Genomic DNA, 52,363 nt, shown 5'->3' with positions numbered 1-52,363 from the left:
GCCGGTCAAGGTGGGGAAGCCTACAGACGCGCCCGCGGATCTCACCTACACACAGGTCAGCGCCGGAGGCTTTCATTCGCTGGTCGTGGACAGCGACGGAAACGCCTGGGCATGGGGAGAAAACGGCAATGGCCAGCTCGGCGACGGAACGGAAACCAGGCGGACTACGCCAGCCAAGGTGGGGAAGCCTACAGACGCGCCCGCGGACTTCACCTACGCACAGGTCAGCGCCGGACGATTTTATTCGCTGGCCCTGGGCAGCGACGGCAACGCCTACGCCTGCGGATGGAACGACAATGGCCAGATCGGTGACGGGACGACCACCGACCGGTCTACGCCGGTCAAGGTGGGGAAGCCTACAGACGCGCCCGCGGATCTCACCTACACACAGGTCAGCGCCGGAGGCTTTCATTCGCTGGTCGTGGACAGCGACGGAAACGCCTGGGCATGGGGAGAAAACGGCAATGGCCAGCTCGGCGACGGAACGGAAACCAGGCGGACTACGCCAGCCAAGGTGGGGAAGCCTACAGACGCGCCCGCGGACTTCACCTACGCACAGGTCAGCGCCGGACGATTTTATTCGCTGGCCCTGGGCAGCGACGGCAACGCCTACGCCTGCGGATGGAACGACAATGGCCAGATCGGTGACGGGACGACCACCGACCGGTCTACGCCGGTCAAGGTGGGGAAGCCTACAGACGCGCCCGCGGATCTCACCTACACACAGGTCAGCGCCGGAGGCTTTCATTCGCTGGTCGTGGACAGCGACGGAAACGCCTGGGCATGGGGAGAAAACGGCAATGGCCAGCTCGGCGACGGAACGGAAACCAGGCGGACTACGCCAGCCAAGGTGGGGAAGCCTACAGACGCGCCCGCGGACTTCACCTACGCACAGGTCAGCGCCGGACGATTTTATTCGCTGGCCCTGGGCAGCGACGGCAACGCCTACGCCTGCGGATGGAACGACAATGGCCAGATCGGTGACGGGACGACCACCGACCGGTCTACGCCGGTCAAGGTGGGGAAGCCTACAGACGCGCCCGCGGATCTCACCTACACACAGGTCAGCGCCGGAGGCTTTCATTCGCTGGTCGTGGACAGCGACGGAAACGCCTGGGCATGGGGAGAAAACGGCAATGGCCAGCTCGGCGACGGAACGGAAACCAGGCGGACTACGCCAGCCAAGGTGGGGAAGCCTACAGACGCGCCCGCGGACTTCACCTACGCACAGGTCAGCGCCGGACGATTTTATTCGCTGGCCCTGGGCAGCGACGGCAACGCCTACGCCTGCGGATGGAACGACAATGGCCAGATCGGTGACGGGACGACCACCGACCGGTCTACGCCGGTCAAGGTGGGGAAGCCTACAGACGCGCCCGCGGATCTCACCTACACACAGGTCAGCGCCGGGAACGATCATTCGCTGGCCGTGGGCAGCGACGGAAACGCCTGGGCATGGGGATGCAACCAGGATGGCCCGCTCGGCAACAACACTGCCAGCTGGTACGGTGACGTGAATCCTGTTCCTGCGCGCGTGCGCGACCCCGCCAACCCCACCGACAAGAGCATAGGACTGAAAGCCACACAGGTGAGCGGCGGATTCCATCATTCGTTGGCTCTGGGCAGCGACGGGAACGCCTACGCCTGGGGATGGAACGACAATGGTCAGCTCGGCGACGGCACCACAAACACCAAGTCGGCTCCTGTGCCGGTGGCGTTAAACCTACAGCTGGTAATCACCGGCGTCAGGTTCGACCAGACCCCCGTATCAGGATTGACGCGCGGCGATGGTAGCAGCGTGACCGTGACAACGCCTGCACACCAACCGGGCATGGTCACGATCAGCGTGGACTATACGCTGGGCGGCGCACCCCAAAAACCGGACACCTCCCTCAGGTACACGTACCTGCCCGCAGGCGTGCTCCCCAAGGCCGGAGAAGAAGGCGTCCTGCTGGCCCTGGCCACCGGCATGACCAGCATGGGCGGGGTCCTGGCCTCACGCCGCCACAGAAGGGAACAACGCCAACTGCTTCACGCTTCACACGAGTAAGACAGGCAGGAGGCGGATCAATCCCCCCCCCGCCCCGGCTTACAAAGGGCGCACGGAGGAATGTCACATTCAAGGCTTATCCCCAGAGGAGCCGGCACTCCTCTTGCGCCCCCACCACCACACTACCGTCGACTGCTACTGAAGGAATTGAGAGCAGATGCACGCCTCGCCTCTGCCCTCGAAAGGATAAACTCGGGCATACCGATTAAAGAGCACAGAACCCCAAGTCAGCTCGGCCTTCGTCCGTGCTTCCATTACCAGATAATTGGTGTAAACAAACGCTTTTCCTCAACCAAAAGATCCATTGTCGTCGGTGACTGACCCGGCTTGTGTGTTGTTGACGGGCTGGGTGGTAGGGTGAAAAGCGGGGGATGTCGAGAAGACGACTGGCTTGCGCATGGCTCCTGCAATGTAATGCAGAACTGGCGCTGAGCAATGGGCGGCTTTCCGGCAGGAAGAACTTTATTAGGCAGGCGGTGTTGATTCCGCTTGGTGTTTGGTGAAGGGGTTTTGGTTTCATGCATCTGGTTTCCCGTCTGCGTCGCATCATGGCGATGATGACCGTCCTGATCAGCCTGCTGGCAGGCCTGGGCGTCGCATCCGCCCAGGCGGACGCTCCCATACTCACCGGGGGGGGGGGGTCGTCAGACCCCTCGCGTAGCTAACCAAACCCCCGGCACCCTCCCCAGCAACGCAACCAGCACACCACTACCCACACCATCACCGATACAAACCACCACACCATTAAATTCCGCAACACCAAGCCCTAGCACCCCGTCATCGACGACGGGAAACCCTGACAGCGCAGACTCCACTCCTGCTAAACCAGTAGAACAAGCAGACAATCAAGCTTCACACACAGTGCGCTTCGACCCCGCCGACGGCAGCAAGCCCACACAGTCAACCGTGAAAACCGGCACCCTCGCCACTCCCCCGCAACAGAACCCGCAACGTGAGGGCTTCCGCTTCGACGGGTGGACACTCGACGGGCAGCCCTATGACTTCCAGACACCCATCCTTCGGGACACGAGTCTGAAAGCCCAATGGACCAAGGTCACGGACTGGACGCTGAGCCCGGACCACGGGCCCGCCACCGGAGCCCAGCTGACCATCAGCCCGCCCGACAGGCAGGAACCTCAATTCGCCAGCATCCAAGCCGCAGGAAACCAGGTTATCGGCCTGACCGGCGACGGGCGCATCTACACATGGACGCAAGACGGCACACCCAAACAGGTCCCCTCACCCGCCCAGGCTCCCCATGGGTTCTACTACCTGCAGGTTTCAGCCGGCAGCCACCGGCAAGCCGCAGTGGGCTCCGACCAGCAGACATACACTTGGGCTGGCCGACAAGAGACGCCCACGATTCTCGATACCAGCAAGAACACCAGGTTCAGCAGCATCAGCATCAGCGACAAGCAACTCCTCACCTTAGATTGGCAGGGACAGATCCACGCTCTCCAATACAGCCAAACCAACAGCCAGAATCAGAATCCGAAACTCATACGGCAGACCGCAACCAGCCTGCCCGGGCAGAGGCAGGCCGTCATCGCCGTGGGCTCAGACAGCCGTGTCCTCATCGTGGATGCGGACGGGCAGGCCTGGACCTGGGATGCGAGCAACACTGTAAAAGTCAAGCCTGAACGCATTAGGCAGGAACCGAATATGCGCATTATCCAGGCCCAAGCCCTCAACCGGGGGTTCCTCTTCCTGGACACGAATGGACAAGCCTATTATCTGGCCGATGGCAAGAACAGCCTCACAGCTGTCAGCCTACCCGACAGCGAGCAGATCGGCAGAATCAACAGCAGCGGCGATCAGGCCACGATCATCGACAAAGATAGTCACGTATGGGCCTGGAAGCCGGGCAAAACCCCCGTGCGGTCTGACGACGGGAGCCGGCAGTACATGCAGGCCGTCAAAGCCGGCAGCAGGATCACCGCCATCAGCAGGCAGGGCGACCTCTACGGGTGGAGCCTGGACAAGCAAGGCCAGCCCGGCAAGCCGGCAGGGATCACCACCACTCAAGCACCCAGCCTGGAATCAGCCAGCATGGACGGGCAGCCGCTCAAACTCAGCAAGAACAACGACGCCTGGCAGACGGACATCCCCGCCCGCAAGCCCGGACAAGCCGCCATCCTCATCACCGGCAGGCAGGACGGCCAGCCCTTCACCAGAAGCCTCAACTACACGGTCGACCAGACCATGACCAGAGACGACCAACAAGGACCCGCATACACGGTCCGCTTCGACACGGACGGAGGAAGCCCGGAACCGGACCCGCAGCAAGTGACCCACCCGTTGGGCAGGGTGAAGCGGCCCACACCCGACCCGGCGCGCGAAGGCTTCCTGTTCGACGGATGGTTCACCGGCAGCATCGCCTACGACTTCAGCAAGCCCGTCGACAAGGACCTCACCCTCACCGCCAAGTGGACGCCTAAGGACCCGGACGACACGTGGAGCATCAGCCCCGACAAGGGCAGCCAGCTGGGCGGCGGATCCGCCACCATCATTCCTCCAGACAAGGCCAGCCAAGGCATCAGATTCAGCCAGGTCAGCGGAGGAAGAAACAGCAACTATGGTTTCTCCTTGGCGGTGGGCAGCGACGGAAACGCCTACGCATGGGGAAACAACAGGTATGGCCAGCTCGGCGACGGGACGACCACCAATAGGACCACGCCGGTCATGGTCAGGAAGCCTGATCCCAAGACGTATCCGGACCTGCCAGCAGATTTCACCTACGTGCAGGTCAGTGCCGGAGGCGCTCATTCACTGGCTCTGGGCAGCGACGGGTACGCCTACGCCTGGGGAAGCAACAGCAGTGGCCAGCTCGGCAACAACAACAGTGGCGAAGATACGTATTCGTCTGTTCCTGTGCGCGTGCGAGACCCCGCCAGCCCGGCTGACGCGAGCAAAGGACTGCAAGCCACACAGGTCAGTGCCGGAGGCTGGCATTCGCTGGCCCTGGGCGGCGACGGAAACGCCTACGCATGGGGAAACAACAGGTATGGCCAGCTCGGCGACGGGACGACCACCAATAGGACCATGCCGGTCATGGTCAGGAAGCCTGATCCCAAGACGTATCCGGACCTGCCAGCGGATTTCACCTACGTGCAGGTCAGTGCCGGAGGCTGGCATTCGCTGGCCCTGGGCGGCGACGGAAACGCCTACGCCTGGGGATGGAACCACTATGGCCAGCTCGGCAACAACAACAGTGGCGAAGATACGTATTCGTCTGTTCCTGTGCGCGTGCGAGACCCCGCCAGCCCCGCTGACGCGAGCAAAAGACTGCAAGCCACACAGGTCAGCGCCGGTTACGAGCATTCACTGGCCCTGGGCGGCGACGGAAACGCCTACGCCTGGGGATGGAACCACTATGGCCAGCTCGGCAACAACAACAGTGGCGAAGATACGTATTCGTCTGTTCCTGTGCGCGTGCGAGACCCCGCCAGCCCCGCTGACGCGAGCAAAGGACTGCAAGCCACACAGGTCAGCGCCGGAGACGGGCATTCACTGGCCCTGGGCGGCGACGGAAACGCCTACGCCTGGGGATACAACAGCACTGGCCAGCTCGGAAACAACAACAGTAGCGACTCGTCTGTTCCTGTGCGCGTGCGCGACCCCGCCAGCCCCGCTAACGCGAGCAAAGAACTGCAAGCCACACAGGTCAGCGCCGGAGGCTGGTATTCGCTGGCTGTGGGCGGCGACGGAAACGCCTACGCCTGGGGAAACAACGACTATGGCCAGCTCGGCAACAACAGCACCAGCCGCTCGACTGTTCCGGTGCCGGTGGCGTTCAATCTGCAGCTGGTGATCACCGGCGTCAGATTCGACCAGACCCCCGCATCAGGGCTGATGCACGGCGAAGGCGGCAGCGTCAGCGTGGCAGCGCCTGCACACGCGCCGGGCACGGTCACGGTCAGCGTCGACTACACGTTGGGCGGCGCACCCCAAAAGCCGGACACTACCCTCAAGTACACGTACCTGCCGCTGGGCGTGCTCCCGAGGGCCGGAGGGGAGGGCATCCTGCTCGCCCTCGCTACGGGGATGACCGGCATGGGCGGGGTCATGGCCTCACGCCGCCACCGGAGGGAAGCACGCCAATTACTTCACGCTTCGCACGAGTAAGACCGGCCGGGCGGCATATCATCCCCCCGCCCCCGGCCCGTACAGGGGGAGCAGGGAGGCCAGTGCCATCCAAGGCTCAACCCCAAGAGAGCCGACACGCCTCCCGCGCCCCCACCACACTCCCGCAGGCGAAAGCACGCGAGCAGACATGCACGCCCTACCGCCCCCGCCCGGGAGAGAGGAAAACAGCGGCCAAGCCGGCCGAGGGCATACATGCTCCAGCCAGCCCGGCCGCTGTTCATCCTCCCAATACCAGCATAATCGCGCAAGCAGTAACCCTTCACCCAGCATTTAGCCTCGCTCGCCTTCACTCGCAACCGAGCCTCGACGGCCATGCTGTGAAAGTTGCGGTATCGTTACCGCACTGATATAACTGAGAGCTGTCAGAACCGTTCGCCTGACCATGGCGTCGGTCAGGCAACCGCCGAGGTCGGCAGTCCGGCCCGGCGGCCGACCACTTCGACGAAAGGCCATGATGGCGTACGCGACGATCAGGGATGTGGCCCGAAGGGCCGGAGTCTCCGTATCGACGGTCTCCCGAGCCCTCAACGACTCCGGGCGCATCTCCCCCGCCACACGACAGCGCATCAACCAGGTCATCCACGACCTGCACTATGTGCCGGACTCCCGGGCCCGATCCATGCACTCCGCCCACTCACGCACCATCGGCCTGCTCATCCCCGACATCCGCAACTCCTACTTCGCGGACCTGGCCTACCTGATCCAAGGCCAGCTGCTCAACCACGGCTTCCAGACCCTGATCTGCACCTCCACCCAGGGCGACCCCGGCGAGGACCGGGCCCAGGTGCGCAACCTGCTGGGCCAACACATCGACGGAGCCATCATCGTGCCCGGGCCGCGTTCCTCGCACACCTTGGAGGAACTGACCCGACGCGGACTGCCCCTGGTCTGCGTGGACCGTGCCGCCGAGGGTGCCGCCGGACGCGGCGGGCGGGCCATCCCCTGTGTAGACGCCGACCCCGAGCCCGGTCTGCGGCAGGCCCTTGAGGATCTGCACGCCCAGGGCCACCGACGCATCACCCTGGTGCCCGGGCCCCTCAGGGAATCGGCCACCTTCCGCGAACGCCTGGACGTCTACCGGGACCTGCTGGCAGGCATCGAGGGCATGGACGACCCCCTGGCCGACCAGGTAGAGCCCGGCACCTTCGACCCCGACATGATCGACCTCTGGGCCCGGCAGGGCATCACCGGCGTGCTCTTCGGATCCTCCCTGGATGCCATACGCGCCATCAAAACGGCCCAGTCGCGAGCAATCAGCATCGGCGAGGACCTGTCCATGGTCACCTTCGACGACCTGCCCGTCTTCCGCATCCTGACGCCGGCAGTGTCGACCATCTCCCAGCAGATCGACACCATGGGGACCCGCTGCGTAGACATGCTCCTGGCTCTGATGGCAGGCTCGCCCGTGCGGTCGGTCCGGCTGCAGACCAGCTACCGCCACTGCGCCTCGGTGGGTCGCCCGCCCGCGCACACCGGCCAGGATCCCTGAACCTGTCACAGTGTGATCATCAAGGCGGACAAGCTCATCAAGGAACGGAGAAACATGATTCAAGATATGGCGGCGGCACCCGACCAGGTGCTCAAGGGACTGGATACCATCACGGGATCCATCTCGGTGGTCGGGTCCATGAATGCGGACTACACCGTCAACACCGACCGGCTGCCCAAGCCCGGCGAGACCATCAACGGAGGTCCCCTGCAGGTGCTGCCCGGAGGCAAGTCAGCCAACCAGGCGGCGACCGCGGCCCGCATCGGCGCGCAGGTCAGGCTCTTCGGGGCCGTGGGATCCGACTCCAACGCCGACTTCCTGCTGGGACAGCTGGGCAACGCCGGGGTGGACGTCTCCCACGTGATGACTGTGCCGGGAGCCAGCGGAACCACAGTCATCACCGTGGACGCGCGCGGCGAGAACACCATCGTCTACTCCCCCGGCTCCAACGGCAAGGTGGATGTGGACTACGCCCACCGCTCCCGCCAGGCCCTGACCTCCGCCAAGGTGCTGGGCCTGTGCCTGGAGAGCCCCATCGAGACGGTGACCGAGGTCGCGCGCATGGGCCACGAGGCCGGCATGACCGTGCTGCTCAACGACTCCCCCTTCCGCGCCGACCTGCCCGCCGACCTGATCGCCAACTCGGACCTGATCCTGGTCAACGAGCATGAGATGGCCCAGCTGCTAGGCATCGACGAGCCCGAGGACGGTGACTGGTTGGGGGCCGACTGGGACCGGATCAACCAGACCATGCAGGACTTCGGCTTCCACCGGGCCATCGTCACCCTGGGCGGCGAGGGATCCATGGTCCTGGACCAGGGCCAGACCTACCGGATTCACGCCGTGCATGTGGACGCCGTGGACACCACCGGCTGCGGGGACGCCTTCATGGGCACCGTGCTGGCCGGCCTGGCCTCCGACATGACCCTGGTGCAGGCCGCCCAGCTGGCCTCCTACGTCTCCGCCTACGCCGCCACCGGACAGGGCGCGCAGGCCTCCTACGGCACGGCCGAGCAGATTCGGCTGCGCTTCTCCTGAGACTGGGTGCCCTCCCCTGCGTTGTCGGGCCGACGAACCGTTGCGGAATGCACGACGATTCGTCGGCCTGACTGGTATCTGTGGAATACAGGCCGGATGGATGGATATGGGATGCATACTTGTTACCTGTTGCCGGTTGCCGGTTTCCGGTTGAGCACAGATGTGGAATCCATATGGAATCCATACTCATTGCCGAAGGAGCGCAAGTCTGCGATCCGCTCCTACTGCCTGCTGAATCCAAGCACGGAATCCGAGCTTGTTGCCAGTAAAGCCACCCAAGGGTTAGGACGTGTATTTGGGTAGGAATACGTCTCGGCCGTGCATGCTATGCAGAAAGCCATTCCATGTAAGAATGCGTGTATGTAAGAATGCATGTACAGCACCACGGCAAGGAACGGTACCAGGCCTCCCAAAGCCAAGGTGGTCAGACCGGTAAACGGCAATCGCCATCTGCAAGGCCGCCATCTTCCGACTCACTATCCTCCGACTCACTATCTTCCGACTCGCCATTCAGCACCCATTCCCGATCGCGACTGCTCCGACTTATCCACCTTGGGAGAGCCCGGGACCACATTTGACCACATCATCCCTCGGACTGATGGCACCTCCCTCCGCCCCCGAATAGTGTTGATCCCATGAGCACAGTCAGTCAAACAGCGCAGCGACCAATCACCAGGTCCAATAATCGAATGCTGCTGACTGACGCTCTCTTCGCCATCCTTCTGTTGCTTCTATTGAGCGGCTCCACCGCCAATCTCAAAGATGGAGCCCTGATCCCCTTGCAGGAAAACCTAACCCTAATGTGGACGGTCCTGCTCGTAGCCCCTGTCGTTATCCGTCGTCGATTCCCCGACCTGGCAGCCTGGCTCTTCGTCGCTGTGGCTCTGGCTCAGCTTTTCTTGGGGCCGGCCATCATGCCCGCCGATGCAGTCTGCCTGGTTATGGTCTATTCATGTCTGCTTTACGGATGCCCATCCCTGCGTCGACTCTACCTGACCTTGGCCTGGGTCATGACGCCCCTATCCTGTCTTATCTTCACATTGGTCGATTTGGGGTTTCTGCCTCCGGGTAGAGCACAGCCGGACCACACCTCAATATGGCCGATCTCATTCAGAGAACTGGCGACCACCTTCCTATCGAATTTTCTGATCGAAGGGCTTTTACTGCTCGTGGCCATCGTCGCAGCCTACTGGACGCGGACCAGACGGGATGCCCTTGACGAGGCCCGGCGACGCAACCACGCCCTGGCCCTGCAGGCAGAACAGAGCGCCGCCCTGTCTGCCAGCGCTGAGCGGGCCCGCATAGCGCGTGACATGCACGATGTCGTCGCCCACACACTGTCCATTGTCATTGTGCAGGCGGATGCCGGCAGATACGCAGCCACTACCGATGCGAGCCTGGCCCTCAAGACCATGCGCACCATCGATCAAGAGAGCCGTCGCGCACTACGCGAGCTGAGTTCCCTCTTCGGCAAAATCAAATCACCGACCTACCCAGCGGCCGAAACCAGCCAAAAAACATCGGATTCTCCTCCCGGCCGGCACCCGTCTTCCCCACCACCAACGGATCCTGCCAACATCCATACCCTTGACCAATCTCAAGCAACTGCCCAAACGAATTCCCCTCGTCAATCCGCGAACGCTGATGATCCGAATCCAGCCGGAACGGATCGCACTCAGCCAAGTCAAGCCAGCGACTATCTTCTCACAAGCAAAGAGACTTCAGTTGCTAATACTGCCAAGGCCAACATTGATACGGCCGACAATGCGTGTATTTGGTCCTCAGGTGCCACCTCTTCAAGCAATCCGCCGACCAGCTACGAATCATGGACAAACTTGATAGATGCCGCCCAACTTGCTCAGCCAGAATCTCAATTCAACCGACGCCTCGAAGGCCGACCCCACCCAGAAAAGTTGGATCGCAGCCGCGCCATAACTGCTTATCGGATCCTTCAAGAAGCCTTAACCAATGTTCGCAAGCATGCCGCTCCTGCTTCGGATGTGCTGATTGAAGAACAGTGGCTCACAGACGGTTTGTGCCTAACCATTGACGACCACCCGCTCGACCATGCCACTACCAATTCAGATTCTCCGCCGCAGATGGGCCTACCTGAGCATTCAGGTTTCGGCCTTTTGGGAATGCGCGAACGACTGACTTCCCTGGGAGGCAGCCTTCAAGCTAGTCCTAAGCCAGGAGGCGGTTACCACCTCCAGGCGCGGATTCCTTTTGCTACTCCGCCAAAACCCGACCCTGAAGCAGGAATACATGCCAACCGACAAACGCAATGGTCCCTGCGTTCAATTGTCTCCACGCTCTTCGTTTGGTTCCAACGCCATCCGTTGACGGCCGACCTGGGTCTGGTGATCGGAATCGTATTGGTAGAAAATCCAGGCCAAGCTCTCGCCATAGCACCTGTCACTCCCCAATATGATTCAGGCCGGCCAGCAAGAATCATTGCCACACTAGCTATCGCTTTGCCCCTGATTGTGCGCAGGATCCGTCCCGGCATTTGCGCCGCCATAGTGGCTGCAGTCGCCGCCCTGCTGTTGCTCTTCTCGCCCTGGCTGCCGGAAGCTGCAGTCTTATCCCCGATCGCCGTCTATTCGGCGATGGTTTACGGCAAAGACACCACCAGGCGCTGGGTTCCGTTCGCGGTCATCACGGATATGGTTTTGTGGGCTATCAGATGTGCAGTTAACAACCAAGGGTGTCCCACCATTTTGTCCTACATGACAAAAGGACCAGCAGAAGCCTCTTTTTCTGCATCCCATTTAGCGCTTTTCATAGTGATGACCGCACCGGCCTTGATCTGTCTGCTGACCATTCTGATTGCCTCACGCCGACGCACTCGTGGTTCGGTTCTGCTTCTCCAGCAGGAGCGCGAGCGCGCGCTAAACCAGACCTTGCAGGAAAGCCAGGCTCTGGCAGCCAATCAAGAGCGGGAACTCATCGGCGCCACCATGCAGGTAGAAGTGGCCACCACACTGAATACAGTCATTGCATCCACCAGCAAGGCCATCGCCGAGTTGAATGATTACCAAGTCAAGAGGGTGAACCCTCCCCCAGAACAGGTAGCACAAGCCTTCGGCGACATTGCAACCCAAGGACGCCAGGCCCTGGCTCGCATGCGACAACTACTCACAGTCCTGCGTCACAGTTCCAGCACCAATTCGCACTCAAACACTGACACCGCCAATTCCTCAGACACAAGCCTCGATTCAGACAGGAACCATACGGTCGAGCCCGCCCACAAGACCGCACCTTTGCCGGCTCTTCACCCAGCCAAACCCCTTCCAGTAGATCTCGACGATCAGCCTGACAACCCTCAGCAACACTTGCAACAGGATAAGGAATCAAAGCATGTCTAATCGGACCAACCGGACTCCAGACATGAGCGTTCTTGATGATGTGCACCTCCTATAGCGAGCACACAGGAAATGGATACACAGGAAACGTACACAGCAGGCAATCAGTCCAGCAGAAGAATGGAGCATTCTATGAATCGCAGACCTGAAGATCAGCCCAAGCCAGGAGTCAATGACAGAAGGGGCTCACTTCACCATTTGGTAGCGGCTCCATCAACAGTTATTTCGGTAACAATCACTCAGACAACCATCGCTTAGACAACACTCAATCAAACAGTCATTACCTTGGCTACAAATTGAAACCAGTCGCAATTCCTAGCCACACTCGACTCAGATAAAATCGGATGGTGGCGCTGACCATCATCTAGCGGAAAGAAGCAGGCAGTCATGGAACGGACCGAACCCATCAGCGTTGCCATCGTGGATGACCAGGATCTGGTCCGGGCTGGCTTTGCCATGGTCATCGGCTCCCAGGATGACATGACCGTGGTTGGCCAAGGCGCGGACGGTGAGCAAGCGGTGGACCTGGCTTCACGCCTGCGGCCTGATGTGATCCTTATGGACGTCCGCATGCCTGGCATGGATGGTTTGACAGCCACCCGCCGGATCACTGCTTTGTCGCCTGATCGTCCTGAGCCCAGGGTCATTGTGCTGACCACCTTCGATCTTGACGAATACGTCATGGCAGCCATAAAAGCCGGCGCATCAGGATTTCTGCTCAAGGATACCGAGCCTGAAACCCTCCTGTCCTCCATCCGTACAGTTCACCAGGGCAATGCGATCATCGCCCCTTCGGCTACAAAACGCCTAATCGAGCATATGGCCCATGACATGCCTGAGGCCGGATCCATGCAATCAGGATCGACCTATCGCGATTCCGAAGCAGACCTACTCACTGACCGCGAGCTGCAGGTTCTTGTTCACATAGCCCAAGGCCTGAGCAACCAGGAGATTGCCGACAATCTGGGGATCTCACTGCCCACGGTGAAAACCCATGTCACTCACATTCTCCAGAAAATCAATGCCCGCGACCGTGTCCAAGCAGTGGTCTTCGCTTACGAAAACCATCTGGTATGAACACGGCCATCAGCCAGCATCAATCGTCACTGAGTGCCTCAATGGGTGAAACCTTGACTGCCTCCCTGGCTGGCAGCACACTGGCTGCCACCGCAGCCAGCAAGGCCACTGGCAGTATCAGCGCAAAAGCCGACCATGGCACGGTGAAGGTCACGGATCCTAAGGGCACAAAGACCTGATAGGCTCCTATCCACCCGAATAGCATTCCTAGAATGATTCCAGCCAAACTGGCTCCTAGGGCAATCATGCAGGCTTCGACTCCCAAGGATCGGCGAACCTGGACGCTGCTCATGCCGATTGCTCTGAGCGTGGCGGTCTCACGACGGCGTTCCAGCACCGACATCATCAAAGTGTTGGAGACCCCTATCAGGGCAATGATGACCGCAACGCCCAGCAATGCCACCATGATCGCCAACAAGGAATCGATTCTTTCGCCCCATAGCCTCTTTTGCGTCAACCCACCGCTGATAGCCATGTCGTCATGCTCTCCGACAGCCTGACGTATGTCATCCAAGAGCAGTGCGGCATCGCGATCTCCCTGCGTCCTGATCCAGATTTCATGCGTCTTGGTGTTTATCCCAGCGACATTCCGGGAGTCCGTGATTGCATAGACGCCACTGGTATCCAGCCCGCCGAATCCGGCAAAGACCCCGGTCAATGTTCTTCTTGCAACTGCCTCTTTTTCACGTTCAACATCCGCCTGAGGGTCAGCTATCGACAACTTCAACTGACTTCCGTTTCGGTAACCGGAATGCTTGGAAATCGTTCTGGTCGACACCAGCAGTGCATCCGACCTTTGCATACCTGGACCCAGATCGGCATGAAGCACATGCCTGATCCGTGAAGCATTCAAGGCATAGACAGTCATGGAATCTTGTGAGGGGCCTCCTGACTCGACCTTGGCATTGAATCGCTGCACCAGCTCTGCATCAGCGACACCTTTGATACGCTGAATGGCCCGCACATTATTCTTGTTCAACCCCTGACCAGATATTTCAATATCCAAGGAATAACGCTGATCAATATCCTTGGCCAAGGTCCGTTTAGTGGTTACCGCACCTGTAGCCAGAGTGGAGACCAGGGTTACACCGATCAGCAGAGCAACACCTGTGGCAGCGACTCGTGAGGGATTTCGAGCAATATTCGCCACTCCGACCCTGCAGGATGGTCCAATCCGGGACACAGGCCTACCCAGGCAACGCAGAAGAGCCGGAATCCATCGACGCGCACCGATCAGCGCACCTAGGAAAATTAGCAAAACACCCAATACCGCGAGGCCCAGCAACAATTCCTGCTGATTACTGGTCTGGACTGTATCGCCGGTGTTTGTCCTGACTAGCTCCCTGACGCGCCAGGAGGACCAGATCACGAACGCTATGCCAATGACCGCCAACAGGATGCTGATCAGCAAACCGGTCCGTTTCCTGCTTCCTTGCTCCTGATAGTCCACTGGCTGCAGAGCTTCAAGCGGTCTGACTTTGATAGCCGTACGAGTAGACCCAAAGGCAGCCACCAAGGTTGCCAGAACGCCAAGCGCAAAGGGAACCAGAAGGGCAGCAGGAGTAAGCAGAAGTGCAAGCTTCATGGTGCCCGAATGCAAACCAAGGCAACCGGCAAGACCCATCAAGCCCATGGCCAGCAGGATGCCAATCAAGGACGATATGACACCAAGAAGCAGTGCCTGCTGCAGCACGCCTAACCTGATTTGCCGTCGATCCGCACCAATAACCCTCAGCAGGGCCAGATACCTGCGCTGTCTGGCCACCATGATCTGGAAGGTGTTGGCAATCACCAAGGCAGCCACCACCATGGCCAACACACCGAAAGTCATGAGGAAGACAGTCATGATGTTCACACCATTGCCGGTCTGCTCACTGAGCAGCCTGTCCTCCATGGCGCGACGGTCCTCCAGCCGGTATCCGTCGGGAACGTATCGACTGATGTCATGCAGAGTGTTCTGAAGTTCCTTGCCTTGGCCATCAACCTGCAGATAGATGTTTTCCACAGGAGGGGACTCCGGTCCAACCATTCCCGCCTTAGTCAGCAGACGATCAATCCGGGAACCCGTCAGCACCACAGCTCCGCCGAAGTCGTCGTACTGTCCACCACGGCTCTTGCTGATACCTGAGATGGTCAAGTCCACAGTGCCTTGGTTGACAAGGCGTTTTTTATTTGAAGAATCCTGAGCACTGTCACTTTCTGGCAGCATCAACGGGGACAGATGGAGGCGCACCTTATCCCCAATGCCCGCCCGGAGCCTGTCGGCGACGGAACGTGGGAGTACCACCTGATCGTCTGAATCCGGCCATTGTCCCCGATCCAAATCGATAGGCATGAGCTCCTGGCTGGTACCCATAATGGCCAGAATCCCCTTGCTGGACTGACCGTTTGCTTCCGTATCCACCATGAGGTTGACATCGGGGCGCGGACCACGAACCCCCTGCAGTTTCGACAACCCCCTGCTATCGAACTCGTCGAACAGAATTGGCTTGTCCTGATCCCTTCTGGCTGTCACAGCATAGTTGGCTTGGCCGGCATCCATGCTGATCTCGCGACGCATGGAGGCATTCGCCACGTTGCCAAAAAGAAGTGTCAGGCACATAAAGAGGGTACCGATCACGATGGCCAGACCAGCCGGCATCATCATTCGTGCATCGCGCTTCATCATCGTACGGGTTATCCGCCACACAATGCACCCCCTAGCCCTGTACCTGGGAATAGTCAGCAGCACCAGCCGAAACTTGTTCAGACAGAAGATCGTTCATGACTTTCACCGTCGGATCCTGTCGGTCCGCAACGATCTGTCCGTCTGCGAAGACCAGCGCACGGTCGGCATAGGATGCGGCATAGGCATCATGAGTGACCATGATGACGGTCTGATTCAGCTCACGTACGGAATCGCGCAGGAACTTCAGAACACCAGTGCTGGCTGCCAGATCCAGGTTCCCCGTCGGTTCGTCCGCGAAGACCAGACCGGGTTTGGTTATCAGCGCTCTGGCGATGGCGACCCGCTGCTGCTGCCCCCCGGATAATTCACCGGGAAGATGGTCCAGCCTCTCCGACAAACCCAGCGTCTCTACCAGCTGCTCCATCCACGAGTTGTCGGGCCGAACGCCGTCCAGTACCAGCGGCATGAGGATGTTCTGCTTGGCAGTGAACATAGGCAGCAGGTTGAAGCTCTGGAAGATGAATCCCAGATGCCGCCGCCTGATCAGGGTCAGCTGACGGTCGTCCAGTCGTGTCAGATCGACTCGGCCAGCCTGATCGATCGATGGATGATGACGATGTCCACTCTTCGGGTACAGAAGATCAGCGGCCATATAGACATGACCAGAGGTGACAGTATCCAGACCGGCCAGAACGTGCATAAGCGTTGACTTGCCCGAACCTGAAGGCCCCATGATGGCCGTGAACCGGCCACGTTCAAAATTCACGTCAATTCCGCGCAGGGCATGGACAGCATTCGAACCTTGCCCATAATCCTTGGTCAGCTGCCTGGCGCTGACGGCCGGTGGTCCCGCGACGCCTGTGCCCGCACTGTCGATTAACCCTTGCGAAGACGCGGTATCCGTTTTGTGCTGCATGGTGCTCCTTATCCGTCAGGAAGCCTTTCTCCCGTCTGCTTCTGACCCTATGCGGCTATCAGCTGCTGCGATATGGTCCCTAGGAGCGATGAAAACAATCATCCTTACGGATGAGTGCGCTGAAAAACGCTTCCTGTTAGGCTGGCACCATCCAAATCAACGCGGGGCGGCGGGGATGGACATCTGGGAGATGAAGAACACCATGTTCAGCGCAAAAGACGTGAGCCTCAAGACATGCAACCATCGGACCAAGGGATTGAAACAATTGCCCCGATCCCCTTGATTGACTACGGGAATATCAAGGTCCCTTCGCTCAAGCCGGCTCGCTTCCAAGCAGCATCAGTGAAGACGGCATCTGGGGAGACAAATCAATCATTCCCGGCACCGACCAAGGCGCGCTGGGATAAAGGCTGGTGCTTATGATGCGCGGTGGTTGCTTGCCGTCATTCCTCAGCAAGAGCCACAACCGGTGGAGTCCGGTTGACGCGTCTTGCTGGCAGGACGCTTGCCAGGATCGCCGCTACGAGTGCCACCACCAGAATCACCAGTCCAGTGGACCAGGGAATGGGGAAAGCCACCGTCCCCAGAGAGGAGAAGATCTCATAGGCTGCAGCCCAGCCGAAGAGCAGGCCCAGGACCATGCCAGACAAGGACGACCCCAAGGCTATCAGCCCTGATTCCACAGCCAAGGACCGTCTGATCTGCTTGCGAGTCATCCCAATGGCACGCAGGGTGGCCGACTCTCGTCGGCGTTCCAGCACCGAAAGGGAAAGCGTGTTGGCCACGCCGATCAAGGCGATAGCCACCGCCACCGCCAGCAGGGCCAGGATAATCATGAGCAAGTTGTCGATGGTCCGGTCCCACTGTTGTTTCTCAGCCAGCCCGCCCTTCACGGAAACAGCCGAATACCCAGAAAGTGCACTCTTCACCTTGTCTATGAACGCCGAGACTGTTGGCGAGCCATCGACCTTGGCCCAGATCTGCACGGTCTGAGGCTGAACGCCATTGAGCGAGGAGGAGTCGGTCAGGCCATATAAATTGCTGGCATCAATCCCCTGGAAGGGCGCATAGACACTGGTCACGAAGAGTCTTTGAGCCACCGATGCAGATCCGCCTTGAGCGTCGCTTTGAATCGGGTTGAGTACATTGAGCCCCAGATTTCCGCCGTCATGAAAATCCTTCTGTTTATTCATGAGGCTTTTTGGAAGCAGAAGGGCATCTTGTCCGGAAAGATCCTTGCCGACCTGGGCATTCAGGAGGCGATCGATCTTGTTTGAATCCAGGGCGAAAATAGTCATCCCCGCACCGTTCTCGCCGCCTGATTTGACCATGGCAGCATACTGGGGCACCAGTTCGGCCTGCGCGACCCCGTCGATCCGTCGAATGGCGTTCAGAGCCTTGGTATCCAGGCCATCGGCGCTGATCTGCAGATCGACCGAGTAGTGCTCATCCATCATGTCGGCCATGGTCTGCTTGGCGCTGGCGGCGCCCGTGGTCAGGGTGGCGACCAGCGTTACGCCGATCAGGAGGGCGGTACCTGTTGCCGCCACACGGGAATGATTCCGTGCAATGTTAGCCACGGCGATTGTGGACGAGGGCCCAATCCGCGAAACCAGGGACCCGACTCCCTTGAGCATGAAAGGAATCCAACGATTGGCGCTGAAAAGGATACCTAGGAAGGCAAGGACAATGCCGATGACAGCCATCGCGGCAACAATGTTGGGCCCATCTCCGGATGCCTTGCTGGCCTTGTCTGCCGTGACATTAAGCCTGACCTGCCAGAGAGACCAGACCGTCATGGTGATGCCCAGCAGAATCATGACCACGCTGACAAACAGTCGTATTCTGCTCGTCCGCTTGTTCTGCAAAAGATCGGCAGGCCTCAGCGCCTCCAAAGGACTGACCCTGGTGGCGGCCCATGAAGATCCCAGGGAGGCCAAGACCGTAACGACGATGCCGAAAACGAGAGGCACCAGGATAACTGCCGGAGTCAGCTTCAATTGGAAGTAGAGGGAACTCGTATGAGCTTTAGCTACACCCAGAATGGCCATGATGCCGATGGCGGCGCCGACCCCGATCAGGGAGGCCACAGCCCCCAGGATGACGGAGCGCAACAGGACGCTGGCCCGGACCTGCCCCTTATTGGCGCCTATTGTCCTCAGGAGGGCCAGGTAGCGACGTTGCCGAGCCACCATAACCTGGAAGGTGTTGGCGATAACTGTGGCAGCCACAAACATGGCCAGCGTGCCAAATACCAGAAGGAAGGTGGTCACAGGGTTTTGGGAACCGCCGAGCGCGGTCTTGACCAGTCGGTCCTCCATAGTGTGACGGTCCTCAAGGGAGTAGCCGGAAGGCATGAGCTTGCGCAGAGAGGCCAGACTCCCATCGAGGTCGCTGCCCTGCCCGCCAACATTCAGGTAGATGTTCTGGGCATACAGGTTGCCCATGTTGCCAAGACCTGCTGTTGTCATCAAGGCATCTATGGTCTTGGGGGACAGCACGATTGCGCCGCCCGATTCGCCAAACCTGTCGCCCTCGTTGCCCTGGTTCGAACTGACACCCGACAAGGTCAGCGGCCTCGATACGAACCTGCCCGCAACCTGGTCAGCGCTGGCTTGCCCTTTCGGCCCAAGGTCCTCGGAAATATAGAGCATGTCAGGCGAGAGGTTCAGATTCACCTTGTCGCCCAGAGAGAGTTTGAGCCTGGACACAGTCGGCCCGGGTAGGACCACCTGGTCATCAGCGCTAGGCCAGGATCCCTTGGACAGACCGACCGGCATCAGCGACGAATCCGCCATAGGAATGGCAATCACGCTCTCGCTCTTGACCTTGCCGGCGCGGACATCCGCCATGAGCTGCGTGTCTGATCTGACTGCGTGAACACCTGGGACTTTTGCCAGCTCCTCGGTTTTGAAGTCCTTTACCCTTTTCTGCTCTGAATGGTTGCCTTCCGCTGGGATGATGGCGTAGTTGGCCTGGGCGGCATCGGATGAGACCATCCGCCGCATGGAAACGTCCATGGTGTTGCCGAAGAGGAAGGTCATGGCGATAAACAGTGTTCCGACGACAATGGCGATGCCGGCGGGAACCATCATGCCCAGGTCATGCCGCATCATTTTCCTAGCAACGAACCACATGAGCATTCCCCTCAGCGATGAGCAGCCGAGTCAGCTGTAGCTGTAGAGGCCATGACTTCCTCGGAGAGCAAGGCATTCATGGAATCCACAGTGGGTCTGTCCTGGTCTGCCACGATTCGCCCATCCGCAAACACCAAAGCCCGATCGGCAAAGGAGGCCGCGAAGACATCATGCGTGACCATGATGATGGTCTGCCCCAGCTCGCGAACCGAATCCCGCAGGAAGCTGAGCACTTCGGTCGAGGATGCAGTGTCCAGGTTTCCCGTGGGTTCGTCAGCAAAGACAATGGAAGGTTTGGTGATGAGGGCCCTGGCGATGGCCACACGTTGCTGCTGACCACCCGAAAGCTCGCTGGGTCGGTGGCTCAGCCTCTCCTCCAAGCCCAGGGTCTTGGCCAAAACGTCCAGCCAAGCTGTGTCTGGCTTGGCCCCATCCAGGATCAGAGGCATAAGGATGTTCTGCTTGGCCGTAAACATGGGCAGGAGGTTGAAACTCTGGAAAATGAAGCCCAGGCTCTGGCGCCTCAAGAGGGTCAGCTGATTGTCGTTGAGCTTGGTCAGGTCGACCACTCCCCTCCGCCCTCCTTGACGACGGGCCCGGCTGCCCTTCACGCCGGCGGCATCGGTCCCGTTCAGGTAGACATGTCCGGAGGTAACGGTGTCCAAGCCCGCCAAGGTGTGCATGAGTGTGGACTTGCCCGACCCGGAGGGACCCATGATGACCGTGAACCTGCCCCGTTCGAATTCGACATCCACACCCCGCAGGGCATGGACCAGGTTCTCCCCACTCCCATAGTCCTTGGTCAATCCTTTGGCCTTGATGGCCACCTGAGCGATCTGCCTCGGTTTCCCCGCACCGGACGACGAATCGGAAGACGCCCTCGTCTTTGCTCCATGTTTCATACTCCCATCTTACCCACCAGAACGTTTCCGCCTGACTGGTCAGGTGTTCTATCCCACTGGAGCGAGGGGATGAGAGGGCATATACAAAGGTGCCCATCGAAACGTAATGAGGTTTCGACAGGCACCTTCTGCTTCTGTGCCTTCTCGGTCATATATCGCGCAGATATGGCACCAAGAAGGAAGTGTGATTGCCGGTTACTCGGCCAGACCGGACTCCTTCAATGCCTGGAAGGCACCCTTGAGGTCATCCAGAATGTCCTCGATGTTCTCCGTGCCGATGGAGAGCCTGATGGTACCGGGATGGATGGCCTGATCCTCCAGCTCCTCCGGCGTCTCCTGGGAGTGGGTGGTCGATGCCGGATGGATGGCCAACGACTTCACATCAGCCACGTTGGCCAGGAGGGAGAAGAGGTGCAGGTTGTTGATGAAGACCCTGGCCGCATCCTTGCCGCCCTTCAGATCGAAGGTGAAGATGGAGCCGGCGCCGTTGGGGAAGTAGCGCTTGTAGAGCTCGTGGTCGGGACGCCCCTCGATGGCCGGATGGCTGACCGACTCCACCTCCGGAACGGTCTGCAAGTAATCCACTACCTTCAGGGCGTTCTCAACGTGGCGCTCAACCCTCAGCGAGAGCGTCTCGGTCCCCTGCAGGAGGAGGAAGGCTGCAAAGGGCGAGATGACGGCGCCGGTGTCGCGCAGGAGGATGGCGCGAATGCGGGTGACGAAGGCCGCAGCGCCCAGATCCTGGTAGAAGCGCAGGCCGTGATAGCTGGGGTCAGGCTCGGTCAGAGTGGGGAACTTGCCGGGCACTGCCGCCCAGTCGAACTGTCCGCCTTCAACGACGACCCCGCCCAGGGTGGTGCCATGGCCGCCGATGAACTTGGTGGCCGATTCCACGACGATGTCAGCCCCGTGCTCCAACGGACGGAACAGGTAAGGAGTGGCGAAAGTGTTGTCGACGATCACCGGGAGGTTATGGTCATGGGCGATCTTGGAGATGGCCTCAAAGTCGGGCAGGTCGGCATTGGGGTTGCCGAAGGTCTCGAAGAAGACCAGCTTGGTGTTGTCCTGGATGGCCGACTCGAAGTTGGACGGGTCCGAAGGATCCACGAAGGTGGTCTCGACACCATCGCGGGGCAGAGTGTGCTTGAGGAGGTTGAAGGTTCCGCCGTAGATGTTCTTGGAGGACACGATATGGTCCCCGGTCTGGGTGATGTTCCGGAAGGCATACTCCACCGCTGCCGCTCCCGAAGCCACAGCCAAACCAGCGGTGCCGTTCTCCAGGGCGGCGATCCTGTCCTCGAAGACCCCCTGGGTGGAGTTGGTCAGACGACCGTAGATGTTGCCCGGGTCCTTCAGCGCGAACCGGGCCTCGGCGTGATCGAAGTCGTGAAAAACGTAGCTGGTGGTGGCGTAGATGGGCACGGCCCGGGAATCAGTGGCTGGGTCGGCCTGCTCCTGGCCCACGTGGAGCTGAAGCGTCTCGAAATGGTACTTGTGCGGGTTCTGGTCGGTCATGTCGATTCCTATCTGTTGGTGACGTGCGTCCTCGTCCATGTTCTTGAATGTGACCATAAGCGGCACAAGCCCACCTGTTCAAGCCAGAAGGGACTTTTCGGTATCGTCCTTTTTTATAACAGCTTCCAAAAGGTTGAAAACTGGCCTTTTTTATCTCGCCATTGCACACGCGGCGGTGCCCGTTTAACCCCTCCGCTGTAGAGTCGAGTAAGCGACGGAGAAGACTCCGCTGCGAACAGCCTCAGCAGGCATGAAGGAGTTCAAAGATGGCCGGACAGACGGACGATCAGAACAGGCTCTACCAGCGCGACAGCAAGTACATTCCCCGAGTCGCCGCTGTGCATGACATGTGCGGGTATGGCAAGTGCTCGCTGACGGCCGCCATTCCCATCCTTTCGGCAGCAGGATGCGACGTTTGCCCGGTGCCCACCGCCCTGTTCAGCGCGCACACCATGTTCAAGGACTACACCTTCCATGACACCACCGAGATGCTGCCGGGATACTTGGATGCCTGGCAGAAGGAGGGCGTCGAACTGGACGGAATATACAGCGGGTTCCTGGGCAGCGCCGAGCAGGTCGACATTATTCAGCGCATGTATCGCGAATACCCCAAGGCCCTGCGGCTGGTCGACCCGGTCATGGGCGACGGCGGATCCATGTACCCCACCTACACCGAGGAAATGTGCCGGGCCGTGACCAATCTGGTCGATGGAGCCGACCTGCTCATGCCCAACTTGACCGAGGTCAGCCTGCTGACCGGCATCGACTATGAAGGCCAGGACCTCGACGATGCCCAGGTTGGCGAGCGTCTGGGCCGCCTGCTGGACATGGGCGCGAAAAACGTCATCATCAAGGGCATCGACCGGAAGGACGGCAAGCTGCGCAACTTCGTGGCCTCGGCAGATCATGGCGGGGTCGGCGAGCGCACCGAGCTGGTCCACGACAAGCTGCCCTTCATGATCCACGGCACCGGCGATGCCTTTGCCTCCAGCCTCTGCGGGGCGCTCTTTGCAGGACGAGGCCTGGCCGATGCCGCTCGGATCGCCGGCGAATTCGTCCGCTCGGCCATGCAGCACACACGCAATCAGCCCGACTATCAGCAGCGCGGGGTCAGCTTCGAGCTGGACCTGGGCCTGCTGACCGGATTGGTCGGGTAAGGCGGTCACCTACACCTCAGGTAATAGCGTCATAGATCAACTGACCACAGGTTTCCATAGGACCCCGGAGCATTCCCTGCTTCGGGGTCTTCTTATATCCCCCCCCCCCATGAGGTGAAACTCGGTAGCCGCCTACAGATAGGCATCCATGCGAAATTGACACTTTGTCAAAGCCGGTTTTATACTTAAATCGTCAATGTTGACAAAGTGTCAAAGTTCAGTTCCTGGGGCCGGCAGGCTCCGGAAGGACAGGAAGTAACCATGCAGGCATCAGCTACAGAAGACGGGTCAGCTGTCGCTCCGCAGCCCTCGCGCAAGAGGTCCAGGAAAAGCGACGAAATCGTCCAGGCTGTGATCGATATCTGCAGGAACAAGGGATTCTCTCACATCACCATCAAGGACATCGCCAAGCAGGTGGGGATGACCAGGTCCCTCTTCTACCACTACTTCCCCGACAAGGAGACGCTGGCCCAGGCCATGGTGGACAAGTCCGTCAACCAGGTCCTGGCACGGATGGAGGAATGGAACAGGAAGCGGACACCTGGCGACGTCAAAGGAGCTCTGGAGACCGTCGTACAGGTGGCCCGGTCGGTCATCGCCGACAACAGCCCACTCCGACAGCAGATGATCCACTCGGGCAACGGAGGACTCTACACACGATTCGTTGACCAAGTCTCCACGGCCATAGCCGACTACTTCTGCCGGACAGCAGTTCAGGACTTCGCCAGACACCACCAGGATCAATTGCCCATCGACCATGTGCGTGAAATGCTGATCGTTCTGATTTCCGGGTTCATCACCCTCCTTAGAGTGCAGCCGGACACCAGCGACGAAACCTTCATCCGGATGGCCGCCCAGACGCTCCATTTGGAGCCCTATTTGTAAGGCGACGGCGTCCTTCCAGACTTCCGCTGCCAAGAACCAAACCAACGAACGCCTGACACAGAACAGAAGAAAGGACATCGTCATGTTGTTCCAAGTCTACGGAGCCAACGCCCCCTACCAATGGTTGGGCTGGATTCTGGTCTTCGCATGCCTGATCGGTCTCAACGAGATCGCCAGGCGGAGCAAGACTGGAGGCATCATCTGCTTCCTGGCCATTCCTGCTGCCCTGACCGCATACTTCCTGACCATCTACGTATCGGCGGCCTTCGGGGCCGACTGGGCGCTTCATAACCCAACCTACGTCCATATGACCAGCTGGTTCCACTATGCCAAGCTCTATGCCGCCACCGCTGGCTGCATCGGCTTCATGGCCCTCAAGTACGGATGGGGCAAGATCGGCAAATCCCACTGGTTCAAGTGCTTCCCCTTCATCATCGTCGCCATCAACATCCTGATCGCCGTGGTCTCCGACTTCGAATCCGCCTTGCGCGGGTGGGGCGGAACCTGGGTGTCCACCGAGGGCATCACCCTGATGGGCGGCTGGCACAACATCTTCAATGGGGTGGCAGGCCTGATCAACATCTTCTGTATGACCGGAATCTTTGGCATCTACGCCTCCAAGGACCGTCGCGACATGCTTTGGCCCGACATGACCTGGGTCTTCATCATCTCATATGATCTGTGGAACTTCTGCTACACCTACAACTGCCTGCCCAACCACGCCTGGTACTGCGGCCTGGCCCTCCTCCTGGCGCCCACCTTCGCGAACTTCCTCTGGAACAAGGGAGGCTGGATCCAAAACCGGGCCAACACCCTGGCCATCTGGTGCATGTTCGCTCAGGTCCTGCCCATGTTCCAGGACTACTCGGTCTTCTCAACCCAGTCGGTCAACAAGGCCGGGGTCAACCTTACGGTCTCCATCCTCTCCCTGGCCGCCAATGTGCTCGCGCTGGGCTACATCCTGGTCCGTGCACGCCGTCAGCACATCAACCCCTGGACCCAGGAGGTCTTCAAGGGAACCAGGGACTTCGACCAGGCCATCGCCCGTGCCGACATGAATGTGGTCACCGCGGCCTGATTCCTTCAGCCAGGCCGCAAGGACCGATATGGATGTGACGCGGTTGCCCAAGGGCTGCGTCGCATCCATCTAGTCCTCGTCAATCAGAAATTCGATTAATACCTAACAAATCAGCCATTTAGGCTATGCAGCAATTCAGCAGCAGGAGACCAGAAGGTGCTTCTCAGGCAATCATCGGTTGCACCTCCTGGTCTCCTTGGATCTCTTTGGATCCCCGCTCCCCTCATCCGTGTGAGAGACAGCGACGAAGATCATCACAGGCTCTTTTTGTCTTGTCATATTCGCTGATTCCTTTATCTGCCTGTTGCCCTGCGTCCCTCACTTACTCGCTCTTCCACGGGCTACTTGTTTCTACTTCCTTGACTTCTGCTTTTGGTTTCTGTTTCTTTGGTTTCTGCTTTCTCTCGTTTGTGCTTTCACCTCTATCTCAACATTTTTCTTCTTTCTGCCTCTGCCGCCCCTACTAATACTTGGATGAGTGCAACTGACACAAGGTCAACATCGGAAATCCACTTGTTCATCCACTTTGTCGCTATCGCAGGCTCATTCGACCACATGTCTGGTTCGAATTGTCGCCGACTTCCTCCCAGTGGTCTTCTAGAAACATGGACACACAAGCACTGACCAGACCAACCAATCACCACACAGTCATCAATGACAGGAACGATAGAACCGGTACCGACGATATAATTGCAGATCCATCGATCGCTCAGTCCCTAAACGCTCTGCCCGATTTCAAAGGATCTGCTGATGATCCAGAAATCAATCAATCTTGGACGACCACATCAGGTACAGGCAACGATGAATCTATCGACATAGGGCTGGCAGATATCGAACGACAGATCAGAGCTAGCGGCATAAACAGCCGAGAGCTAGGACGATTGGGCGAGGACTACGCCTGCCAGTGGCTGCTGCAACGAAACTGGAAGATTCTAGCCCGGAATTGGAGAAGCCGGTTCGGCGAGCTGGACATCATCGCCCTGGATCCGGAGGCGACTCTAGTATTCGTTGAGGTCAAAACCAGACGCACCGGTCGGTTCGGATCCCCAGAACAGGCTGTCGGCCCACGCAAACAGACCCACCTTCGTCGCGCTGCAGTCCAATGGCTGATCAGCCATGACCGAGATCCCAGCGCACGGCATCGTGGCACCCGTTTCGATGTCATCAGCCTGTCAGTCAAGTCCGACCCCGGCAGAAGCATGCATTCCGAGAACCCCTATTCCCTGGTTTCCAGTCAGGCATCCACCGAGGTCGCCACAGGATCCAATTGTTCGGGCAAGGGTGGATGGAATCCGGGATCAGTCTTCCTCAAGCACACCAGGGAGGCCTTCTGATGCGTCTTGGATCCGCTGAATCCGTGGGATTGATAGGCCTCAAGGCCTTTCTGATCCACGTGCAGTCCTTCATCTCCCCAGGGCTGCCCTACTTCTCCATCATCGGTCTGCCGGATGCCTCCTTGTCTGAGTCACGCGAACGTGTTAAATCCGCCTGCTCGGCCTGTGGATTCCGGTGGCCGCAGACCAGGGTCACCGTCAACATGTCCCCAGCTTCAAGACCCAAGCATGGCTCCTCACACGACCTGGCCATTGCGACCAGTGTCCTCGAAGCCGGCGGGGCACTGCCGACGGAAGGCCTGGACCATACGGTCATCCTGGGCGAACTCAATCTGGATGGCACGGTTCTGCCCATCAACGGTCTGCTGCCCATCCTGACGCAGGCCAGAGCCCAGGGGATCACACGGGCTTTCGTCCCTGCAGACAACCTGGACGAGGCTCATCTGGTACCCGATATCGAGGTCGTGGGACTACGCCACCTGGGCCAGCTCATTCAAACCTTGGGCGGGCGAAGCAGGATCACCGCCCCTGAGCTAGACAGCCACCTAGACACCGACAAATCGACCGCCATAGCGAGTGTGCATCCCAGTAACTCAGGTCATGAAGACAGCTCCCCCGCCAATGCCGACCCATCTCCGCCCAAGCCGGACATGGCTGACGTGATTGGGCAGGAGGAGACCAAGTGGGCCATGATGGTGGCTGCAGCCGGCGGTCATCACATGCTCATGGTCGGCCCTCCAGGAGCCGGCAAAAGCATGCTGGCTGAACGGCTTCCCAGCATCATGCCCGCCTTGGACGCTGTTCAACAGCTGGAGGTGGCCTCCATTCGATCCCTGTGCGGCACGCTGAGCCAGTATGGGATCTCTGATGTACCACCCTTCGAGGCTCCTCATCATACGATCTCTATGGCTGCCATGGTCGGAGGTGGCGCCGGACTGGCCACCCCGGGAGCCATCACTCGTGCCCACCGCGGCGTCCTCTTCATGGATGAGGCTCCGGAATTCTCCCCAAGGGTGATCCAATCCCTGCGTGAGCCCCTGGAGATCGGGCGAATCTTCCTGTCCCGGGCCAAGGGCAGCACCACCTTCCCGGCTCGTTTCCAGCTGGTCATGGCTGCCAACCCCTGCCCCTGCGGATACGGATACGGCACCGGCGAGCGCTGCACCTGCACGCCCCGCGAGCGCCTCCGCTACTGGAACAGGCTGTCAGGACCAATCATGGACCGCATCGACATCCAGACCACGGTCCCCCCGGTGACCGACCCGGGATTTGACGACCACCGTCCACGCCAGCACAGCGCTCAGATCCGCCAGCGTGTGACCCGCGCCCGCCAGACGGCAAAAGAGCGTTTTCGCAAGCAAGGTTGGACCTGTAACGCCCAGATCAGCGGCGAATGGCTGCGTCAGAACACATCAGCCAAGGCACGTTCGGTCGTCGACCAGGCCCTGCGCAGGCAGCGGATCAGTCTGCGCGGGGCCGACCGGACCATGCGCCTGGCGTGGACTCTGGCAGACCTGGACGGACGGATCAGCCCCGGTGCCGACGATGTGACCACCGGCATCCTGCTCAGAACAAGGGCCGTCTGAGATGGCCCAACACATGATGAAGACTATGCCCGACGATCAGCCGCTACCGATGACCATGGTAGAAAGCGACTGGCTTGCCAGAACCGTGCTGACTCTGGCGGCAGATGGTCCCGATGCCTTTATGATTGCTTGTCTGTTGGGCTCGGACCAGGCGGCCGACCTTTGTCGAAATCTGATCGAACTAAGAGCGCCGAACCAGGCAGGGACTGACAGCCATCATGATGCTGCTCGCACGAGACTGGATGAACACTTTTTGAAAGGGACGGCTCGGTGGGGACGACAAACGAGCCCCGAGGACCTCACTCGGTTCCACAAGATCAGCAACTCCTGGCGGAGACGCCTGACACCCTTGCTTGCCATGGACACCGACCAGGTGCGGACCATGATGACTGGAGGTGGCCGATTCTGGGTGATGACCCCAAGCGATCCCTGCTGGCCAGGCCAGGTGGATGACCTGGCACGCCGCTCCGACTGGGCCCCTCCCCTCTGCCTGTGGGGGCAAGGCAATCCCGAAACATTCATCTGCTGTGACCGACCCTTGGCCGTGGTCGGGTCAAGGACATGTGACGAGTATGGCCGGTCCACTGCTCACCAGATAGCCAGGAAGGCTGCAGGCGAAGGCCACCTGGTCGTATCCGGCGGGGCCATGGGCACGGATGCCGCCGCCCACTGGGGAGCCCTGGCTGCTGGCGACGGACGTACGGTCGCCGTTTTTGCCGGAGGCTTGCTGCATATGGGTCCCAAGCGCAACAGCCGTCTGTTCGAAAACATCGAGGCAGATGGCGGCGCACTGATCAGCGAGTTGCCACCCGGAACCATCCCCGAGGCGCGTCGGTTCCTGCTGCGCAACCGGATCATCGCCGCCCTGGCCTCCAACATCGTTGTGGCACAGGCACGGCACCGATCAGGCGCGTTGAACACAGCCAACTGGGGTGTCGAGCTGGGTCGTCGCGTACTGGCCGCTCCTGGCAGAATCGATCAACCGGAAAACACCGGCTGCAACCGGCTCATCCATGAAGGCAAGGCGGAGCTACTCCTGTCGGCATCCGACATCCGAGACATTTGCCACCCTGCCCATGAACCGGTTCACCCTGGCAAGTCCGTCCGTCAAGAAGTCTCCGCTTCAGTCAATACCGCCGAATCACGCGGTAATCAAATGAACAGGCAGAACGCCCGACGCACACCGACGGTTGGTTCGGATCATCCGAACCAGACCATACACGGCGGTCAGCCGGACCCAACCGTGCTCAAACAATCCCCGACCGATAGAGACGAACCTTCAACCCAGCCATCAAATTCGGGGACTGACAGTGAATGCAAAAAAGCAGATGACGAGTGCCTAACCAAAGAAGAGGCAACCGTGCTGGCGGCTATCCGCACCTGCCAGCGTCGGAATGGTCCGCCCATGACGGGACAGCTTCGCGCCGAGCTGGCCGATCAGGGACGTGAGCTCTCCGTCAGGCATCTGATGCAACTGCTGGGATCCCTGGAGATTCGTGGTCTGATCAGCCTGAAGGACGGATGCGTCGTAGCTGAGCACCCGAAGAATCAGGCCTGCCAGCGGCAGCGGTCCAAATCCACCACCCAGCCGTCTGCACCAGCCGACTCGTCACTACGCGGAGGAACAAAATGAACGCCCTCATCCTCCAGCAGCTGACGCTGACGTTCCGGACCGCCAAAAGCGAATCCCGGCGCCAGAGAACCATCGCGGAAGACCACGCGATGACAGGGAATCACCCCGGGTTCGGGGTTGTCATGAAGCGCATAACCTACGAACCTGGCGTTGCGCGGGTGACCAGTCAGGGAGGCAACCTGACCGTAGGTGGCTACCTTGCCGCGAGGGATCCGCCTGACGACCTGATACACCTGCTGGGAGAAGGAAAGTTCGGTCATAAGACCCATTCTGCCCGCGTTAGCAGACATGGACCCGAAGGGCCACCACTATCAACGGGTTGTGACAGTATCAATGGTATGAATCCGCAGAAGGTCAGAAGCCGCTATGATGCCGTCATCGTCGGAGCCGGAGCGGCCGGGTTGTCAACCGCTCTGGGACTGTTCAGGGCTCTGGAGAGCAACAGGAGCGAAAGCAGCTTGTCGCCCAAGATCCTGGTCGTCTCCAAGTTGCAGCCCCTGCGGTCCCACACCGGCTCAGCAGAGGGTGGCATCGCGGCCAGTCTGGGCAACCAGGAGAAGGATGACTGGCATTGGCACTACTACGACACCATCAAGGGCAGCGACTGGCTGGCTGACCAGGATGCCGTGCGGATTCTGGCCGAGCAGGCCCCGGGCATCATCATCGAACTGGAGCATGACGGGGTAGCCTTCTCAAGGACTGAAGACGGGCACATCGCCCAGCGGACGTTTGGCGGCCATACCGCCGATTATGGCGGCCACCCAGTCAGGAGAGCAGCCTATGCAGCCGACCGTATCGGCCACCAGATCCTGCACGCCCTGTGGCAGCAGTGCCTGCATCTGGGAGTCGAGTTCGCCGAGGAATGGTATGTGACCGATCTGGTCGTCGACCCGCCTGCTGATGAAGAAACCGGCGGCCAGGCCCGTGGACTGATCGTCCTGGACACCCACGCCGGCAAGCTGCAAGCCATCCAAGCCGACAATATCGTCCTGTGCACGGGTGGGGCAGGCCGACTCTTCCATACGACCTCCAACTCCTGGGATTTGACCGGTGACGGCATGGCGCTCGCCCTGCAGGCCGGTCTGCAGCTGGAAGATGTAGAGTTCATCCAATTCCACCCCACCGGCCTGGGCCACACCGGTATCCTGCTGTCGGAGGCCTCCCGTGCAGAAGGCGGTGTGCTCAGGAACAGTCAGGGCCGGGCCTTCATGCAGGACTACGCGCCGGGACACGGCGACCTGGCAGCCAGGGATGTGGTCAGCCGTTCCATCATGGCCGAGATTGATGCAGGTCGTGGGGTGGCCGATCCATCGGACCCTGACGGGCCTCATGATTGCGTCTGGCTGGACATGACCGGCATTGATAGCCAGCGCATGACTGCCCTGCTCCCCCAGGTCACCGAGACCATCCATCGCTACGCCCACCTGGATCCCACCGTGGACATGGTTCCGGTCAAACCCACCGCCCACTACACCATGGGAGGCATTCCCATTACCGATCGAGGCCGCGTCTATCGCTGGCAGGACGGCCACCGTCGAATCGTCGACGGACTGTTCGCCGCCGGGGAATGCTCCTGTGTCAGCGTTCACGGGGCCAACCGGCTGGGCGGCAATTCCCTACTGGACGCCTGCCTCTTTGGCACCAGGACCGGGCAGACCATCGCCGCCGTTATATCCAAAGCCGATGAGCCAAACGACACGACCGACACATCTCCGCTCACACAAGCTCTGCAAAAGCGTCAGGCCTTTCTGGACGAGTTGCTGGCTGGCGCAAGCAACGGCGAACCCTCGGAACCAGCATTGGCTGACAACCAAGGCGAAGCCTCCGACCCCGGTGACAAGGCCAGCCTGAACAACCCCTATGCGCTAATGGGCCGACTAGGACGGCTGATGGAGGAGGCCGTTGCCGTCCGATGCGATCAGGGCAGCATTGAAAAGGGTTTGCGCGGTCTGGATCAACTGGATGCTGACGCGGAACAGCTGCATGCGCACAATGAGACAGCAATACTCAACCAGGAAGTGACCGCCATCATGGAGGTGGACAACCTGCTGACACTGGCCCGGGCTGTGTTGAATGCCAGTCTGCAACGTCAGGAGTCCCGCGGCGCTCTGTATCGCAGCGATTATCCGCAGCGCGATGACGAACACTATCTGGCTCACACCATGATCGATGCAAAGGAAGACGTCTCCTGGCAGCCTGTTCATATCGTCGACATGCCTCCTAAAGGCCGCAACTACTAATGGACTCCGATTATGGACTCTGAACCCAATCTGGTCAGACGAGCACCTACCCGAGACCTATCCTGGTCAGTCAGGGATTAGGATGGAGTCCGCGCATATCATTGGGCATCGGGCCATATCCCGAGCAAGGACAGGAGCAACCGTGACATCACAGTCCACCGGCTCAAACGGATCCAAGGCATCCGCACCTGACCGCGATCCCCGTCCTGTGACCTTCCGAATAGCCCGGTTCACTCCACGACCTCAATCAGAGCGTCCGGCACGAACCAACCCATTTGCCAAGAGCAACCCCTTTGCCACAGCGGGCAACCGACGGGCCCGAGGCCGCCGCTGGACGCAGGAGTACACGATCCGCATTGCCCCACAGCGCACTGTTCTGGATGCCCTGCTGCAGATCAAGCGGGAGGTGGATCCCACACTGAACTTCCGGTACTCCTGCGGACATGGCATGTGCGGATCGGATGCCGTGCTCATCAACGGCCGCCCGGATCTGCTCTGCACAGCCACCATAGCCGATTACCTTTCCGCATCAAAAACCATGCCAAACGCATACGCCACACCCGGTGTAGCTACTGGAAATCCGCAGGCTCAGCAGCCTCCAGCCTTCCGTCGCACCGGCACAGCGACACCCAAAACGGCCGTATCCCCGTCGTTATCGCATTCGGATTCGGTCTCAGACTCAACGGCCATAGACTTTTCGGCTACAAATCCTACGGAAACCGCAACCGTTACAGCAGCTACAAGCCATACTGACACACCACACTCTACTGAAACATCAAGCTATGCAGAATCTTCAGTAGTAGAGATCCGCCCACTTCCCGGCTTCACTCCCCTCAGAGACCTGATAGTGGACACCGATGCCATGTTTGAGCAGATTCGACGCTTCAAGCCTTATCTGCTCCATGATGATTCCTCTGTTGATAACAGCCAAGCAGCCACGGCAAAGGCAGCCAAGGCAGAACCAGCGTCGGAATACCGGCAAACCCCGGAAGAGTTGGCCCGGTATGAGCTGCTCAGCACCTGCATCGCCTGCGGACTCTGCCAGGGGGCCTGCCCCATTTATGCGGGCGGTGAGGCCTTCGCCGGCCCGGCAGCCATGATCGCAGCGGCTCGATTCATCAACGATTCCCGCGACAGCCATCGGCAGGAACGTCTTGAGGCCATTGACCAGGTGGACGGAATCCAGGCTTGCCAGTCCATACGGGCCTGCACCCGACCCTGCCCCCGAGGGATCGACGTGGGCGAAGAGATGTGGAAACTGGTCGAAGCCGTCAAGGAGTAGCCAGACTCATGCCCATGCAGAGCAACAAGAGCCGGCGACAGGCTTGTGCCCTCTAGTCGTTACCATGGTTAGCATGGACAAAACCTCGTACAACAACATCGCCAGAGGATGGGAATTCGCCGAGGCAAGCGCTCTGAACGTCGAATCCGACAAGTTGCAGACCTTGCGAGACAAGGCTTCGGAGGCCGGATTCACCCAATGTTCCCGGTCGCAAGGCGCCTTCCTGCAGTTCCTGGCCGGCCGGAACGCTCCGGCATCCATCATCCTGGTGGGCAACGGCTCCGTGGTCGAAGCCCTGCGTCTGATGACGGGCCTGCATGGTCATGGTCAGTTCACCGCCGTCGACTCCACAGCCCAAGGCACCTCGCTGGTCAAAAAAATATTCGCGGGCATGGAGAAAGTCCATCCAGGCATGAGACTGCGGGCGGTCAACGCGGCTGCCCGAACCTACTTCCCCAGGCTCAACCCCAGCGACTACGACCTTATCGTCGTCTCAGGCAATGGGGACAACTACCAGCAGGTTATGGACCAGGCCCCGCGCCTGCTCAAGGACCGGGGGCAGCTGATCTTCACGGATGCCTTTGACCTGCTGGACGATCCAGACAAGGGCGGCGTGCTCAACCCGGCCAATAGATCCGCCAAAACGACCACCTTACGCACCATCATGGAGGCCATAGGCAAAGACACTGCCTGGGAATCCTGCCTTTTGCCCATCGGCACGGGCATGATCATGGCCACCCGCGCCCACTGACTGCCGCGCACCTATTATTCAGGCACGGTGACGCAGGATGGCTTCGACAGCCTCGTCAGGGTCATCAGTGCGGATGACCAGATCGGGGTCCAGCTCAGAAATCATGCCCCGCTGCTTCACCGTGTCCGAAATCCAATCAAAGAGCCCCTGCCAGTAAGCCCGGTCGAAGAGGACGATGGGCATGCTGGGTGCCTTATGGGTTTGGACCAGGGTCAGCACCTCGAACATCTCATCCAGGGTGCCGAACCCACCAGGGCAAACGATGATGCCCGAGGAGTATTTCATGAACATCATCTTGCGTACGAAGAAGTAGCGGAAGGTGATGCCCAGATTCACCCAGCGGTTCAGTCCCTGCTCCATGGGCAATTCGATGCCCAGGCCGACGGACTTGCCACCGACCTCAGCAGCGCCCTTGTTGGCCGCCTCCATGATGCCAGGCCCTCCCCCGGTAATGACTGCCATACCAGCCTTGGCCAAGTCGCCGCCCATCTTGCGCGCAGCAGCGTAGTTGGGATCCTCTCTGCCGGTCCGAGCCGAACCAAAGATGGCGGCTGCCGGCCCCAGTTCCGCCAATGCACCGAACCCGTCGACAAACTCGGCCTGGATGCGCAGCACCCGCCAAGGATCCATATGCAGCCAGTCCGTGTCACCGCCTGACGAAAGCAAACCAGCATTGGCGTCCGCCTCGGGAATCATGGGCCCGCGCATAATGACCGGACCGCTGTGGTAGGTCCTGCCCAGGTCCGGGCCTTCGTCGTCATTGTGATTGTCAACCATATCCGCCATGTACGCATTCCTTCATCGGGCCCCGATCCGAAGGACCCGCTCGATCCTGTTCCGGCTCTCATGATAGCGGCCCCCGCCGCCCGGCTGACAGCAAGGTAGCCATCGGCACTCGACTATTCAGAATGCTGTCTGCCTAGGCAGAGCTCACCCGGAATACGAACCATTGAGCCAAGTTTCTTGCTTCCGTGCTTTACGGTTCTGTTGGATAACTATCAAGGCAGATCTGAATATTTGGCTACATCTCAAACTTCATCTGCGCCGAACCAGTCATATCAACTTCCTTCAGTGAAGCTGTTTGCGCGAATTGGCTCAATTCCATCTCAGCATGAGCATAGGGAAATGAGACCCGCAACTGGCAGGTTCCCCTTTTAGTCCTAGCGCCGAAATGTGCGTACGATACGCCGCCTTCAGGCGGAACCTGGCGGTAATGGCGTGATGTCTGCAATACGGTGAGGCATCCCGCATATTCTCCGTCAAGCCAGACTTGGATTGTCGGCCAGCCTTTGTACTTACCTGTTTTGATGAATCCATGCAGCAATCTCACCCAGACCTCGTCACTGGTGGAGAATCGGTTAAACAGATCCTGATGCTTTGCCGCACCCGACACACCAACGGTCTGCCACTTATCTATACCCTCTACGATGCACTGACCATCGGGACGCTGATTGCATGGGCGATGCACACCCCTCCCCTTGAAACGCCGGGACTGCCTAGGCTGCTTCAATGCCGTAGAAGCACTGGCTGAAGAAGTTGACGCATTGAGAACAGTTGTGAACCCACCGCCTAGCCCGCTCATATACCGGCGCATCCATTCAAAGCACTCCTTAGTCTGCGCGGCATCAGACAATGCACGATGCTCCTCGTTCTCTGCGATGCCGAATCTGCGAATAAGATCCTGCAGCCTGTGGTGCTTCTCCTGGGGAAACAAAGCTCGGCTCATTTGCAAGGTATCCATGCACACTGGGCCGGGCATGGTGTACCCGACTCGTGCACTCTCAGCTTCGAAAAACCTCATATCGAAACGCAAATTATGACCTACAACAGGGTCGTCTCCTACCCAGGACCAGAACAAAGGCAACACATCGCCGATTTTCGGTTGACCCTCCAGCATGGCATCAGTAATGCCGGTCAATTCGACAATCCTGCTGTCCAAACTCCTGCCAGGATCGACCAGGGTATCGAAACTGTCGACAATGCTCCGGCCGCGAACCTTCACTGCCCCGATCTCGATGATCTGATCCATCTGTGCACGCAGACCCGTCGTCTCGGTATCAAGCACCACATAATCCGCAGGCAAGCCGTCATCGTTGTCGGCAGGTTTCGTATTATCGTTCAAATGAACCAGCTCGTCAGCAGGCCGTTTTGCGTGTTTTCCTCTCGGACCATGCCTTTTCTTAGCGGTTGGGCTTATATGCTCATTTCCGAGGTCTTGAGTCTGCTGTTTATGCGCCATCGCATACAGCACTGCCAACAGAACGATAACCGCAATAATGATTCCTGAGATCACCGGATGCATGATGATCACACCAAGCAACGCAAGAATGACAATACCCAGCAACGTGCCCTTGTCATTCTTCCTCTTCCTCACGCTTGATAAGCTACACCGCAGCCTGGAAACCCATCAACATTATTCGGATTCCCTCTATCAGTGCGTGTAAACATCAGCGGACACCATTACAGGGAACGAAGAGCATGACTCATGCAAGGTCCAGTGTGGATATATCGCTTTCTGCATAAGTTCGCTTACACACGACATGCCATAATCAAGTAACTCGGCAAGACGATACTGAACATCGACCGGCAGTAACTGATACGTCGCTTATATGTCTTTGCTATGACCGCTGAAAACAAACTTACCTTTGAAACAAATTCTTGAACATTCCCGTTGCTTCCCTGTCCGCTATAACTTCTGCAGCAGAAGATGTGGAGGGAAATATATAATGCGGCGTGACTCTGTATCAAACCTTAAACATACTGAATACAGTACTTTTCGTATATTCTGACCCAGTAAGCAGCAAGCGCCCTGAAACGCTAGGGCTTTAAGGTAAATAGGCTTAACCTTAATGTCACAGCAGACATATCAATCCTGCCACGCAAACACCTCTTTGATAAAAAAGACTCAATCTATCGTCTGATGACTTTCCCATTCAAGCATCTGATCAACAATATCGTCTGCTCTTCAAATAATTGACAGATTGACAGCACATTGGCTCTGCAAAAGTATTAGCACGAATCACGCTTAAACTTTCGAGCAAGGGGACCCTATTATGCAACTTATCAATCCAATCAAATACCTGTCCACAGGAGCTATCTACAAAAGCAACGCTAGCGAATTTTTCCAAACTTGGAGCCGTTTTCCACAGCATTCGATTAACATCGCGAACCCGTCATCTCTGTGACCAACAGGGGGCTGATATGAATGCCAACTTCAATCTCGCTTAAGCCTGCATGATATTCTATTGCCGTTCACTGAAGACGAGAGGAAGCGCAAATGCGTAAGGGCATCGCGACTACAGTTGCCGCAATAGTTATGTTGATGGGCTTGTCATCCTGCGGAGGAAATTCTTCAACAAGCTCGGATGCAGGAAAGCAAACGACCAGTTCACAAGAGAAACCCAGGAAAACGAACAAAGCCCCACAACCGGCCGATCTAACAGGGACATGGAAGCAGACAAACGGTTCCGATAAAGACCACTACCAGCAGGCAACGGTGACCGCTGATAGCATAGAAATCAATTGGGTGAGCCCCGACACCACTAGCCTATATTGGTCCGGCAGCTTCACCCCGCCGACCACCGCTGGCGGCTACTCTTGGACCAGCCAGGGAAACAAGGACAAAATGCCGCAGAGCTTGCTCGCCTCACAGGACGATACCAAAGATTTCAAGTATGAAAACGGTGAAATCATCTACAAGGCCAGCGCGATGGGCACCACAACCACAGTTCACCTCAAGAAGCAGTAAAAAATATCTGTATAGCCCCCCCCTCAACTTCTACCCAAGAAATGTCATACAAAAGCGTATTTCTGCGGTGCGATCTGCTTTTCCTATACAAGTCAGGTCATGCCAAAGATGTGAATCAGAATCCAGACGATACCTGCACCCAGAGAGAATCCAACGGCTGAAGTCACACAGAAATTGATGACCGGCCCCGCAATCGGATGGGACTTGAACGCCTGGCTGTAGTATTGATTTCCGGGCATGAGCCACTTTCGTTCAAAGCGGGTTCGTTTACTACGGTCCACTTCCTCGCCCGACAGAAAGGCCTTGATCTCCCGAAAGGTCTGCACATCATTGCGGGCTTTAATCTGCTCGATGTACGCGGCAGCTATGATACCCAAAATGCCCGTTATCAGAGCCAAGGCAAGCGTGGCATACAGAATCACATCTGACTTATTCAACTTCAAATAGAAAGTAAATCCGACGATAAGGGTCAAAAGCATGAAGACCGTGAGGATTCCACAGACCAAGCCGAGTCGGCGAAGGTTTTTGGTTTCCGAATCAATGCTCTTATCCATGATGTCGAGGTCTCCTTTGATCAGCTGGTCAATGGTCACATCGAAGAGGTTGGACAGGAGGAGCAGGTTCTGCACGTCCGGGTAGGTACGGTCGTTCTCCCAGTTGGATATGGTCTGGCGGGACACAAATATCTTCCCCGCAAGATCATCCTGGGACATTCCCCGCTCCGAGCGATACCGGCGAATCTGATTACCGAGTTCCATACCCTTGCCACTCTCTTCCCCTGACCATCGTCCGCTGACCGATGTTGGTTGATGGCTATGTGGTTGCATCATCGTGATCTGCGCTAGTCCGACCCCCTCACGCTATCAACCCAAACCCTCACCCAGCAAAAATTTCCTCGCCAAAAGTCTTTGACATCCTCATTTTTCAAGGACTATCAGCATGGCTCAACCATAATTCAAGTTGGACAAACGCCCCAGACGGGTTATCAGCGCAGCACCAATCACACTCGCCTCACGTTGCCGATTGCCAAGCCCTATGTATTGTCAAGCAATTAAGCCATCCAAAGATAAGAAGGTGTAGCCAGTGGGACAAGACCCGGTCATACTCCCCATGATCCACGAGCGGCATCAAAGGATTAAGTCAACTGATATGCTTCACGCTTGGAAGTCGGCCATCGCTTCCGCGGCAAGACTTGACGGATCCAGTCCGTAGATACTCATCGGCATGGATTCCAAGGGCCCTATCCTGAAATAAGAAGGCAGCTCGGGTAGGTAGCTTACATACCACGCCATGATACCGGCATCAGACAATACAATACATGAGTTCAGAACGGCCAGGAGCTGACCATGAGCAGACGGGGAATCAACAGCTTCTTCGTAATTAGTGGACAACCAGATGCTCAACACCATGGCGTCCGAATACAAGACCGAGATGCGGGAAGCGATGTCAGACCAATCAGAGTTGCCCCCCACATATCGAACGATGACTTGAAGACCACCTCAGTGCCCCTCCCACAAGCACTCCTGCAGACTATAGACATCGAAGCCAAGTCGATGCAAAAAACATAGTGACACGCCGACCAAGCCGCTAACACCCACGAGACTGCCGAGATGCTGGTGATACTGGTGAGCTCCCTGAACACTTGGAGAGCGCGGAAAATCGAACTGCCATACTTGCATATAGGACGACCGGCGGATACTGGCTCGAAAATGCGACGGTCAAATCAGCCGCAACACTATGCGGACAGGATGAGTCCGGAGATGAAACCTGCAGCAGCAGTGTGCGCGAATCCGAAAACAAGAATGATCTCAAAGCCATAAGGCATTGGAACCATTATCTTCTCGTGCGCCAGACAGGATTCGAACCTGCAACCTGCTGATCCGTAAATAGCAGTATTTTAAGAGCTGGCAAGGAAGCCGTTTTTAAGATTGACGAAATATCAACGGTTTTAGCACAACTCACAGTCGACTGATCCCCTACTAAGGGTCAGTTGTTTGTCACACAAATGTCACACAAAATTCGTAGTACAGACGCCGAAGCGCAAAAGAGCCGCTGGAGCCAGAGTGCCTTTCGAGTATACGGCCAGCTTGAAAAGCAAGGACAAAGACGGCAACACCGTCATCAAAAGCAAGGCGAGGTGGAAACAGCAGATCTGCGTCGGATACTATCCGGATGGGCGGAGACGTAAAAGGACTTTTACGGCGGACACCTCGGGAGCCGTCACCAAGAAGGCACAGGCCTGGCGGAAAGATATGAGGGGGAACGACGGGATTGAAGTGGACAAGAAAGCCACGCTGGGCGCCTACTCCCCCGTCTTCCTGGCGAGATGGTGGATCCCAGGTCTTACAGGATGTATACCGACATCCTGCAGAATCATCTCGCAGATTACCAGGACAAGCCTCTGGCGCAGTTCACGCCGTCCCCTATCACCTACATACTGGCCACGGCTAAGGCCCATGACCGAAAGGGACGCGTATTGGGCAATGCCGAGATCAGACTGAAAAAGCAGCTAAGATCAACTCTTGATTCCCTCTTTGAAGACACGAAAAAGATCGGATTATCTCGTCCAACCCCGCCGAGAAGCTGCCCATCCCTCAAAGCAAGGATGCCCAATATAAGGAGGTTGGTCGGGAGAGAACCGCCTTCAGCATGCCCGAGATGGAGTCGATGCTGCGAGCTGCTACCGCGATGCCCGACAAGGCAGAGGGAGCGCGCATGCGGTTCCGACTGCTGACCGGAATGCGCTAAGGGGAGATACTGGGTGCCCGCGAGCCGGATCTCCGCCTCTACATGGCCGAAACCGTATCATACGAGGACCATGAGGTGGAGAAGGATGCGAATACCTCGATGCTGACGGCAAACCACAGAAAAGCAACATCAAAGTCACAGAGCAAGTCCCCGTGGGAACAATGGCATTGGTCGGCAGCTATGAGGTCAACTGGAAGCTCGAGGAACTCCAAAAAGACCACGGATGCGGCAACACGTGCCCAAATGGCTGGCCGTGCCGAAAGAAACGAGGTGCCAACGATCCGGACAGCAAATGGCGGATCGGACGGGTTTGACATGCTCCACCTTTCGGGCCGTTGATACCTTACTCACCCCGAGAGCATGACAGGCCATAAAGTTCTCATTGTGCCAGTGCTTGCACAGGTGATGCAGCAGCATATAAAAGCCACGAGCAAGCAGCCGAATCCATATAATCTGTTATTCCATAAAGTTGATGTTTCCGTCATCGACCCCAAACAGAACGTGGCGAATTTTCGCACTCTAATCAAACTCGCGCACATCCCCAACTCGGAGTCTCACTCAAGCCATGAGACTAGGTACAGCGTGGTCCCCCTCCTAGCGTCCATGGGCGTTGACGCGCAGCTCATCAAAGAGATCGTCGGACACTCCTCTGATGCCCTGGTGGAGCACTATAATCACACCTATGACAGCGAGAGCTTCAAGGCCAGACCATGGATGAGAGCCTGGGTCTGAAGCAGATCGAGTTCGACTAAGCCTTGTTCTTACTGCACAGCCGTTTACGCACGGGGATTAATTGACATTCGAGATCCATGCAATCAGCGATAAACTGCTGCATTTCTTTCCGAGTGACAATGTGTTGCTTATCACTGTTGACAAGGTTCTTGTCATTGTGTTTTGTTTTCGTGTCCAGGACTTGCTCTTGGCTATCATCTTCTTTCTTGCCTATAGTGACCGGGAACCCGTGGACTATACGGTTTCTCTCATCGAGCAAGTGACCAAATTGGTCGGCTATGTTCGTGTTAAGTTCATGGTCAATATAATCTCTAATGTGCTTGACGTAACTGCGTTGCCCGGCGTCGATCAAGTGGTACCAGTCGAGTTCCTCCGTCAAACCCGTATAGCCAAGATTCTCGACGACAAAAGCGTTGATTCGGTCGAAAACAAATAGGCTTGCTCCCAACAGATATGTATAGTCGTCTTTGGGGAGTATATCTTTCGTATCGTCCGCTATCACTAAGTCAAAATTTACCTGTCTGTCCATAATTATAAGAGTAGTCGGCCTACCTGCTCTGGTATCTGTGCTCGATCTCTCTGACGGTCCGCTCTGTGACCCCTATTGGATGGCGGCGAGGCGCTCGCGGTCCTGCCGGCTGGCTTTGGCTTGGACTGCTGCTCTTGGTCGATGTTCTGGTCGAGCCGTTTGTGCAGGAGAATGGTCAACAGCTTCCGTTGGTTATCTGAGATGGGATCGCGAGGGGACTGCCGGGAATCCGCGAGACATCGTCAGGAATAGGGAAGGGTGCATTTCTGAGTGGCGCAAACAGATCGTTCTCCCGGCAAATGTCCGCAACCCTTGCCTCCCATGTTCATTCTGTAAACAGGATCTGCCTAAATCAAAAGCGATAGGATAGTTAATGTAAGGATATTGTACAAATATCGAAGAAAACGGAAAAAGAAAGGTAAGAAATACTATGTACATACAGATCGACATGAGGCAAACAAACGAAATCGAAGCCCTGCAGCATAGATACCATACGGCTGAAAACGCAGTTCTTGGCAAGCTCATGCCGTTGTGGTGGGGCGTTTCGGAAGATGATTTCTTTCTGGAGCCCTCATTAGCAGCGGCCAAGGGGGAGAATGAGATCTTTGCCATATACAAGAACGAACGAAGGGAGCTCTCCGTGCAGAGGAGATTGCTTTCAGCCCTTCGCATCTCATGGAAAGAATATGCTGCAGTTGCAAATGGCCTGGACTGCGACATTGCCAGCGAGACTGATGGTACATGGGACGCGTCGGCCTGCGGGTCGTTGAAAGATCGAGGACTTGGTCTGCGCTTCCTGCTGCAATACGCAGCATTGAACATCTGCTGGCAATGCGCAACCAACGATCGCGGCCCGCTGATCGTCCCCACTGAGCAAAGCCAGTGTCCTGATCCACTACCTGTATCCACGAATCGAATGATCGCTGAAAAAGTCAGCATCCTTACCGGCAGGAAGATTATAGAGTACAAGCCAGTTGAGGGCGTCCGTAAGGTCAGAACATTCCGAGGAGCTGTCATGGCTCCGCAACAGCCGCGCAAAGCCTGCAACGCTTGCATGAGCCCGTTAAGACAGCCCGGTTCGCTTTGCTGAGAACTTTTATCGTGAGCTCACCAGCATAGAGGGCTCGAAATGCTAGCCTGTGAACGATAAGGTCATGCCGCCCGCATACTTCAGGGGGAACCGGACGACATGACAGTTTCAGGCTACAGGAAACAGGATGGTTCTTATTGCCTGATTACCGAGATTGTGGATAAGTAGCGTAGTGGATAGCGCGGAATTTAGTCTAATCGCCTATGCTTCATAAACTCGGATTATATAATAACTCTGCCAAAAGGCGTTGAGGCCAAAATTAAGGAGATTACATTGTCGTCCGACAATCAATTGCTGATCCTTGGTAATGGGTTTGATCTTCAGTGTGGGCTGAAGTCTAGTTTTGATGATTTCATGAAAATCAGGAATACTATTTATAAAAAAATAAACCAATCAATAAACTATAGGTTACGAAACTCAAAGAGCTTCCCAGTTATTACAATCACTAACCCGTTTGGGAAAAAACAGTGCGGGAAGACATTACCCTATATGCTGTGGGATCAAGGTCTTACGGTTTGGGATTTCATACTTGATGAAGACAAGAAGCGAAGAAAATGGTTCAATATTGAGTCTTGCATAAAACGATGGGTGAATTACCGCCCAACGAAATATAAAGGTCGAGAAAACTGCTATAAGTCTAATGTAGATTGGATATGCGAACGCTATTCTAGAATCAATTGGAATAGCGAAACGTACTCTCATCTGCCTGTGGACGCAGAATCATGCATAATATCTTATGCGCATTTTTTCTACAAGTGGAACGGTAAGCCTCAAACACTTCTAAATCTTCTCTTAGATCAGCTGCATCGTTTCGAGCATGTATTTGCGGTATATTTGAAGGAGCAACTTAAAAAATCTCACACATACAAGCACGATTCTACGAATTTGATTCTGAACATAGCCAACGACGAAATCCCACATCGAATACCTGTCCTTAAAGCAGATACTGCCAAAAGTGAGTTTTTAGGGAAACCAAACACTATTAATATACTGGACTTCAACTTCACATATCCCATGATAGAATCATGGAAAAAACGGCCCTATTGTATCAATATTCATGGCCAAGCCGACGAAAATAATATTATTTTTGGCGTTGATGGCTTGAAATTAACCCGAGATCATGAAGACTATAAAAGCATGGTGCAGTTTACTAAAACCTATCGTCTCATGGCCCTAAGTGGCAAGCATCATCGTTCCTTAGTGTACCCGCATAGGGCCGGATCTCCGAACAAGGCAACAAGTATGATCAAATTTTTTGGCCACTCTTTGGACTTTGCAGACTACTCATACTTCCAAGCAATCTTTGATGAGGTAGATCTTTATGAAAGCGATACTCGTCTAATCTTCTACTACAACGGAAAACGCCGAAATGGTGAAAAGGGAAATAAAGGAGAAAAGAGGGGTGTCAAGGAAGAGATGTTCCGGGAGGTTAACCATCTCATCGCTGGGTACGGGGAGTCTTTGGATAACAAGGATCATGGCAGGAACCTACTTCACAAGCTGCTCTTGGAGGGCAGACTGACCATCAAACAGGCTCCCTTAGCCTATAACCCAGCTTATTATCAATAAGATTTAAAAAAATCATTATGCCCTCGCCCCGGTCTTCCGAAGCGAGGGCAATGCAACTAAGGAACTATTGAATGCAAGATCGGGTAACCTCTGGGATCAAAATTGGTCAATTGACAATTCCTGTAGGACTTTCGATATGTGAAACTCTTTTGCCCTCGTATACTGTCGTATTGTCGGCTGAGAAACTGCCGATCGCATAATAGTGCGTCCAAAGGGACCACAGCACTTTCCATTCTCTGCTGTCTAGATCCGGTCTCGTGACGGGGAGACCGCAACGCTTTGCGTTCTCATAAGAGAATACAGCTGAATGGTTCGTCGGCACATCAATCAGAGGCCCCTTTAATTGGCCGCTTAGGCGATTCACCCTATCTTTGCCTCATGTTGTAACTGCCTCTAGAGCCTCTTTCATCAATGTCCCAGAACGATCAATAGCTGATTTTGCCTGCTCATATGTCAGCATATTAACTTCAGACAATAATGACGAGTATAAGGCTACACTCCGGGGTTATCCCGCACTTTTGCCTCGGCATCCCCTACGGCACGCACCAGTTCCTTTGCGCTGACCATGAATCTTGACCGAAGGATTATTGGAGGGTCGATAGGACCCAGATCACCAGCCGGTCTTATCATTATCTCGTCAGCACCTAGGCAAAGCACAGTAGCAGCGCTTTTTGCCATATCAGGCACAATCACGCGCACGGCTCGGCATTTGTCCTGCATGGATTGCACTATGCGTAGCGCCATTTCTCTGCTCCCGCCGGGTGACGACAAGAGTACATCAAGCTCTTTATTGGGGTCGCAATCGCCTAGGAGCTCTTGGAATACAGCCATCTTTCCTTCGTATACCTGATCGACGACTGCAATCAGGTTTCTGCCAGTGATTTGCTCGTATCCCCTGATGAGCTTCTGGCGTTCATACCGTCCCGAATGCTCCGACGCATAAAGAGGGGTCCTGCTGTCTATAAGGAGATCTTCCCAATTGTTTTCTGGAAGCTTATCGGCTTTCCTTCGCGTAGTTTTGCTCCGAGAGCCCTTGCTTTTAACGCCATCGTTCTCTGCTCCTGCTGAAGTATCCACCTTCTTTTCAATGAGCGTAGAAAGCTCCTTTTCTCATCGACAGGCACCTCATCTACCAGAAACACTGCACCATCGTCCACGAACTCATCCACTGGCCGCACGCCGATGCCACTAGGGACGGCGTTATACGATCCGCGCCTGGCACGACGGGCACGACGAGAAACCACAATGAAACTCGTTAACCCACTCGAATATTAGACAGCAGAGGCCATTTACAAATGCGACCCTTACCAAATCGCCTGCGAACTCGACGTCACCTTCCAAATCATCCAGGACTACCAACGCATACTCGATTCAAGCCGCATGCACTGCAAAGCACGGAGCTAATCCCCACTAGCAAGATCACCGTACAGAACAACTGATAGCCTGCTGGTAGTCACAGACGACGAAAGGAATCGTATGGTCAAGAAATTGGCCTCGCTGCTCCTGGCAATATGCGCATCAGTCTCGCTCACTGCATGCGGAGAACAAGGCTCCGATGCAGTACAGCGGCTCAACGCCAAATGCAGCAAAGCATCCGATGCCATCCAGTACAACGAAAAAGAAAACAGCATAATGTACATGTCCGAATTGGACTCGGATACAAGCTCGGAGGCTTTGCCCGGTCTGTCGTGCATCACGAAAACCGTTGGCGTTACCGCTGATGAGCTGAATGACCAGGTGCAAGACGACGGCAGTGGGTATCTGGAGAAGAATGGATACAGCATAGGCATATCGTCAACCGAGCAAAATGTCACGCTTAATATAGAAGACCAAGATAAGTGACGGTCATGAAGTTCGGCATGCGTACCCCTAGCCCCAGGCGCTCGTTCAAGGCGCGGACCACGGGCAAGTGGAAGCGGCAGGCGAAGAAGGCCCTCATCCCCGGCTACGGGAAGAAAGGCATGGGGTGGATACGAAACCCCAGGAAAGCCATGTACAACAAGGCCTACCGGAAGACCACGTTCAGCCTCTGGGACCTGTGCAAGTAAGACAAAATATGAGCTCCGCTCCGGCGGTGCTTTTTCCATGCCCGCGAAGCAGCTTGCTGGTCGGCAGGTCAATAGCAGCTAAAGTAGCTATATGAGCAAGAGAGTTCTTGGTTTCATTATTTGCTGTGGCTTGATGGCAAGCCTTGCCAGTTGTGCACCTAAAAACACAACCGCAAAACCGAAACCATCAAGCGACTCCGCAGACTCCTTGTATGACCAGCGTCCCTTGTTCTTCTCATGCAGTGTAAAAGACGACAATGGCAACGACGTTAAAAACGATAAAGGCGAGACCAAGCTTATAACCATTAAAAATTACAAGGATTCATGGAAGTACCCGTCGCCGCTCGACTGTATGGCCCAGGGAGAAACACCAGGCCCCACCGAGGAGCAGAGAACAGCCTTGAGCAAGGTCCAAACAAAGGACGACGCCTCCGACGCGGACGATGGATTCACACGCGTGCTGGCAGAATGCGCCAGCACCACAGGATACCCAATCGACGGGCGCAGCGACACGAACAAGGATCCAGACAAGAACCCCTTCGCCAACGCAGAAGAAGCCAAGGACGGATACAAGGTCCTAGATTTCTGCCCAGACCACCCCCAAGCGGCAAGGATCAAACGAAACGCCGACCAAGCCTCATCCAATGATGCGCAGGGCAGCGCACAGCAGAAAGAAATCCCAGCCGAGTACCAATCCGCTCTATCGAAGGCTCAAGAGTATTCAAGCATAATGCACATGTCCAAGGAAGGTATCCGCGAACAGCTATCAAGCGAGAACGGAGAGAAATTCTCTCAGCAAGCCGCTCAATACGCCGTAGACAACCTCCAAGCTGATTACAACGCCAATGCCCTTGCCAAAGCCAAAGAATACCAGGAGACCATGCATATGAGCCCAGCAGCCATCCAGGAGCAGCTCACCAGCCAGTACGGAGAAAAGTTCACGCCGGAGGAAGCAGCTTACGCCGTGCAGCACCTCAACCAGTAGCCAACCGCTACATATCCGCCCCCGCTTCGGCGGGGCTTTTCTTTTTGCGGGAACTTTTGTCACACAGATGTCACACAAAATTGTGTTTTAGATGGATTCCCCGAATAATGAAAAAGCCCCGCAACCGTTGTGGCCATAGGGCTTCCGTGTGGTGCGCCAGACAGGATTCGAACCTGCAACCTGCTGATCCGTAGTCAGCTGCTCTAATCCGTTGGGCTACTGGCGCATGTCATCTTGACGAAGAACTCGTTTTTGACAACTCATTTATATTATCGCAACTGTGGATTCTGTCCAGTCTGGTGTGTCGCGAAGGAAGCGGGAAACCGCAGGCTTCAGGCCGACTGTGACCAAGACAGCCAGAGCAGATATTCTACGTTGCCATGGGCTCCGGTTATGGGCGATGGCGTGGTAGCTCGGACAAGAAATCCATGCTCACGCGCACAGGCCAAGACGCGCCCCAGAGCCTCCTGCCTGCGGTCCTCGTCCGTCACAATGCCATGGTGGCCCAGCAGGCTACGTCCGACCTCGAACTGGGGCTTGACCAGCAACAAGCAGTTAGCAGTAGGTGTCAGCAAGGCCGGGAGGACGGGAATGACATAGGTCAGCGAGATGAAGGACACATCAGAGACCACGTATTCCGGGCGATAAGGCAGGTCGCCCGGCTGGACTTCGCGTATGTTGACACCGCTCATGTCAATTACCCTAGGGTCAGCGGCAATCCGTTCAAGCAACTGCCCGTGGCCCACATCGAGGGCGATAACTCTCTTGGCACCATGCCTGAGCAGAACATCAGTGAAACCGCCCGTGGAGGCCCCGATATCGAGACAGAGCCTGTCACGCGGATCTGGCATCCCCTGCGCCGCAAAAGTCGTCAGGGCGCTCTCCAGCTTCAGCGCTCCACGGGAGGCATAGTCATCGCCCGGATCCAGAAGAATCACATCGCCTGGCTGGACACTCTGAGCAGGCTTTGATGCCGGATGATCGTTGACCGTAACCCGGCCCTGACGAATCAGCGCCTGGGCTCTGGCACGCGAATCCGTCAGCCCCTGTGTGGGCAGCATACGGTCAAGCCGGTCGCGGGTGTGGGCCACAGTCCTTCGACGACCGTCCCCAGCGCTGACGACTGTGTCCTCATCGTTCACTTGCCCTCCCGGTTCAGGTCCTGCTGGAGCCCGGTCAGCACCTTGCCGAGCAGCTCGACCTGTTGGGCATCATCCAGATCATCCAATTCAGCCAATTCAGGGAAACGTTCCAAAAGAGGTGCCATGGCCTGCTTATCCATGGGTTCTTCGGGTGCTGAGGCAGTCGTATCCTCGTCATCTGCCTGAGAGGACCGTCCAGAACGCTCAGATTCTACAGGCTGCCCGGTCTGGCCGGACTGCTCAGGTAGCCCGTAGTGATTGGATTCCTGGGATGGTCCACTCGCTCCCAGCTGTCCGGGCTTGACCTCTTCCGACATGGCCGCTATGCCCCTACGAAGAAGGCGGGCAGATTCAGCGCATCCATGTCTCCACCACGATCCTGGTACTCCCAGAGCGCACAGGCGCAGGCTCGCACAGCATCCAGATCGGACAGGGGATCGCCGCCACCCTCAAGAGCACGCAAAGTGACATGCCCGTCGTCATCCACCTTTGCGGTTTGGCCTCCGCAGTGCCAGGTCTGGTCGGCCTCCTTACTGGGCTGAGGTTGCGGCGCAGTGAGGCCACGCAGGTCTTCAGCCAGATAGGTTGGCCGCCATTTGGCCGGTGCAGTCAGAATGGCGGGTGTTCGGGCCACACCCGTCAGGACGAGCATTGAGTCGTACCCGCCCCGGTTGGCTGCCTCGATGTCGGTGTCCAGACGATCGCCCACAGGCAGGCATCGGTCAATGTCCAAGATCTTCTGGTCGCCGGCCAAGAGCTGCCGAGCCTCATCGTACATGGCCGATTCCGGCTTCCCGGCTGAGTCCTCCGGTTGCTTGCCAGTAGCCAGAATCACCGCTTGGAGCATGGCCCCATTCCCGGGCGCCATGCCACCTTCGCGGGGCAGGGTCTGATCCTTGTTGGTGGTGAAGTAGCGCGCACCGCCTTCGATGGCAAAGGCGGCCTGGGCCAGGTCCTGCCAGCTCAGCTCGGGATACCAGGCCTGAATGACGGCCTCCGGCTTATCTGCAGCCTTGCCTACCGGCACCATTTTGTTGAGGCGGATCTGATCACGTAGATGATCGGATCCGATGACCAGCACCCTAGCGCCCTCCTGCAGGTGTCGGCGCAGCATTCGTGCGGCGACAACGGCGGAGGTGATGACCTGGCCATCGTCCAGGGTCAGACCGAACCCGCGCAGCTGATCGGCCACTATATGGGGAAACCGGGATGCATTGTTGGTGGTGTAGGCCATGCGCATGCCGAGCGTCTGAGCGCGGTCGATGCCCTCGGCCGCATGCTCGACAGGATCAGCGCCCCGGTAGACCACTCCGTCCAGGTCCAGCAGGGCCAGACGGTAGGTCTTTGCCGGAGCGTCATCAGTTCCTTTGAGGAAGACGGTCACGATTCAGCCCTGTCTTCATCAGACGTATCGGACTCCTTGACCTGCTCATCCTTGTTCTGTTCGTTTTGATGATCGAAAGTGTCTGCCTCGGATCCTGCATTCAGGACAGCCGCGTCGCCGTTGTCAGCAGCGGATTTATCGGCGACAGCCGTGTCGGTTTCGTCACTGCTCTGGTCGCTTTGAGAGCCATCGTCCGAAGTTTGCCCATCAAGGCGAGAGGGCTCTTCCCCGTGTTGCTCCACAGCGTCTGACGATTTCTGCATTCCGGATTCCGGCATTTCGGATGAACCCGCTGAGTCGGACGAACCAGTTGAATCAACTGCGTCGGATGCATCAGCCGAATCAGATGAGTCAGTCGACTTAGATGAGCCACTTGTGCCAGCTGAGTCCGCTGAATCGTCCGAAGCTGCTGATTCAGGGGATTCCTCAACTAGGCTGTCATCGTCACCCTGATCGGATGCATCGGTGACATCAGACTCAGCGGCCTCAATCTCAGCTTCAGCCTCATCCGAGTCCTCCTCACCGCCATCCGGGTCGATGGAGAGGTCCTCCATCATGGCCGAATCCAGGTGCTCCAGGTCGTAGTCGATCAGGATTTCCTCGGATTGTCCGTCCTTCTGGCCATCCTCGTCCTCATCCTCGTCGGCATACTCCGCTTCCAGCCGATCCAGCAGGGGTTCCAGCTCCAGGGCCTCCTGGCTGCGACCAGCCTGTTCGAGGAAGTTCTGCTCGGCCTGCACGGCACGCATCCGGTAGTCGCCGCTGAGCCCACGAGCCTTGGCCAGGGCTTGAACGGTCTCGATGGCCTTGTCCCACAGGCCCAGATCGCCCAGCGCTCCGGCATAGACCAGGAACATCTCCGCCTTGGACTCGCCCTGGAGCTGGCTGCCTTCCTCAGAGGTAGCCTCCTCAATGGCCTTGCGGGGATTGCCCAGACCACGCTCGCAATCGGCGATGAAGGGCAGGTAATCGGAATAGCCGTTCATGCGGTGTGCAGTGCGGAACTCCTTCAAGGCCAACTTGTAGTCGCCCTGACGATAGGCCACCAGGGCCAGAGTCTCACGGGCAAGATCGATCCGCGAAGCCTGCCGGGCAGCCCACTTGGCATGAGCCAGGGCCCCCTGGGGATCGGTCTCCTCCAGCGCGTAGGCGGCCAGGATGTGCAAGCCGATGTTCTCCGCGTGCTCCTTGCTCAGCCCGCGCAGGCGCAGACGGTCATCCTTGGAGAGCATGGACCATTCAAGGCCCTTGGGCATCTTGGGCTCGCCAGGCCGGCGATCCGTGTAGGGGTTCTGCGAGGGATAGGAGATGGTCCCGTCTGAGTTGCGGCGACCGCGGTCATAACCATTCTGACGGTCACGCTGATAGGTCCCGCGGCGGTCGTCATGGCGACGGTCATCGCGGCCATGCTGGCCCTGGTAGCGGTCGCCCCGATAGCCGCCTTGACGACGGTCATCACGGGAACGGTCGCCGTAGGAGCGGTTGCCGTAGGGACGGTCCCCATGTGAACGGTCTTGACGTGGACGGTCATCACGCGAGCGGTTGTTCCATGGACGATCCCCGCCGGACCGCTCATCCTGCCGACGATCAAACCTCCGGTCGTCACCCCGACGGCGGTCTCCGTGGAAGCCCTGACCACGATCACGGTCACGGTCATGCCGCTGGTAGCCGCGACCGGAACGACGATCGCCATACCCCGACCTACTGCGGTCGTTGTCATGATCACGATGCCCGTATCCGCCATGCCCATTGGCATGGAAATCACGACGTGGACGATCGCCATCCTGTCGACGGCCGTGGCGGTCATCACGCCTGTCGAAATGGCGATCCTGGTCGGAATCCCTGCGGAAGCCGCCGTGGCCATCCTGACGGTCATGCCGGTATCCGCGATGGTCGCGGTCGAACCGATCGTGCCCGCGCCCGCGGAAGGGCCGCTGTCCATTCCTGCCCTCGGAACGACGCTCTTCGCCGCCCTCGCCGTCATGGTTGTGGAAGTTGCCGGAACGGTGACCTCCCGAACGGTAGCCTCCGGAGCGGTATCCGCCCGAATGCGAACCGCCCTTGTGGAAGCCCGAAGAGCGACGGCCGCCCGACCGGAAGCCTCCTGGGCGCGAACCGCCCCGGCCCCGTCCGCGATCG

At 57.6% G+C, this 52,363-nt stretch carries 39 protein-coding genes and 1 tRNA gene (1 of these 40 running past the window's edge); 25 read left to right on the top strand and 15 right to left on the bottom strand.

Annotated elements, in window-relative coordinates; genetic code table 11:
* The 7 genes from CI601_RS03435 to CI601_RS03410 form a co-directional block, all read left to right on the top strand.
* Positions 1 to 2,050 (top strand): RCC1 domain-containing protein (locus CI601_RS03435; protein WP_395947995.1); only part of this gene is annotated, 2,050 nt, incomplete at its 5' end.
* Positions 2,051 to 2,568: 518 nt separating this feature from the next.
* Positions 2,569 to 2,715 (top strand): hypothetical protein, encoded by a 147-nt coding sequence (locus tag CI601_RS08425; RefSeq protein WP_183129728.1) that lies wholly within the window; start codon positions 2,569 to 2,571, stop codon positions 2,713 to 2,715.
* A 196-nt stretch (positions 2,716 to 2,911) separates the two neighbouring features.
* The gene (locus CI601_RS03430; RefSeq protein ID WP_183129727.1) at positions 2,912 to 6,175 is read left to right on the top strand and encodes an InlB B-repeat-containing protein; all 3,264 of its coding nucleotides are present in this window, start codon (positions 2,912 to 2,914) and stop codon (positions 6,173 to 6,175) included.
* 472 nt (positions 6,176 to 6,647) lie between these two features.
* Entirely contained in the window at positions 6,648 to 7,685 is a 1,038-nt protein-coding gene (locus CI601_RS03425; RefSeq protein ID WP_183129726.1) for a LacI family DNA-binding transcriptional regulator, read from the top strand.
* Positions 7,686 to 7,739: 54 nt separating this feature from the next.
* Positions 7,740 to 8,723, top strand: a complete 984-nt coding sequence (locus CI601_RS03420; RefSeq protein WP_395947994.1) for a ribokinase — start codon at positions 7,740 to 7,742, stop codon at positions 8,721 to 8,723.
* A 914-nt stretch (positions 8,724 to 9,637) separates the two neighbouring features.
* A complete protein-coding gene (locus tag CI601_RS03415) occupies positions 9,638 to 12,091 on the top strand; it encodes a sensor histidine kinase (RefSeq protein ID WP_183129725.1) in 2,454 nt (817 codons plus the stop codon).
* A gap of 384 nt (positions 12,092 to 12,475) precedes the next feature.
* Positions 12,476 to 13,165, top strand: coding sequence for a response regulator transcription factor (locus tag CI601_RS03410; RefSeq protein ID WP_121914282.1), 690 nt, complete (start codon positions 12,476 to 12,478; stop codon positions 13,163 to 13,165).
* Positions 13,166 to 13,184: 19 nt separating this feature from the next.
* Here CI601_RS03410 and CI601_RS03405 read toward each other — a convergent pair whose 3' ends face one another.
* Both CI601_RS03405 and CI601_RS03400 read right to left on the bottom strand, forming a co-directional pair.
* Positions 13,185 to 15,833 carry an ABC transporter permease gene (locus tag CI601_RS03405; protein WP_121914281.1) on the bottom strand — a complete coding sequence of 883 codons (2,649 nt, stop codon included), beginning with the start codon at positions 15,831 to 15,833 and terminating at the stop codon, positions 13,185 to 13,187.
* A gap of 31 nt (positions 15,834 to 15,864) precedes the next feature.
* A complete protein-coding gene (locus tag CI601_RS03400; RefSeq protein ID WP_121914280.1) occupies positions 15,865 to 16,749 on the bottom strand; it encodes an ABC transporter ATP-binding protein in 885 nt (294 codons plus the stop codon).
* 88 nt (positions 16,750 to 16,837) lie between these two features.
* Between CI601_RS03400 and CI601_RS03395 the strand changes: the two genes are divergently transcribed.
* On the top strand, positions 16,838 to 17,032 hold the full coding sequence (locus CI601_RS03395) for a hypothetical protein (RefSeq protein ID WP_121914279.1): 195 nt from the start codon (positions 16,838 to 16,840) through the stop codon (positions 17,030 to 17,032).
* 160 nt (positions 17,033 to 17,192) lie between these two features.
* Here the strand turns inward: CI601_RS03395 and CI601_RS03390 are convergent, their stop codons facing one another.
* The 3 genes from CI601_RS03390 to CI601_RS03380 form a co-directional block, all read right to left on the bottom strand.
* Positions 17,193 to 19,886: an ABC transporter permease gene (locus tag CI601_RS03390; protein WP_183129724.1), complete on the bottom strand. Its 2,694-nt coding sequence runs from the start codon at positions 19,884 to 19,886 to the stop codon at positions 17,193 to 17,195.
* Positions 19,887 to 19,897: 11 nt separating this feature from the next.
* Positions 19,898 to 20,788: an ABC transporter ATP-binding protein gene (locus CI601_RS03385; RefSeq protein WP_232345922.1), complete on the bottom strand. Its 891-nt coding sequence runs from the start codon at positions 20,786 to 20,788 to the stop codon at positions 19,898 to 19,900.
* Positions 20,789 to 20,983: 195 nt separating this feature from the next.
* Positions 20,984 to 22,303 carry an O-acetylhomoserine aminocarboxypropyltransferase/cysteine synthase family protein gene (locus CI601_RS03380; protein ID WP_121914310.1) on the bottom strand — a complete coding sequence of 440 codons (1,320 nt, stop codon included), beginning with the start codon at positions 22,301 to 22,303 and terminating at the stop codon, positions 20,984 to 20,986.
* Positions 22,304 to 22,569: 266 nt separating this feature from the next.
* On the opposite strand from CI601_RS03380, the gene CI601_RS03375 reads away from it, so the two are divergent.
* The 6 genes from CI601_RS03375 to CI601_RS03350 all read left to right on the top strand — a co-directional run bounded on the left by CI601_RS03375 (position 22,570) and on the right by CI601_RS03350 (position 29,976).
* Positions 22,570 to 23,460 carry a pyridoxamine kinase gene (locus CI601_RS03375; protein ID WP_121914277.1) on the top strand — a complete coding sequence of 297 codons (891 nt, stop codon included), beginning with the start codon at positions 22,570 to 22,572 and terminating at the stop codon, positions 23,458 to 23,460.
* A gap of 261 nt (positions 23,461 to 23,721) precedes the next feature.
* On the top strand, positions 23,722 to 24,345 hold the full coding sequence (locus CI601_RS03370; RefSeq protein WP_121914276.1) for a TetR/AcrR family transcriptional regulator: 624 nt from the start codon (positions 23,722 to 23,724) through the stop codon (positions 24,343 to 24,345).
* Positions 24,346 to 24,427: 82 nt separating this feature from the next.
* A complete protein-coding gene (locus tag CI601_RS03365) occupies positions 24,428 to 25,423 on the top strand; it encodes a DUF5692 family protein (RefSeq protein WP_024626496.1) in 996 nt (331 codons plus the stop codon).
* 605 nt (positions 25,424 to 26,028) lie between these two features.
* Positions 26,029 to 26,757: a YraN family protein gene (locus CI601_RS03360; RefSeq protein WP_121914275.1), complete on the top strand. Its 729-nt coding sequence runs from the start codon at positions 26,029 to 26,031 to the stop codon at positions 26,755 to 26,757.
* The gene (locus CI601_RS03355; RefSeq protein WP_121914274.1) at positions 26,757 to 28,343 is read left to right on the top strand and encodes a YifB family Mg chelatase-like AAA ATPase; all 1,587 of its coding nucleotides are present in this window, start codon (positions 26,757 to 26,759) and stop codon (positions 28,341 to 28,343) included. The genes CI601_RS03360 and CI601_RS03355 overlap by 1 nt, the downstream gene beginning before the upstream one ends.
* Before the next feature lie 13 nt (positions 28,344 to 28,356).
* Positions 28,357 to 29,976 (top strand): DNA-processing protein DprA, encoded by a 1,620-nt coding sequence (locus CI601_RS03350; protein WP_183129723.1) that lies wholly within the window; start codon positions 28,357 to 28,359, stop codon positions 29,974 to 29,976.
* Here CI601_RS03350 and CI601_RS03345 read toward each other — a convergent pair.
* Positions 29,892 to 30,236 carry an MGMT family protein gene (locus CI601_RS03345; RefSeq protein ID WP_024626499.1) on the bottom strand — a complete coding sequence of 115 codons (345 nt, stop codon included), beginning with the start codon at positions 30,234 to 30,236 and terminating at the stop codon, positions 29,892 to 29,894. The genes CI601_RS03350 and CI601_RS03345 overlap by 85 nt on opposite strands.
* 78 nt (positions 30,237 to 30,314) lie before the next feature.
* On the opposite strand from CI601_RS03345, the gene CI601_RS03340 reads away from it, so the two are divergent.
* The 3 genes from CI601_RS03340 to CI601_RS03330 all read left to right on the top strand — a co-directional run bounded on the left by CI601_RS03340 (position 30,315) and on the right by CI601_RS03330 (position 34,249).
* A complete protein-coding gene (locus tag CI601_RS03340; RefSeq protein ID WP_121914272.1) occupies positions 30,315 to 32,216 on the top strand; it encodes an FAD-dependent oxidoreductase in 1,902 nt (633 codons plus the stop codon).
* 349 nt (positions 32,217 to 32,565) lie between these two features.
* Positions 32,566 to 33,498 (top strand): succinate dehydrogenase/fumarate reductase iron-sulfur subunit, encoded by a 933-nt coding sequence (locus tag CI601_RS03335; protein WP_395947998.1) that lies wholly within the window; start codon positions 32,566 to 32,568, stop codon positions 33,496 to 33,498.
* A gap of 73 nt (positions 33,499 to 33,571) precedes the next feature.
* The gene (locus tag CI601_RS03330; RefSeq protein WP_183129722.1) at positions 33,572 to 34,249 is read left to right on the top strand and encodes an O-methyltransferase; all 678 of its coding nucleotides are present in this window, start codon (positions 33,572 to 33,574) and stop codon (positions 34,247 to 34,249) included.
* Between the two features lie 18 nt (positions 34,250 to 34,267).
* On the opposite strand, the gene CI601_RS03325 is transcribed toward CI601_RS03330, so the two are convergent.
* Complete coding sequence (locus CI601_RS03325; RefSeq protein ID WP_110452252.1) at positions 34,268 to 35,035, bottom strand: TIGR00730 family Rossman fold protein; 768 nt, start codon at positions 35,033 to 35,035, stop codon at positions 34,268 to 34,270.
* Between the two features lie 235 nt (positions 35,036 to 35,270).
* A complete protein-coding gene (locus CI601_RS03320) occupies positions 35,271 to 36,623 on the bottom strand; it encodes a PolC-type DNA polymerase III (protein WP_259465294.1) in 1,353 nt (450 codons plus the stop codon).
* A 903-nt stretch (positions 36,624 to 37,526) separates the two neighbouring features.
* Between CI601_RS03320 and CI601_RS03315 the strand changes: the two genes are divergently transcribed.
* A complete protein-coding gene (locus tag CI601_RS03315) occupies positions 37,527 to 37,997 on the top strand; it encodes a hypothetical protein (protein WP_121914269.1) in 471 nt (156 codons plus the stop codon).
* 92 nt (positions 37,998 to 38,089) lie between these two features.
* Here the strand turns inward: CI601_RS03315 and CI601_RS03310 are convergent, their stop codons facing one another.
* A complete protein-coding gene (locus CI601_RS03310) occupies positions 38,090 to 38,755 on the bottom strand; it encodes a helix-turn-helix transcriptional regulator (protein WP_183129721.1) in 666 nt (221 codons plus the stop codon).
* A 2,350-nt stretch (positions 38,756 to 41,105) separates the two neighbouring features.
* Here CI601_RS03310 and CI601_RS03295 point away from each other — a divergent pair.
* The 4 genes from CI601_RS03295 (at position 41,106) to CI601_RS03280 (ending at position 44,665) form a co-directional block, all read left to right on the top strand.
* Positions 41,106 to 41,477 carry a tyrosine-type recombinase/integrase gene (locus CI601_RS03295; protein WP_121914265.1) on the top strand — a complete coding sequence of 124 codons (372 nt, stop codon included), beginning with the start codon at positions 41,106 to 41,108 and terminating at the stop codon, positions 41,475 to 41,477.
* Positions 41,478 to 41,538: 61 nt separating this feature from the next.
* Positions 41,539 to 41,913, top strand: coding sequence for a hypothetical protein (locus CI601_RS08385; protein ID WP_147437931.1), 375 nt, complete (start codon positions 41,539 to 41,541; stop codon positions 41,911 to 41,913).
* A 523-nt stretch (positions 41,914 to 42,436) separates the two neighbouring features.
* Positions 42,437 to 43,096, top strand: a complete 660-nt coding sequence (locus CI601_RS03285) for a hypothetical protein (RefSeq protein WP_121914263.1) — start codon at positions 42,437 to 42,439, stop codon at positions 43,094 to 43,096.
* A 273-nt stretch (positions 43,097 to 43,369) separates the two neighbouring features.
* The gene (locus tag CI601_RS03280; protein ID WP_183129719.1) at positions 43,370 to 44,665 is read left to right on the top strand and encodes an AbiH family protein; all 1,296 of its coding nucleotides are present in this window, start codon (positions 43,370 to 43,372) and stop codon (positions 44,663 to 44,665) included.
* A 492-nt stretch (positions 44,666 to 45,157) separates the two neighbouring features.
* Here CI601_RS03280 and CI601_RS08480 read toward each other — a convergent pair whose 3' ends face one another.
* Positions 45,158 to 45,742, bottom strand: coding sequence for an SDH family Clp fold serine proteinase (locus CI601_RS08480; RefSeq protein ID WP_220702621.1), 585 nt, complete (start codon positions 45,740 to 45,742; stop codon positions 45,158 to 45,160).
* A 399-nt stretch (positions 45,743 to 46,141) separates the two neighbouring features.
* On the opposite strand from CI601_RS08480, the gene CI601_RS03270 reads away from it, so the two are divergent.
* The 3 genes from CI601_RS03270 to CI601_RS03260 all read left to right on the top strand — a co-directional run bounded on the left by CI601_RS03270 (position 46,142) and on the right by CI601_RS03260 (position 47,698).
* On the top strand, positions 46,142 to 46,507 hold the full coding sequence (locus CI601_RS03270) for a hypothetical protein (protein WP_121914261.1): 366 nt from the start codon (positions 46,142 to 46,144) through the stop codon (positions 46,505 to 46,507).
* A 5-nt stretch (positions 46,508 to 46,512) separates the two neighbouring features.
* Positions 46,513 to 46,713 (top strand): hypothetical protein, encoded by a 201-nt coding sequence (locus CI601_RS03265; RefSeq protein WP_121914307.1) that lies wholly within the window; start codon positions 46,513 to 46,515, stop codon positions 46,711 to 46,713.
* A gap of 91 nt (positions 46,714 to 46,804) precedes the next feature.
* Positions 46,805 to 47,698, top strand: coding sequence for an Ltp family lipoprotein (locus CI601_RS03260; RefSeq protein WP_220702620.1), 894 nt, complete (start codon positions 46,805 to 46,807; stop codon positions 47,696 to 47,698).
* A 149-nt stretch (positions 47,699 to 47,847) separates the two neighbouring features.
* Here CI601_RS03260 and CI601_RS03255 read toward each other — a convergent pair.
* The 5 genes from CI601_RS03255 to CI601_RS03235 form a co-directional block, all read right to left on the bottom strand.
* Positions 47,848 to 47,924: transfer RNA gene (locus tag CI601_RS03255), tRNA-Arg, on the bottom strand.
* 106 nt (positions 47,925 to 48,030) lie between these two features.
* Positions 48,031 to 48,759, bottom strand: coding sequence for a TlyA family RNA methyltransferase (locus CI601_RS03250; RefSeq protein ID WP_183129736.1), 729 nt, complete (start codon positions 48,757 to 48,759; stop codon positions 48,031 to 48,033).
* Positions 48,760 to 48,836: 77 nt separating this feature from the next.
* Positions 48,837 to 49,157, bottom strand: a complete 321-nt coding sequence (locus CI601_RS03245) for a hypothetical protein (protein ID WP_121914258.1) — start codon at positions 49,155 to 49,157, stop codon at positions 48,837 to 48,839.
* A 5-nt stretch (positions 49,158 to 49,162) separates the two neighbouring features.
* Positions 49,163 to 50,224 carry an HAD-IIA family hydrolase gene (locus CI601_RS03240; RefSeq protein ID WP_121914257.1) on the bottom strand — a complete coding sequence of 354 codons (1,062 nt, stop codon included), beginning with the start codon at positions 50,222 to 50,224 and terminating at the stop codon, positions 49,163 to 49,165.
* Positions 50,221 to 52,363: the 3' portion of a helicase gene (locus CI601_RS03235; RefSeq protein ID WP_183129718.1), read on the bottom strand. The gene runs 29 nt beyond the window's last position; the window shows 2,143 of its 2,172 coding nt (coding positions 30–2,172); the start codon falls outside the window, past its right edge; its stop codon occupies positions 50,221 to 50,223. The genes CI601_RS03240 and CI601_RS03235 overlap by 4 nt, the downstream gene beginning before the upstream one ends.

Source organism: Bifidobacterium sp. wkB344 (assembly GCF_003688305.1).
GTDB classification, from domain to species: domain Bacteria; phylum Actinomycetota; class Actinomycetes; order Actinomycetales; family Bifidobacteriaceae; genus Bombiscardovia; species Bombiscardovia mizhiensis.
Note: the sequence above shows the minus strand (reverse complement) of the source record. Positions and strands in the feature narration are given on the sequence as shown.

What these genes read in the sequence shown, in the direction of transcription:
- CI601_RS08425 (WP_183129728.1), top strand. Translation starts at nt 2,569, where the DNA reads ATGCATCTGGTTTCCCGTCTGCGTCGCATCATGGCGATGATGACCGTC.
- CI601_RS03425 (WP_183129726.1), top strand. Translation starts at nt 6,648, where the DNA reads ATGATGGCGTACGCGACGATCAGGGATGTGGCCCGAAGGGCCGGAGTC.
- CI601_RS03420 (WP_395947994.1), top strand. Translation starts at nt 7,740, where the DNA reads ATGATTCAAGATATGGCGGCGGCACCCGACCAGGTGCTCAAGGGACTG.
- CI601_RS03415 (WP_183129725.1), top strand. Translation starts at nt 9,638, where the DNA reads ATGCCCGCCGATGCAGTCTGCCTGGTTATGGTCTATTCATGTCTGCTT.
- CI601_RS03410 (WP_121914282.1), top strand. Translation starts at nt 12,476, where the DNA reads ATGGAACGGACCGAACCCATCAGCGTTGCCATCGTGGATGACCAGGAT.
- CI601_RS03405 (WP_121914281.1), bottom strand. Translation starts at nt 15,833, where the DNA reads ATGATGAAGCGCGATGCACGAATGATGATGCCGGCTGGTCTGGCCATC.
- CI601_RS03400 (WP_121914280.1), bottom strand. Translation starts at nt 16,749, where the DNA reads ATGCAGCACAAAACGGATACCGCGTCTTCGCAAGGGTTAATCGACAGT.
- CI601_RS03395 (WP_121914279.1), top strand. Translation starts at nt 16,838, where the DNA reads ATGAAAACAATCATCCTTACGGATGAGTGCGCTGAAAAACGCTTCCTG.
- CI601_RS03390 (WP_183129724.1), bottom strand. Translation starts at nt 19,886, where the DNA reads ATGTGGTTCGTTGCTAGGAAAATGATGCGGCATGACCTGGGCATGATG.
- CI601_RS03385 (WP_232345922.1), bottom strand. Translation starts at nt 20,788, where the DNA reads ATGAAACATGGAGCAAAGACGAGGGCGTCTTCCGATTCGTCGTCCGGT.
- CI601_RS03380 (WP_121914310.1), bottom strand. Translation starts at nt 22,303, where the DNA reads ATGACCGACCAGAACCCGCACAAGTACCATTTCGAGACGCTTCAGCTC.
- CI601_RS03375 (WP_121914277.1), top strand. Translation starts at nt 22,570, where the DNA reads ATGGCCGGACAGACGGACGATCAGAACAGGCTCTACCAGCGCGACAGC.
- CI601_RS03370 (WP_121914276.1), top strand. Translation starts at nt 23,722, where the DNA reads ATGCAGGCATCAGCTACAGAAGACGGGTCAGCTGTCGCTCCGCAGCCC.
- CI601_RS03365 (WP_024626496.1), top strand. Translation starts at nt 24,428, where the DNA reads ATGTTGTTCCAAGTCTACGGAGCCAACGCCCCCTACCAATGGTTGGGC.
- CI601_RS03360 (WP_121914275.1), top strand. Translation starts at nt 26,029, where the DNA reads ATGGACACACAAGCACTGACCAGACCAACCAATCACCACACAGTCATC.
- CI601_RS03355 (WP_121914274.1), top strand. Translation starts at nt 26,757, where the DNA reads ATGCGTCTTGGATCCGCTGAATCCGTGGGATTGATAGGCCTCAAGGCC.
- CI601_RS03350 (WP_183129723.1), top strand. Translation starts at nt 28,357, where the DNA reads ATGATGAAGACTATGCCCGACGATCAGCCGCTACCGATGACCATGGTA.
- CI601_RS03345 (WP_024626499.1), bottom strand. Translation starts at nt 30,236, where the DNA reads ATGACCGAACTTTCCTTCTCCCAGCAGGTGTATCAGGTCGTCAGGCGG.
- CI601_RS03340 (WP_121914272.1), top strand. Translation starts at nt 30,315, where the DNA reads ATGAATCCGCAGAAGGTCAGAAGCCGCTATGATGCCGTCATCGTCGGA.
- CI601_RS03330 (WP_183129722.1), top strand. Translation starts at nt 33,572, where the DNA reads ATGGACAAAACCTCGTACAACAACATCGCCAGAGGATGGGAATTCGCC.
- CI601_RS03325 (WP_110452252.1), bottom strand. Translation starts at nt 35,035, where the DNA reads ATGGCGGATATGGTTGACAATCACAATGACGACGAAGGCCCGGACCTG.
- CI601_RS03315 (WP_121914269.1), top strand. Translation starts at nt 37,527, where the DNA reads ATGCGTAAGGGCATCGCGACTACAGTTGCCGCAATAGTTATGTTGATG.
- CI601_RS03310 (WP_183129721.1), bottom strand. Translation starts at nt 38,755, where the DNA reads ATGGAACTCGGTAATCAGATTCGCCGGTATCGCTCGGAGCGGGGAATG.
- CI601_RS03295 (WP_121914265.1), top strand. Translation starts at nt 41,106, where the DNA reads ATGACAGGCCATAAAGTTCTCATTGTGCCAGTGCTTGCACAGGTGATG.
- CI601_RS03285 (WP_121914263.1), top strand. Translation starts at nt 42,437, where the DNA reads ATGTACATACAGATCGACATGAGGCAAACAAACGAAATCGAAGCCCTG.
- CI601_RS03270 (WP_121914261.1), top strand. Translation starts at nt 46,142, where the DNA reads ATGGTCAAGAAATTGGCCTCGCTGCTCCTGGCAATATGCGCATCAGTC.
- CI601_RS03265 (WP_121914307.1), top strand. Translation starts at nt 46,513, where the DNA reads ATGAAGTTCGGCATGCGTACCCCTAGCCCCAGGCGCTCGTTCAAGGCG.
- CI601_RS03260 (WP_220702620.1), top strand. Translation starts at nt 46,805, where the DNA reads ATGAGCAAGAGAGTTCTTGGTTTCATTATTTGCTGTGGCTTGATGGCA.
- CI601_RS03250 (WP_183129736.1), bottom strand. Translation starts at nt 48,759, where the DNA reads ATGCTGCCCACACAGGGGCTGACGGATTCGCGTGCCAGAGCCCAGGCG.
- CI601_RS03245 (WP_121914258.1), bottom strand. Translation starts at nt 49,157, where the DNA reads ATGTCGGAAGAGGTCAAGCCCGGACAGCTGGGAGCGAGTGGACCATCC.